Origin of the sequence: Halomonas sp. B23F22_20 (assembly GCF_043496985.1) — a bacterium.
Classification (GTDB): domain Bacteria; phylum Pseudomonadota; class Gammaproteobacteria; order Pseudomonadales; family Halomonadaceae; genus Halomonas.
On record NZ_JBIEKH010000011.1, the window covers coordinates 1 to 54704 of the forward strand.

54 protein-coding genes (1 of these 54 running past the window's edge) are annotated in these 54704 nt (G+C 67.3%); 21 read left to right on the top strand and 33 right to left on the bottom strand.

Translation table 11 applies throughout. The features are described from left to right. Positions 1-126: 126 nt before the first annotated feature. From ACGTN6_RS10515 to ACGTN6_RS10535, 5 genes are all read right to left on the bottom strand, one after another. A complete protein-coding gene (locus ACGTN6_RS10515; RefSeq protein WP_394591456.1) occupies positions 127-2202 on the bottom strand; it encodes an acetyl/propionyl/methylcrotonyl-CoA carboxylase subunit alpha in 2076 nt (691 codons plus the stop codon). Beyond that, positions 2199-3029, bottom strand: a complete 831-nt coding sequence (locus tag ACGTN6_RS10520) for an enoyl-CoA hydratase-related protein (RefSeq protein WP_394591457.1) — start codon at positions 3027-3029, stop codon at positions 2199-2201. The genes ACGTN6_RS10515 and ACGTN6_RS10520 overlap by 4 nt, the downstream gene beginning before the upstream one ends. A gap of 149 nt (positions 3030-3178) precedes the next feature. Next, the gene (locus tag ACGTN6_RS10525) at positions 3179-4786 is read right to left on the bottom strand and encodes a carboxyl transferase domain-containing protein (protein WP_394591458.1); all 1608 of its coding nucleotides are present in this window, start codon (positions 4784-4786) and stop codon (positions 3179-3181) included. A gap of 105 nt (positions 4787-4891) precedes the next feature. Further along, positions 4892-6061: an isovaleryl-CoA dehydrogenase gene (locus tag ACGTN6_RS10530; RefSeq protein ID WP_394591459.1), complete on the bottom strand. Its 1170-nt coding sequence runs from the start codon at positions 6059-6061 to the stop codon at positions 4892-4894. Between the two features lie 245 nt (positions 6062-6306). Further along, positions 6307-8280, bottom strand: coding sequence for a sigma-54-dependent Fis family transcriptional regulator (locus tag ACGTN6_RS10535; protein ID WP_394591460.1), 1974 nt, complete (start codon positions 8278-8280; stop codon positions 6307-6309). Between the two features lie 353 nt (positions 8281-8633). On the opposite strand from ACGTN6_RS10535, the gene ACGTN6_RS10540 reads away from it, so the two are divergent. Further along, positions 8634-10430 carry an NAD(P)/FAD-dependent oxidoreductase gene (locus ACGTN6_RS10540; RefSeq protein WP_394591461.1) on the top strand — a complete coding sequence of 599 codons (1797 nt, stop codon included), beginning with the start codon at positions 8634-8636 and terminating at the stop codon, positions 10428-10430. A 123-nt stretch (positions 10431-10553) separates the two neighbouring features. Further along, complete coding sequence (locus ACGTN6_RS10545; RefSeq protein ID WP_394591462.1) at positions 10554-11330, top strand: SDR family NAD(P)-dependent oxidoreductase; 777 nt, start codon at positions 10554-10556, stop codon at positions 11328-11330. 61 nt (positions 11331-11391) lie between these two features. Here the strand turns inward: ACGTN6_RS10545 and ACGTN6_RS10550 are convergent, their stop codons facing one another. From ACGTN6_RS10550 to ACGTN6_RS10560, 3 genes are read right to left on the bottom strand one after another with little or no spacing between them, the layout of a single operon-like run. Next, the gene (locus tag ACGTN6_RS10550) at positions 11392-12246 is read right to left on the bottom strand and encodes an ABC transporter substrate-binding protein (RefSeq protein WP_394591463.1); all 855 of its coding nucleotides are present in this window, start codon (positions 12244-12246) and stop codon (positions 11392-11394) included. A gap of 37 nt (positions 12247-12283) precedes the next feature. Next, positions 12284-13012: an ATP-binding cassette domain-containing protein gene (locus ACGTN6_RS10555; protein ID WP_394591464.1), complete on the bottom strand. Its 729-nt coding sequence runs from the start codon at positions 13010-13012 to the stop codon at positions 12284-12286. Next, positions 13009-13713, bottom strand: a complete 705-nt coding sequence (locus ACGTN6_RS10560; protein ID WP_394591465.1) for an ABC transporter permease — start codon at positions 13711-13713, stop codon at positions 13009-13011. The genes ACGTN6_RS10555 and ACGTN6_RS10560 overlap by 4 nt, the downstream gene beginning before the upstream one ends. A 109-nt stretch (positions 13714-13822) precedes the next feature. Here ACGTN6_RS10560 and ACGTN6_RS10565 point away from each other — a divergent pair, with 109 nt between their 5' ends. Next, entirely contained in the window at positions 13823-14722 is a 900-nt protein-coding gene (locus ACGTN6_RS10565) for a substrate-binding domain-containing protein (protein ID WP_394591467.1), read from the top strand. 117 nt (positions 14723-14839) lie between these two features. Next, positions 14840-15571 (top strand): lipoate--protein ligase family protein, encoded by a 732-nt coding sequence (locus ACGTN6_RS10570; protein ID WP_394591468.1) that lies wholly within the window; start codon positions 14840-14842, stop codon positions 15569-15571. A 31-nt stretch (positions 15572-15602) separates the two neighbouring features. Here ACGTN6_RS10570 and ACGTN6_RS10575 read toward each other — a convergent pair whose 3' ends face one another. Further along, positions 15603-16145, bottom strand: coding sequence for a DinB family protein (locus ACGTN6_RS10575; protein ID WP_394591469.1), 543 nt, complete (start codon positions 16143-16145; stop codon positions 15603-15605). 224 nt (positions 16146-16369) lie between these two features. Between ACGTN6_RS10575 and ACGTN6_RS10580 the strand changes: the two genes are divergently transcribed. From ACGTN6_RS10580 to ACGTN6_RS10590, 3 genes are all read left to right on the top strand, one after another. Then, positions 16370-17242 (top strand): AraC family transcriptional regulator, encoded by an 873-nt coding sequence (locus ACGTN6_RS10580; protein WP_394591470.1) that lies wholly within the window; start codon positions 16370-16372, stop codon positions 17240-17242. 150 nt (positions 17243-17392) lie between these two features. Beyond that, positions 17393-18277 (top strand): class I SAM-dependent methyltransferase, encoded by an 885-nt coding sequence (locus ACGTN6_RS10585; protein ID WP_394591472.1) that lies wholly within the window; start codon positions 17393-17395, stop codon positions 18275-18277. Between the two features lie 214 nt (positions 18278-18491). Further along, positions 18492-18773, top strand: a complete 282-nt coding sequence (locus tag ACGTN6_RS10590; protein ID WP_394591473.1) for a hypothetical protein — start codon at positions 18492-18494, stop codon at positions 18771-18773. Between the two features lie 75 nt (positions 18774-18848). On the opposite strand, the gene ACGTN6_RS10595 is transcribed toward ACGTN6_RS10590, so the two are convergent. The 7 genes from ACGTN6_RS10595 to ACGTN6_RS10625 all read right to left on the bottom strand — a co-directional run bounded on the left by ACGTN6_RS10595 (position 18849) and on the right by ACGTN6_RS10625 (position 25936). Continuing rightward, positions 18849-19820: an XdhC family protein gene (locus tag ACGTN6_RS10595; protein WP_394591474.1), complete on the bottom strand. Its 972-nt coding sequence runs from the start codon at positions 19818-19820 to the stop codon at positions 18849-18851. A gap of 2 nt (positions 19821-19822) precedes the next feature. After that, positions 19823-22078 (bottom strand): xanthine dehydrogenase family protein molybdopterin-binding subunit, encoded by a 2256-nt coding sequence (locus ACGTN6_RS10600; RefSeq protein ID WP_394591475.1) that lies wholly within the window; start codon positions 22076-22078, stop codon positions 19823-19825. Further along, complete coding sequence (locus ACGTN6_RS10605) at positions 22078-22548, bottom strand: (2Fe-2S)-binding protein (protein ID WP_394591476.1); 471 nt, start codon at positions 22546-22548, stop codon at positions 22078-22080. The genes ACGTN6_RS10600 and ACGTN6_RS10605 overlap by 1 nt, the downstream gene beginning before the upstream one ends. 83 nt (positions 22549-22631) lie before the next feature. After that, a complete protein-coding gene (locus ACGTN6_RS10610; protein WP_394591478.1) occupies positions 22632-23258 on the bottom strand; it encodes a nucleotidyltransferase family protein in 627 nt (208 codons plus the stop codon). Further along, positions 23255-24253 (bottom strand): NADP-dependent oxidoreductase, encoded by a 999-nt coding sequence (locus ACGTN6_RS10615; protein WP_394591479.1) that lies wholly within the window; start codon positions 24251-24253, stop codon positions 23255-23257. The genes ACGTN6_RS10610 and ACGTN6_RS10615 overlap by 4 nt, the downstream gene beginning before the upstream one ends. A 120-nt stretch (positions 24254-24373) precedes the next feature. Beyond that, entirely contained in the window at positions 24374-25426 is a 1053-nt protein-coding gene (locus ACGTN6_RS10620; RefSeq protein ID WP_394591480.1) for an NAD(P)-dependent alcohol dehydrogenase, read from the bottom strand. Positions 25427-25654: 228 nt separating this feature from the next. Next, positions 25655-25936, bottom strand: a complete 282-nt coding sequence (locus tag ACGTN6_RS10625; RefSeq protein WP_394591481.1) for a hypothetical protein — start codon at positions 25934-25936, stop codon at positions 25655-25657. Between the two features lie 258 nt (positions 25937-26194). Here ACGTN6_RS10625 and ACGTN6_RS10630 point away from each other — a divergent pair, with 258 nt between their 5' ends. Continuing rightward, positions 26195-27091, top strand: coding sequence for an AraC family transcriptional regulator (locus tag ACGTN6_RS10630; RefSeq protein WP_394591482.1), 897 nt, complete (start codon positions 26195-26197; stop codon positions 27089-27091). 14 nt (positions 27092-27105) lie between these two features. Here the strand turns inward: ACGTN6_RS10630 and ACGTN6_RS10635 are convergent, their stop codons facing one another. The 4 genes from ACGTN6_RS10635 to ACGTN6_RS10650 all read right to left on the bottom strand — a co-directional run bounded on the left by ACGTN6_RS10635 (position 27106) and on the right by ACGTN6_RS10650 (position 31078). Then, positions 27106-27387 carry a DUF503 domain-containing protein gene (locus ACGTN6_RS10635; protein WP_394591483.1) on the bottom strand — a complete coding sequence of 94 codons (282 nt, stop codon included), beginning with the start codon at positions 27385-27387 and terminating at the stop codon, positions 27106-27108. A 67-nt stretch (positions 27388-27454) separates the two neighbouring features. Continuing rightward, positions 27455-28567: an NAD(P)/FAD-dependent oxidoreductase gene (locus ACGTN6_RS10640; protein ID WP_394591484.1), complete on the bottom strand. Its 1113-nt coding sequence runs from the start codon at positions 28565-28567 to the stop codon at positions 27455-27457. Further along, on the bottom strand, positions 28564-30405 hold the full coding sequence (locus ACGTN6_RS10645; protein ID WP_394591485.1) for a LodA/GoxA family CTQ-dependent oxidase: 1842 nt from the start codon (positions 30403-30405) through the stop codon (positions 28564-28566). Before ACGTN6_RS10645 ends, ACGTN6_RS10640 begins: the two co-directional genes overlap by 4 nt. 205 nt (positions 30406-30610) lie before the next feature. Beyond that, positions 30611-31078 carry a carboxymuconolactone decarboxylase family protein gene (locus ACGTN6_RS10650; protein WP_394591486.1) on the bottom strand — a complete coding sequence of 156 codons (468 nt, stop codon included), beginning with the start codon at positions 31076-31078 and terminating at the stop codon, positions 30611-30613. Between the two features lie 120 nt (positions 31079-31198). On the opposite strand from ACGTN6_RS10650, the gene ACGTN6_RS10655 reads away from it, so the two are divergent. Further along, positions 31199-31993 (top strand): helix-turn-helix domain-containing protein, encoded by a 795-nt coding sequence (locus ACGTN6_RS10655; RefSeq protein ID WP_394591488.1) that lies wholly within the window; start codon positions 31199-31201, stop codon positions 31991-31993. A gap of 32 nt (positions 31994-32025) precedes the next feature. Further along, complete coding sequence (locus tag ACGTN6_RS10660; protein WP_394591490.1) at positions 32026-32349, top strand: TfoX/Sxy family protein; 324 nt, start codon at positions 32026-32028, stop codon at positions 32347-32349. Positions 32350-32371: 22 nt separating this feature from the next. Here ACGTN6_RS10660 and ACGTN6_RS10665 read toward each other — a convergent pair whose 3' ends face one another. The 8 genes from ACGTN6_RS10665 to ACGTN6_RS10700 form a co-directional block, all read right to left on the bottom strand. Beyond that, on the bottom strand, positions 32372-33775 hold the full coding sequence (locus ACGTN6_RS10665) for an efflux transporter outer membrane subunit (RefSeq protein ID WP_394591491.1): 1404 nt from the start codon (positions 33773-33775) through the stop codon (positions 32372-32374). Next, positions 33768-35702: a MacB family efflux pump subunit gene (locus tag ACGTN6_RS10670; RefSeq protein WP_394591492.1), complete on the bottom strand. Its 1935-nt coding sequence runs from the start codon at positions 35700-35702 to the stop codon at positions 33768-33770. The genes ACGTN6_RS10665 and ACGTN6_RS10670 overlap by 8 nt, the downstream gene beginning before the upstream one ends. After that, the gene (locus tag ACGTN6_RS10675; protein WP_394591493.1) at positions 35702-36853 is read right to left on the bottom strand and encodes an efflux RND transporter periplasmic adaptor subunit; all 1152 of its coding nucleotides are present in this window, start codon (positions 36851-36853) and stop codon (positions 35702-35704) included. The genes ACGTN6_RS10670 and ACGTN6_RS10675 overlap by 1 nt, the downstream gene beginning before the upstream one ends. A gap of 220 nt (positions 36854-37073) precedes the next feature. Then, the gene (locus tag ACGTN6_RS10680) at positions 37074-37664 is read right to left on the bottom strand and encodes an SCO family protein (protein ID WP_394591494.1); all 591 of its coding nucleotides are present in this window, start codon (positions 37662-37664) and stop codon (positions 37074-37076) included. A 13-nt stretch (positions 37665-37677) separates the two neighbouring features. Continuing rightward, positions 37678-38148, bottom strand: coding sequence for a copper chaperone PCu(A)C (locus ACGTN6_RS10685; protein ID WP_394591495.1), 471 nt, complete (start codon positions 38146-38148; stop codon positions 37678-37680). A gap of 248 nt (positions 38149-38396) precedes the next feature. Continuing rightward, complete coding sequence (locus ACGTN6_RS10690; protein ID WP_394591496.1) at positions 38397-38852, bottom strand: hypothetical protein; 456 nt, start codon at positions 38850-38852, stop codon at positions 38397-38399. Then, positions 38827-39150 (bottom strand): hypothetical protein, encoded by a 324-nt coding sequence (locus ACGTN6_RS10695; protein ID WP_394591497.1) that lies wholly within the window; start codon positions 39148-39150, stop codon positions 38827-38829. Before ACGTN6_RS10695 ends, ACGTN6_RS10690 begins: the two co-directional genes overlap by 26 nt. Positions 39151-39378: 228 nt before the next feature. After that, positions 39379-40464, bottom strand: coding sequence for a patatin-like phospholipase family protein (locus ACGTN6_RS10700; protein ID WP_394591498.1), 1086 nt, complete (start codon positions 40462-40464; stop codon positions 39379-39381). A 48-nt stretch (positions 40465-40512) separates the two neighbouring features. Here ACGTN6_RS10700 and ACGTN6_RS10705 point away from each other — a divergent pair, with 48 nt between their 5' ends. After that, positions 40513-40731: a hypothetical protein gene (locus ACGTN6_RS10705; RefSeq protein ID WP_394591499.1), complete on the top strand. Its 219-nt coding sequence runs from the start codon at positions 40513-40515 to the stop codon at positions 40729-40731. A gap of 203 nt (positions 40732-40934) precedes the next feature. Here the strand turns inward: ACGTN6_RS10705 and ACGTN6_RS10710 are convergent, their stop codons facing one another. The 5 genes from ACGTN6_RS10710 to ACGTN6_RS10730 all read right to left on the bottom strand — a co-directional run bounded on the left by ACGTN6_RS10710 (position 40935) and on the right by ACGTN6_RS10730 (position 46523). After that, the gene (locus ACGTN6_RS10710) at positions 40935-42674 is read right to left on the bottom strand and encodes a sodium:solute symporter family protein (RefSeq protein WP_394591501.1); all 1740 of its coding nucleotides are present in this window, start codon (positions 42672-42674) and stop codon (positions 40935-40937) included. A gap of 238 nt (positions 42675-42912) precedes the next feature. Then, a complete protein-coding gene (locus tag ACGTN6_RS10715) occupies positions 42913-43401 on the bottom strand; it encodes a LabA-like NYN domain-containing protein (RefSeq protein WP_394591502.1) in 489 nt (162 codons plus the stop codon). 81 nt (positions 43402-43482) lie between these two features. Beyond that, positions 43483-44535 carry a proline racemase family protein gene (locus tag ACGTN6_RS10720; RefSeq protein ID WP_394591503.1) on the bottom strand — a complete coding sequence of 351 codons (1053 nt, stop codon included), beginning with the start codon at positions 44533-44535 and terminating at the stop codon, positions 43483-43485. Next, a complete protein-coding gene (locus tag ACGTN6_RS10725; protein ID WP_394591504.1) occupies positions 44532-45707 on the bottom strand; it encodes a zinc-binding dehydrogenase in 1176 nt (391 codons plus the stop codon). Before ACGTN6_RS10725 ends, ACGTN6_RS10720 begins: the two co-directional genes overlap by 4 nt. 138 nt (positions 45708-45845) lie before the next feature. Further along, positions 45846-46523 (bottom strand): YoaK family protein, encoded by a 678-nt coding sequence (locus ACGTN6_RS10730; RefSeq protein ID WP_394591506.1) that lies wholly within the window; start codon positions 46521-46523, stop codon positions 45846-45848. Positions 46524-46868: 345 nt separating this feature from the next. Between ACGTN6_RS10730 and ACGTN6_RS10735 the strand changes: the two genes are divergently transcribed. The 10 genes from ACGTN6_RS10735 to ACGTN6_RS10780 form a co-directional block, all read left to right on the top strand. Further along, positions 46869-47063 (top strand): hypothetical protein, encoded by a 195-nt coding sequence (locus ACGTN6_RS10735; protein ID WP_394591507.1) that lies wholly within the window; start codon positions 46869-46871, stop codon positions 47061-47063. A 13-nt stretch (positions 47064-47076) separates the two neighbouring features. After that, on the top strand, positions 47077-47403 hold the full coding sequence (locus ACGTN6_RS10740; RefSeq protein ID WP_394591508.1) for a hypothetical protein: 327 nt from the start codon (positions 47077-47079) through the stop codon (positions 47401-47403). A gap of 74 nt (positions 47404-47477) precedes the next feature. Continuing rightward, positions 47478-48257: an AraC family transcriptional regulator gene (locus tag ACGTN6_RS10745; RefSeq protein WP_394591509.1), complete on the top strand. Its 780-nt coding sequence runs from the start codon at positions 47478-47480 to the stop codon at positions 48255-48257. A gap of 138 nt (positions 48258-48395) precedes the next feature. After that, the gene (locus ACGTN6_RS10750; RefSeq protein ID WP_394591510.1) at positions 48396-49472 is read left to right on the top strand and encodes a TRAP transporter substrate-binding protein; all 1077 of its coding nucleotides are present in this window, start codon (positions 48396-48398) and stop codon (positions 49470-49472) included. Between the two features lie 75 nt (positions 49473-49547). Further along, positions 49548-50093, top strand: coding sequence for a TRAP transporter small permease (locus ACGTN6_RS10755; protein ID WP_394591511.1), 546 nt, complete (start codon positions 49548-49550; stop codon positions 50091-50093). Then, on the top strand, positions 50090-51367 hold the full coding sequence (locus tag ACGTN6_RS10760) for a TRAP transporter large permease (RefSeq protein WP_394591512.1): 1278 nt from the start codon (positions 50090-50092) through the stop codon (positions 51365-51367). Before ACGTN6_RS10755 ends, ACGTN6_RS10760 begins: the two co-directional genes overlap by 4 nt. 21 nt (positions 51368-51388) lie before the next feature. Further along, entirely contained in the window at positions 51389-52423 is a 1035-nt protein-coding gene (locus ACGTN6_RS10765; RefSeq protein WP_394591514.1) for a histone deacetylase family protein, read from the top strand. 39 nt (positions 52424-52462) lie between these two features. Next, a complete protein-coding gene (locus tag ACGTN6_RS10770) occupies positions 52463-52819 on the top strand; it encodes a RidA family protein (protein ID WP_394591515.1) in 357 nt (118 codons plus the stop codon). A gap of 1 nt (position 52820) precedes the next feature. Beyond that, complete coding sequence (lhpI, locus tag ACGTN6_RS10775) at positions 52821-53762, top strand: bifunctional Delta(1)-pyrroline-2-carboxylate/Delta(1)-piperideine-2-carboxylate reductase (RefSeq protein WP_394591516.1); 942 nt, start codon at positions 52821-52823, stop codon at positions 53760-53762. Further along, positions 53759-54704 carry the 5' portion of a class II histone deacetylase gene (locus tag ACGTN6_RS10780; protein ID WP_394591517.1) on the top strand. 206 nt of this gene lie beyond the right edge of the window, so only the first 946 of its 1152 coding nucleotides appear in the window; its start codon is at positions 53759-53761; its stop codon lies beyond the right edge, outside the window. The genes lhpI and ACGTN6_RS10780 overlap by 4 nt, the downstream gene beginning before the upstream one ends.

Sequence of the window (54704 nt, forward strand, 5' to 3'; positions counted from 1 at the left end):
CGAACCTCGAACCTCGAACCTCGAACCTCGAACCTCGAACCTCGAACCTCGAACCTCGAACCTCGAACCTCGAACCTCGAACCTCGAACCTCGAACCTCGAACCTCGAACCTCGAACCTCGAACCTCTATTCGTCCGCGGCAAACGCCAGCAGTACGTCGCCCTGGCCGACCGTGTCGCCGGCGGCGAAGTGGAAGCTTTCCACGTGGCCGTCGGCGGGGGCGGTCATGGTGTGCTCCATCTTCATGGCTTCCATGACCATCAGCGGCATGCCTTTCTCCACCCGGGCGCCGGCTTCCACCAGCAGTGCCACCACGGTGCCGTGCATGGGTGCGGTGAGGGTGGATTCGGCCTCGTGGTGGCCGTGGTCGATGGCATCGATGCGCCGCCAGAACAGCCGGGTCTCGCGCTGCGGGTCGACCATCACCACCACATTGTCGTCGCGACGTGTCTGGATCCGGCGGCGATGGCCGTCGAGGGTCACCCCCACGGCGTCGCCTTCCAGCGGCTCCAGGGTGGCGGCATAGGTGGCGGACAGGTCCTGGCCGTTCAGTGTCAGCTGCCAGGGCGAGCCTTGGCCCTCGCGCTTGCCTTCGACCACCGTCACGCTCTCGGCATCGTCGGTGTCTTGTGCTGGCCCTTGAGAAAGTTCGGGCGCGCACAGGGCGATGCGGATGGTGTGAGGGGCGTTCAGGCGGAAGCCGTCGTGGCGGTCCCAGGGCGAGTCGCTCTCGCACTCCCGGGCCAGCTGGTGCAGGCCGATCAGCGCCGCGGCGGCGTACTCCTCCGGGGCCACCCGGCGTTCGGCGAACAGCGTGTCCTCGTGGCGCTCGATGAAGCGGGTATCCAGCTTGGCGTCGCGGAAGTCCGGATGGGTGGCCAGGCGCTGCAGGAAGCCGCGGTTGGTGACCACGCCGCGCACGTCCAGGGCGGCCAGCGCACGGTTGAGGGTGGCCAGCGCCTGGGCGCGGTCGTCGCCATGCACGATCAGCTTGGCGAGCATGGGGTCGTAGTGCATGGAGACGACATCGCCGGTCTCCACGCCGCTGTCCAACCTTACACGCTTCGCTTCGAGGCCGGCGCCGTCGAGGTCCATGCCGAAGCAGTTCAGGGTGCCGGTGGCGGGCAGGAAGTCCTGCTCCGGGTCCTCGGCATAGAGACGCGCCTCGAAGCTGTGGCCGGTGATCGTCAGTTCATCCTGAGCGAGAGGCAGTCGCTCGCCCATGGCCACGCGTAGCTGCCACTCCACCAGGTCCTGGCCGGTGATCATCTCGGTGACCGGGTGCTCCACCTGCAGGCGGGTGTTCATCTCCATGAAGTAGAAAGAGCCATCCACGTCCAGGAGAAATTCCACCGTCCCGGCGCCCACGTAGCCGATCTCCCGAGCGGCGCGCACGGCGGCCTCGCCCATCTCGCGGCGCAGTTCTTCGGTCATGCCCGGGGCAGGGGCCTCCTCGAGCACCTTCTGGTGGCGGCGCTGCACGCTGCAGTCGCGCTCGAACAGGTAGACGCCGTTGCCGTGGGCGTCGCAAAACACCTGGACCTCGACGTGGCGCGGCTGCACCAGGTACTTCTCGATCAGCATGCGGTCGTCGCCGAAGGCGGACCGCGACTCGCGGCGGCAGCCGTCCAGGGCGGCCTGGAAGCCGTCTGAGGACTCGACCACGCGCATGCCCTTGCCGCCGCCGCCAGCGCTGGCCTTGAGCAGCACCGGATAGCCGATGCGATCGGCCTCGTTGCGCAGCAGGGCGTCGTCCTGGCCTTCGCCGTGGTAGCCGGGCACCAGGGGCACGCCGGCGTCATGCATGCGAGCCTTGGCGGCGGACTTGTCGCCCATGGCGGCGATGGCCGAGGCGGGCGGGCCGACGAAGGTGATACCGGCGGCGTCCAGGGCTTCGACGAAGGCACCGTTCTCGGAGAGGAAGCCGTAGCCGGGGTGTATGGCGCCGGCGCCGGTGCGCCGCGCGGCCTCGACCACGGCTTCCAGGTTCAGGTAGCTCTCGCGGGCGGCGGCCGGGCCCAGGCGCACGGCCTCGTCGGCCTCGCGCACGTGGCGGGCGTTGGCGTCGGCGTCGGAGTAGACCGCCACGGTGCGCAGGCCCATGCGGCGGGCGGTGCGCATCACGCGGCAGGCGATCTCGCCGCGGTTGGCGACCAGCAGGGTGTCGAAGCGCTGGGCGTCGGGGGAGGTCGTCCGGGTCATTTCTGGCGCTCCGTGTTCGATGGGTCGTCGGGGGCCCAGGCGGGGCGGCGTTTCTCGAAGAAACTGGCCAGGCCCTCCTGGCCCTCGTGGCTCACCCGCAGCTCGCTGATGATGCGGCAGGTGTGGTCGCGGGTGGCGTTGCTGTCGGGGTCGCGGGCCACCTCGGCGAGCAGCGCCTTGGTGGCGCGGCTGGCCTGAGGTGAGGTGGCGAGCAGGGTGTCGACCATGGCGTCGACGGCGGCGTCCAGCTCGTCCGGTGCCACCAGGCGATGGACCAGGCCCAGGCGCTCGGCGGTGGCGGCGTCCATGATCTCGGCGGTCAGGGCGTAGCGGCGCATCTGGCGGCTGCCGAGTGCGCGCTGCACGTAGGGGCTGATCACCGCCGGCGACAGGCCGATCCGCACCTCGGAGAGGCAGAACCTGGCCTTCTCGGAGGCGACGACCAGGTCGCAGCAGGCGGCCAGGCCCACGGCCCCGCCGAAGGTGGCACCCTGCACGCGGCACACGGTGGGGCAGGGCAGGGTGTCCAGGCCGTGCATCAGCGCCGAGAGCTCGCGGGAGTCCGCGAGGTTGTCCTCGAAGTCGTAGTCGACCATGCGCTTCATCCAGTTCAGGTCGGCGCCGGCCGAGAAACTCTTGCCCTCCGAGCCCAGCACCAGCACCCGCACCTCGCCGCGATGGGCGAGCTCACCGACACGGCGCAGGTGATCGTTGAGCTCGGCGATCAGGTGGTCGTCGAAGGCGTTGTGGACCTCCGGGCGCTCCAGCGTCAGCCAGGCGACCCCGCGGTCGTCGATATCGAGTCTTGAGAAGCTTGTCTGTGACATGGCAGACCTCTTTCGTTAGCTGAAAGCTGGAAGAGCGGCGCTTCGCGCCTGGCAGCTGGAAGAAGCGCCACTAACTTGCTTCCGGGGTGTGCGGTGGTGACTTCCAGCTTAGAGCTTCGAGCTTCCGGCTCCCTTGCGCAGCAAGGGGACTACATCCTGAACACGCCGAAGCGGGTTTCCTCGACCTCGGCGTTCATGGCGGCGGCCAGCGACAGCCCCAGCACATCGCGGGTCTGGGCCGGGTCGATGACGCCGTCGTCCCACAGCCTGGCGCTGGCATAGTAAGGGTGGCCCTGGTGCTCGTACTGGTCGCGGATCGGGCGCTTGAAGGTGGCCTCGTCCTCGGCGCTCCAGTCGTTGCCCTCGCGTTCGATCTGCTCGCGCTTGACCTGGGCCAGCACCCCGGCGGCCTGTTCGCCGCCCATCACCGAAATGCGCGCGTTGGGCCACATGAACAGCAGGTTGGGGTCATAGGCGCGGCCGCACATGCCGTAGTTGCCGGCGCCGAAGCTGCCGCCGATCAGCACGGTAAACTTGGGCACTTTGGCGCAGGCCACGGCGGTCACCAGCTTGGCACCGTGCTTGGCGATGCCTTCATGCTCGTACTTCGAGCCAACCATGAAACCGGTGATGTTCTGCAGGAACACCAGCGGGATCTTGCGCTGGGCACACAGCTCGATGAAGTGCGCGCCCTTGACCGCGCTCTCCGAGAACAGCACGCCGTTGTTGGCGACGATGCCCACCGGATGGCCGTGGATATGCGCGAAGCCGGTGACCAGGGTGTCGCCGTAGTAGCGCTTGAACTCGTCGAAGGCCGAGTCGTCGACGATGCGGGCGATCACCTCGCGTACCTCGAAGGGCTTCTTGAGGTCGGTGCCGACGATGCCGTAGAGCTCCTCGGGATCGAGGCGCGGCGGCTTGGGCTCGGCCATGGCCAACTGGCCACGCTTCTGCCAGTTGAGCCGCGCCACGCAGCGGCGGGCGAGCTGCAGGGCGTGGGCGTCGTTCTCGGCGTAGTGGTCGGCCACGCCGCTCTTCTTGGCGTGGACGTCGGCGCCGCCCAGGTCCTCGGCGCTGATCGACTCGCCGGTGGCGGCCTTCACCAGCGGCGGACCGCCGAGGAAGATGGTGCCCTGTTCCTTGACGATGATCGACTCGTCGGCCATGGCCGGCACGTAGGCGCCGCCGGCGGTGCAGGAGCCCATCACCACGGCGATCTGCGGGATGCCCTCGGCGGAGAGGTTGGCCTGGTTGTAGAAGATGCGCCCGAAGTGGTCGCGGTCCGGAAATACCTCATCCTGGCGGGGCAGGAAGGCGCCACCGGAGTCCACCAGGTAGAGGCAGGGCAGGCGATGCTTGCGGGCGATCTCCTGGGCGCGCAGGTGTTTCTTCACGCTCAGCGGGAAGTAGGTGCCGCCCTTGACCGTGGCGTCGTTGGCGACGATCACGCACTCCACGCCGGACACTCGGCCGATGCCGGTGACCACGCCGGCGGCGGGCACCGAGCTGTCGTAGACCTCATGGGCGGCCAGCGCCGAGAACTCGAGGAACGGCGAGCCCTCGTCGAGCAGGTGATCGATGCGGTCGCGCACGAACAGCTTGCCGCGGGACTCGTGGCGGATGCGGGCCTTGTCGCCGCCGCCCTGGGCGATGGCGGCGGTCAGCTCGCGCAGCTTGCCGACCTCGGCGCGCATCGCCGCATCGTTGGCCTGGAAGCCCTCGCTGCGGGGATTGATCTGGGACGTCAGAACGCTCATTTATCCCTCCGGGATAAAAGCTTGAAGCTTGAAGTCGGAAGCTTGAAGAAAAACCACTCAATCAGGGGCTTAAACTCTTCCAGCTTCACGCTTTCAGCTTCCAGCTTATTTTGATTCGTTAAACAGTTCGCGGCCGATCAGCATGCGCCGGATCTCGCTGGTGCCGGCGCCGATCTCGTAGAGCTTGGCGTCGCGCAGCAGTCGCCCGGTGGGGTACTCGTTGATGTAGCCGTTGCCGCCGAGCAGCTGGATGGCGTCCAGCGCCACCTGGGTGGCCTTCTCGGCGCAGTAGAGGATCACCCCGGCGGCGTCCTTGCGGGACGTCTGGCCGCGGTCGCAGGCGCCGGCCACGGCGTAGAGGTAGGCGCGGCAGGCGTTCAGGGTGGTGTACATGTCGGCGATCTTGCCCTGCACCAGCTGGAACTCGCCGATCGCCTGGTCGAACTGCTTGCGCTCGTGGATGTAGGGTACCACCACGTCCATGGCGGCCTGCATGATGCCGATGGGGCCGGCGGCCAGAACGGTACGCTCGAAGTCGAGCCCGCTCATCAGCACCCGTGCGCCCTTGTTGAGCTCGCCGAGCACGTTCTCCGCCGGCACCTCGCAGTCCTCGAACACCAGCTCGCAGGTGTTGGAGCCGCGCATACCCAGCTTGTCGAGCTTCTGGGCGGTGGAGAACCCGGGCATGCCCTTCTCGATGATGAAGGCGGTAATGCCCTTGGAGCCGGCGTCCGGGTCGGTCTTGGCATAGACCACCAGCACGTCGGCGTCTGGGCCGTTGGTGATCCACATCTTGTTGCCGTTGAGGATGAAGCGGTCGCCGTCCTGCCGGGCGCGCAGCTTCATGGACACCACGTCGGAGCCGGCGCCGGGCTCGGACATGGCCAGTGCGCCGACGTGCTCGCCGCTGATCAGTTTGGGCAGGTACTTGGCCTTCTGCTCGGCATTACCGTTGAGCTTGAGCTGGTTCACGCACAGGTTGGAGTGGGCGCCGTAGGAGAGCCCCACCGAAGCGCTGGCCCGGGAAATTTCCTCCATGGCGATGCAGTGGGCCAGATAGCCCATGCCGCTGCCGCCGTCTTCCTCGGGCACGGTGATGCCGAGCAGGCCCATGTCGCCGAACTTCTGCCACAGATCGTTGGGGAAGGCGTTCTGCTCGTCGATCTCGGCGGCGCGCTGGGCGATCTCGTCGCGGGCGAAGGCGTTGACGTGATCGCGCAGCATGTTGAGTTCGTCGGCCAGGCCGAAGTCGAGGGGCGCGTAGGGGGCGTGCATGGCGATCTCCCGTAGTGTGTCAGGTTGGCCGTTGAGGCGATGTGGCTAGCCTAGGATAGGTTTACGTTGACGTAAAGTGCAGCTTTTGAATGGCTAGACCAAGGTCGCAGCCACGGAGCCGTATGCCTTGAGCATAGAAGCAAGATGGGAGCAGCAAGAGGGCGAAAAGACATCAGTACGCCGTGGTGGGGGCAGGGCGGTGCCTGCGGGCCGCCACTATATCGTCACTCTTCGACCTGCACTCTTTACGAGGCGGGTTGATGATTGGGCGCCACCAGGCCGTGTCGGCGCATGCGGCGATAGACGGTGGGCCGCGAGACGCCCAATTCCCGTGCTACCCGGCTGACGTTCCAGGCCGAGCGTTGCAGCAGCTCGAGCAGTGCCTGGCCATCCTCCGACGCTGCGGGCTCGAGGGCGGGCGAGGTGTGAGTCGTGACCAGCAGGGACGGCGCGGCGCCGGCCTGACACTCCTCCGGGAGATCGTGCAGGGTGATCTCGTCGCGCTCGGCGGTGGCCATGGCGAAGGCGATGGCGTTCTTGAGCTGACGGACGTTGCCGGGCCAGGAGTAGGCCAGCAGGGCACTCACGGCGTCGGCCCGCAGGTGCCAGACCTGGCCGCGTTCCTCCTGCAAGGCGGCGTGCACGCAGCGAATCACGTGGTGACGGTCGGCGCGCTCGCGCAGGGCGGGTAGCCGCAGCTGGGCGCCGTTGAGTCGGTAGTAGAGGTCTTCGCGGAAGCGGCCGGCGGCGATCAGTTCGGCCATGTCGCGGTGGGTGGCGGTAACGACCCGGATATCGACCTTCACCGGCGTCTCGGCGCCGAGCGGCATCACCTCACGCTCGGCCAGCACCCGCAGCAGGCGGGTCTGCAGCGGTAGCGGCATGTCGCCGATCTCGTCGAGGAACAGGGTGCCGCCGTCGGCCTGCTGGATGAGCCCGCGCATGCCCTTGGCGCGCCCGCCGGTGAAGGCGCCGGGCAGGTAGCCGAACAGCTCGCTCTCGATCAGCGATTCGGGAATGGCGGCGCAGTTCACCGCCACGAAGGGCTTGTCGGCGCGCTTGCCGCTGTCGTGGAGGGCGCGGGCCAGTACTTCCTTGCCGGTGCCGGTCTCGCCGCTGATCAGCACGCTGACGTCCTCATGGCGCAGGCGGCGGGCCAGCTTGAGCACGCGGTGCATCGCCGGGTCGTCGGCGGCGAGCCGGTCCAGGGCCGGCACCGGCGTGGGGGCTTCCTCACGCGCGGCTCGGTCGGCCGGCGGGCGACCCCGCGGCTCGAGCAAGGTAACGAAGCAGGTGGTGTCGTTGGCCCGCGCTCGAAACGCACGGATCTGGTCCTCGCCCGAGCCGGGGATGCCCAGCAGGTCGCCGAGCTCGGCGTCGAACAGCTGGGTCGCTCCGGGACGCCAGTCCGCGGACCAGGGCGGCCAGCGGCGCAGGTGCTCGTCGATCAGGGCGCGCCCTCCGTGGTTGGCGGCGATCACGCTGCCGTCCTCCTCGATGGCGATCAGTCCGCGGCCGTTGAGGTGCACGAACTCCCGAGCGGTGTCGTAGCGCAGGATCAGGCAGTCCCGGTAGCGATGCAGGAAGTAGGCGTCCTCGATCATCCGCGCGTAGAGGTTGACCAGCGCCAGGGCGAAGGTCTGGCTCTCCTGGGAGCGCGGCGACTGCAAGGCGGAGATGTCCAGCACCGCCATCACCCGTCCCTGGGGATCGGTGATCGGCGCCGCCGTGCAGGTCAGGGCGATGTGAGTCGCGTCGAAGTGTTCGCTCTGGTGGCAGGTGATGGCCTGTCCGTCGTGGAGGCAGGTGCCCACGGCGCAGGTGCCGGCGTAGCGTTCGTCCCAGTCGGCGCCCAGGTAGAGGCCGGCTCGGCGCAGGGCGCGGTCCTGTTCGCCGTGGCCGCGAAAGGCCACGGTGATGCCGCGACGATCGGTGAGCAGCAGCACATAGCCGAGCTGGGCGACCTGGCCGAAGAGGCGGTCGACGCCGGCCCTGGCCACGTGCAGCAGTTCGTCCACCGGTTCCTGATGGTCGCGCAGCGCCTGTTGGGTCAGGACGCGCACCGGGCGCGGCCGGCCGGGGTCCAGTCGGTATTCGCCCAGGCAGCGTTGCCACGAGCGCTGAATCACGTCCCGATAGCCGAACGGTTCGGCGTCGCGGCCTTCGCCGAGTCGGATCAGGGTCTCGATGTGCTGGCGTTGCTCGGCGTGCAGAGCCACGTCTGCCTCCGTTGGGCCGCCTGGCCGGCGGCTCTTGTGATGATCGGGCGTGCTCTTGTCAGCCTATGCCGCCACGGACGGGAGTCAATCGATGTCGGCTTCGCCCTTGGTCGGGGCGTTACAGGTGTAACGCGGCCCGGAGGGGCGTACGGGTGACAGCTGTCACGTTGGGGGGATGCAGAGATGCTCTTGCCACGCTACTGGATGGTGAGGTCTTCATTGTTTTTCAGATAGTTGCGTGGCCAGGTTCGTGACCTTCCCGGGCTGGCACGGTTCCTGCTGGGCCTTGGCGTGTCATCCCGATGGCTCGTTGCCAGAGCCGATAGCAACAAAACAACAAGAGGATCACCGTCATGACGACACCCACGCCAACTCAACTGGCCCAGCAGTGGCTGGACGATTTCGCCGCCGCCCTCGAGCATCGCCATCTCGCGGGCGCCCTGACGCTGTTCGGCGAGGAATGCTACTGGCGGGACCTGGTCGCTTTCACCTGGAACCTCAAGACGCTGGAGGGCCAGGACGAGATCCGGGCCATGCTCGAGGCCACCCTGGATACCGTCCGGCCCGGCCGCTGGCACCTGGAGGGCGAGGCCACCGAGGCCGATGGCGTCATCGAGGCCTGGCTGGCCTTCGAGACCGCCGAGGCGAGGGGCAAGGGGCTGGTGCGCCTGAAGGACGGCAAGTGCTGGACGCTGCTGACCGCCATGCGCGAGCTCAAGGACTTCCCCGAGCCCCGCGGTGAGAACCGGCCCAAGGGCGCCGAGCACGGTGCCAACAAGCAGCGCGAGACCTGGCTCGAGGCGCGCCAGCGCGAGGAGGCCGAGCTGGGCTACGAGCGCCAGCCTTACTGCGTGATCATCGGTGGCGGGCAGGGCGGCATCGGGCTGGCCGCACGGCTGAAGCAGCTGAACGTGCCGACCATCGTGATCGAGAAGAATCCGCGGGCCGGCGATTCCTGGCGCAATCGCTACAAGTCGCTGTGTCTGCACGATCCCGTCTGGTACGACCACCTGCCGTACATTCCCTTCCCCGAGAACTGGCCGGTGTTCGCGCCGAAGGACAAGATCGGCGACTGGCTGGAGATGTACACCAAGGTGATGGAGCTCAACTACTGGAGCTCCACCGAGTGCGAAGGCGCCCGCTATGACGAGGCCAGCGGCGAGTGGGTGGTCGAGGTCAACCGCGACGGCGAGCGGATCACCCTGCGGCCGAAGCAGCTGGTCTTGGCAACCGGCATGTCCGGCATGCCCAACGTGCCCCAGTTCCCCGGTGCCGAGACCTTCGAGGGCGAGCAGCAGCACTCCAGCCAGCATCCCGGGCCGGACGCCTATCGCGGCAAGAAGGTCGTCGTGGTGGGTTCGAACAACTCCGCTCACGATATCTGCGCGGCGCTCTGGGAGCACGACGCCGACGTGACCATGCTGCAGCGCTCCTCCACCCATGTCGTGAAGTCCGACTCGCTGATGGAAGAAGCGCTTGGCCCGCTGTATTCCGAACAGGCGCTGCAGAACGGCATCGATCACGACAAGGCCGACCTGATCTTCGCTTCGATTCCCTACAAGGTGCTGCCGGACTTCCAGCGGCCGGCCTTCGACGCGATTCGCGAGCGTGATGCCGACTTCTACCGCAAACTCGAGGCGGCGGGCTTCCTGCTCGACTTCGGTGCGGACGACTCCGGGCTGTTCCTCAAGTACCTGCGGCGCGGTTCCGGTTACTACATCGACGTCGGGGCCTGCGACCTGGTCGCCAACGGCGACATCAAGCTGCGCAGCGGCGTCGGCATCGAATGCATCAATCCGCGCTCGGTGACGCTGACCGACGGCTCGGAGCTGCCCGCGGACCTGATCGTCTACGCCACCGGCTACGGCTCGATGAACGGCTGGGCGGCCCGCATCATTTCCCAGGAAGTCGCCGACCGGGTCGGCAAGTGCTGGGGGCTCGGCTCCGACACGCCCAAGGATCCGGGACCCTGGGAGGGCGAGCTGCGCAACATGTGGAAGCCCACCCAGCAGCAGGCGCTATGGTTCCACGGCGGCAACCTGCACCAGTCTCGCCACTACTCCCACTACCTGGCGCTGCAGCTCAAGGCGCGCCTGGAAGGCATTCCCACCCCCGTCTACGGCCTGCAGGAGGTCAATCACCTGAGTTGAATGCATCGCGAAGCCGGCCGCCGCGCGCCGGCTTCGCTTGCCCATCGACGTCATGTTTCCACGCTCTGTCGTCTAGGAAACCGTCATCGACGACACCGTGATGGATGAAGAGGAGCAACGCTCATGCAACTGACAGGCAAGACAGCACTGGTGACCGGCGGCGGTCGCGGTATCGGCCAGGGGATCGCCACGGCGCTGGCCAAGGCCGGCGCGAACGTGGCCGTCGCCGATCTGGAAGGCGACATCGCTCGTGACACGGCCGCCCGGGTGGAGGCGCTGGGGCGGCGCAGCATCGCCCTGCGAGTCGATGTCTCGGACCCGGCATCGGTGCAACGGCTGATCGAGGAGGCCGAGGACCGTCTTGGTCCGCTCGACATCGCCGTCAACAACGCCGGCATCATCGGTATCCATTCGATCGCCGAGCTGACGGCGGCTGAGTGGGATCGCGTCATGGCCGTCAATGCCAAGGGGGTGTTCTTGTGCACCCAAGCCGAGATCGCGGTCATGCGGCCGCGTCGATTCGGGCGCATCATCAACGTGGCCTCCATCGCCGGCAAGGTGGGGTTTCCCGACCTGTCGCACTACTCGGCCTCTAAGTTCGCGGTCATCGGCTTCACCAACGCCGTGGCCAAGGAAGTCGCGGCCGAGGGCGTGACGGTCAACGCCCTGTGCCCGGGCATCGTCGGCACTGGCATGTGGCGTGGCGAGGAAGGACTCTCCGGGCGCTGGCGCCAGGAAGGCGAGAGCGAACAGGCGTCCTGGGAGCGTCATCAGAAGACCCTGCTGCCCCAGGGCGTGGCCCAGACCCCCGAGGATATGGGGCAACTGGCGGTCTATCTGTCCTGTGCCGATCACGTGACCGGGCAGGCCATCGCCGTGGACGGTGGCTTCTCGCTCTAGAAAAAAGGGATGACGACGCGCCGGCCCGCTCCGTTTCGCCACGGGGCGGGCCGGCGTCGTGTCATTCGGCGGTGCTGGCTCGGGCATCAGGCTTGGCATTGGGAAAGAACAGCTGCTGCCCCTTCACCCGGAAGTCGGCGATGGCCTGCTGGCCGTCGTCGGAGAGCAGCCAGTCATGCCATTGCCGGGCCAGCTCGTGCTTGAGGTGGGGGGACTTGGATGCCGATAGCACCAGGCTGCCGTACTGGTTGAACAGCGCCGGATCGCCCTCGAACAGCAGATCGAGGTGCTGGCGGTTGTCGAAGGCGACCCAGGTGGCGCGGTCGGACATCACGTAGGCATCCATGCCGGCGGCGGTGTTCAGCGTCGCTCCCATGCCGCTGCCGAGCTCGCGATACCACTCGCCCTCGGGGGTGATGCCGGCGGCATCCCACAGGCGTAGCTCGGCACGGTTCGTGCCGCTGTCGTCGCCTCGGGAGGCGAAGGGCGCCCCGGCATCGTGTATGCGCGTCAACGCCTGGGTGACGCTCTCGGCGTGGCGGATGTCAGCTGGATCGTCGGCGGGGCCGATCAGCACGAAGTCGTTGACCATCACATCGGCGCGCTCGCTGGCATAGCCGTTGGCGACGAATTGCTCCTCGCCCTCGGTGTCGTGGACCAGCAGGCTGTCGGCGTCGCCGCGCCGGGCGATCTCGAAGGCCTGACCGGTGCCCGCGGCGACCACACGTACCTCGATGCCGCTGGCCGCGGTGAATAGGGGGATGATGGCGTCGAAGAGCCCGGAGTTCTGGGTGGAGGTGGTCGAGGCCAGGGTGATATAGGGCGTGTCGTCCTGGGCGTAGGCGGATGTCGTGATGCTCACCAGGCCGATGGCGGCGGCGGTGGTGAAGGACGCGATAGTGGCTGCGATGCGCATGGTGAGGCTCCTTCCGTGATGGTGTCTGCGGGATTGGCTAGCCGATCAGCTCCCCGCGCAGAAAGGCCGCCGCCTCGGGCGTGGCGGGGGCCGAGAAGAATCGCTCGGCGGGAGTCTTTTCGAGCAGGCGACCGCCGCACAGGAAGATCACCTCATCGGCCAGGCGGTGCGCCTGGTGGAGATCGTGGGTGCTCATCAGGATGCGCGTGCCGGTGCGATGAAAGTCGTTCACCGCCGCCTCGACGGCGCGGATGGCGGCCGGGTCCAGTGCCGCGGTCGGCTCGTCGAGGAACAGCATGTCCGGTGCCAGCAGCCAGGCCCGGGCCAGGGCCAGGCGCTGCTGCTCGCCGCCGGACAGCACCCGCGCGGGGCGCCGGGCAAGGTCGGCGAGGCCGAAGTGCGCCAGGGCGCCATCGGCCAGGAGACGCCTCAGCCGCCAGGGCGTGCCCTTGACGGCCAGCGCATGGAGCAGGTTGTCCCGGGCCGAGCGTTTGAGCAGCACCGGGCGCTGGAAGACCATCGCCTGACGGGGCGGCGGTCCTTCCCAGCGCACCTGGCCGCGGCTCGGCGTCAGCAGGCCGTGGGCCAGGCGCATCAACAGGCTCTTGCCGGCGCCGTTGGGGCCGAGTACCAGGGTTCGCCGGCAGCCCTCGAGGCGCAGCGAGACCTCGGCGAGCAGCGGCTGGCCGCGGTGCTCGAAACTCACGGCCTCGAATGAGAGCGTGGCGATCTCGGCGCGGGTGGCGGCCTGGAGCATGGTGTTCATCCGAGTCGCCTCCTGGCCGTCTCGCCGAGCAGGTGGGCCGCCGCGTTGACCAGCGCCACCAGCCCCAGCAGCACGATGCCGAGCCCCAGCGCCAGGGGCAGGTTGCCCTTGCTGGTCTCGAGCACGATGGCGGTGGTCATCACCCGGGTGACGCCATCGATGTTGCCGCCGACGATCATCACCGCGCCGACCTCGGCGCTGGCGCGGCCGAACCCGGCCAGCACCACGGTGAGCAGGCCGACCCGGGCGTCCCACAGCAGGGTGGGGATCATCCGTGCCCGGGACAGCCCCAGCGAGCGCAGCTGCTCATGGTACTCGTGATGCAGCTCCTCGACCTGCTGACGCGTCAGCGCGGCGATGATCGGCACCACCAGCATCACCTGGGCCACCACCATGGCGCCGGGAGTGAACAGCAGGCCGAGCTCGCCCAGCGGCCCGGCCCGCGACAGCAGCAGGTAGACCGCCAGCCCCGCGACCACCGGCGGCAGGCCCATCAGCGCGTTGAGGGCGACGACCAGCACGCCGCGCCCCGGGAAGCGCCATAGCGCCAGGGCCGCGCCAAGCGGCAGGGCGAACAGCGCGGCGATCATCACCGCGCTGAGTGACACCTGCAGCGACAGCCCGACGATGCCGAGCAGGGTCGGGTCCCGCTCGAGAATCAAGGCCAGCGCGGTAGCAAGCGCAGAGTCGTGCTGAGGCATGGCGCATTCCCGTGTCGATACCCGCAGCATGTGTCTTGGCTACGCTGACTGCAGGGAGTACTGAAAAATATGCAGCCAGGAACAGCAGAACGACGCTGAGGAAGCGCCGATGTCCCACCAGACGAGCGCGGACCATGACTACCTGACCACCGCCGAGGCGGCCGACTACCTGCGCCTCAAGCCGCGCAAGGTCTATGACCTGGTGCGTCAGGGGCAGATTCCCTGTACCCGAGCCACCGGCAAGCTGCTGTTTCCCCGCCAGAGCCTCGACCTGTGGTTGATGAGCCACCTGGAGGGTGACATGCCCGGGGCGCGTGTGGTGCCGGCGGTGCTTGCCGGCAGCCACGATCCGCTGCTGGAGTGGGCGCTGCGCGAGAGCGGCGCCGACCTGGCGACCCTGTGCCACGGCAGCGGCGATGGGGTGCGCCGGTTGCTGGCCGGCGAGGCCATGGTGGCCGGGCTGCACCTGGTCGATCCGTCCAGCGGGCGCTACAACCGCCCCGAGGCGCTGGGGCTTGCCGGCATGCGTGACCTGGTGATGGTGCGCTGGGCACGGCGGCGCCAGGGGCTGCTGCTGAAGCCGGGCAACCCGCTGGGCCTGGGGAGTATCAAGGATCTGGCCCGGCCCGGGGTGCGCCTGGCCCATCGCCAGGCGGGTGCCGGCGCCCAGCGGCTGCTGGCCTGGCTGCTGGCGCGGGCGGGCGTGTCGGCCGAGGCGCTTGCCTTGACCGCTCATCCCTCGCGCTCCGAGGACGACCTGGCGCTGGCCATCCGCCAGGGCGAGGCCGATGCCGGGCTCGGCGTGGAGGCCGCCGCACGACGCCAGGGTCTCGCCTTCGTGGCGCTGCACGATGAGGCCTTCGACCTGGCCCTGCGCCGGCGCAGCTACTTTGAGCCGCCGTTGCAGCGGTTACTGGCCTTCGCGCGCACGCCGCGCTTTCGGGCACAGGCCGAGGCCATGGGGGGCTATGACGTGAGTGAGCTGGGGGAGGTGGTGTACAACGCCTGATCGGGCGTCGACATTCTCGGTTAGACTGGGCGAGCCCGCAGGCGGCCCTTCTATGAGCTGATAACACTCCGAACCCGAGCAGATAACCCTGCCTGCCGTACCGATCCAGGAGCCCATATGACCGATTCGCTCGACTTCGCCAGCATGGCCCTGCAACGCCCCTCGGTGGAAGAGGGGCTCGCTGCCGAAGAAGCGCTGCTCGAGCGAGTGTGCCGTGGCGAGATGACGCTCGGCTGGCTGGCCTGGTCGCCCCAGGATCGCGCCTTGGTGATGCCCCGCCGCCACCAGCGCCTGGACGGCTTCGACGAGGCGCGGGAGCAGCTGGCCGAGAAAGGCTGGCCGCTGCTGTTCCGTTCCACCGGTGGCACCCCGGTGCCGCAGAGCGAGGCGGTGGTCAACGTGGCCCTGGCGTTACGCTGCGAGGTGGGCAGCTCCGCCGCGCATCTGGAGTGGGGCTATCGTCGCCTGGGCGACCCCTGGTGCGACTGGCTCAGCTGGCTGGGCGTAGCCAACGCCGATCTCGGCGCGGTGCCCGGCGCCTACTGCGATGGTCGCTTCAACGTGCGCATCGGTGGGCGCAAGCTGGTCGGCACCGCCCAGCGCTGGCGTCGGGTGCGCGGCAGCGGTGCCATGGCGCTGCTGGTCCACGGCGCTATGCAGGTGGGCAGCACGCCCGAGGCGCTGGTCGAGGTAGTCAATGCCTTCCAGGCCGCCGTCGACGATCCGCAACGCTTCAGCGGCGACAGCCATGTCGCCCTGCGCCAGGTCCTGCCCGACCAGGGCCTCGAGGCCGCGATCCCCGACCTGCTGGCGCGGCTGGTGCGCAGCGAGGACCCGTCCATGGCCTGACGCCATGGCGGCTGCGATCAGGCTGGCCGGTTCAGCTCGCCGGGGCCTCCGGAATCAGCGCCAGCAGGTCGGTGGTGCCGACGTCCTCACCGGCCTGCGACAGCAGGGTGGTCACCTGGCCGCGATGATGGGTCTGGTGGTTGAAGAAGTGCAAGAGCAGGCTGGAAAAGCGCCGGCTGGCCGCCACGCCCTTGACGTTGTGGTAATCCAGCACCCGGTCGAGGTCACTCTCCTCAAGGCCGTCGATCCAGTGGATGATGCGCTCATCCAGCCATATGCGATGGCCGTAGAGATCCTGAAAGTCGCGGAAGATCACTTCATCCAGGCGCGTCGGTGTCGTGAGCGTCGCTATCTCGCGGAGCGTGTCGACGCAGGCCGGGTGAGTCGCGAAGCGCTGGAGCCAGATGGTGTCGGCGACCACGATGTGGTTGAGGGTGCCGAGGATCGAGTCGAAGAAGGCGCCTCGGTCCCGGGCGAGTTCCTCTGGAGAAAGACGGCTTGCGGCATCGAATACCTTGACGTTCATCCACTGGTTGTAGGAAGCCAGCAGTTCAAGATGGCGCTTGAGGGTCATGGGGCCTGCTCTCCATCGGTGAGGGGGGCAACCAGGTACTCAAGATAGCTCCAATGTATCAGCCACCGGCCGTCGCGCGCGGCCGTGCGTTGGCGGTGTCAGGAAAGCAGAGCCGAGGCGTTGGGCATGGTGCATCACCGCGGCGGGGCATTCAGCAAGATCGGTCAGGATCGCCGGACGCCCCCGGGGCTATAGTGGCCGCGAATCGGGGGCAGGGGAATGCCATGAAGGACAGGGACATCAGGATCGCGGCCTATGCGGCGCGCTTCGACAGGGTGTTCGCCCATATCGACGAGCATCTGGGCGAACCCCTGACGGTGGAGCGCCTGAGCCGGGTGGCGAACTTCTCGAAGTACCACTTCCATCGCCAGTTCTCGCAGTACGCGGGGATCGGTGTGGCCCGCTACATCCAGCTGAGGCGGCTGCGTCGGGCGTCCTATCGACTGGCCTTCGAGGCCGAGACGTCGATCCTGGACATCGCGCTGGAGGCCGGTTTCGAGAACCCCGAGTCGTTTTCCCGTGCCTTCAAGAAGGCGTTCGGCCAGACCCCCTCCCGATTCCGCCGGGGCGCCGATTGGCGGCCCTGGACCCAGACCTGCCAATTACCCAGACCAGAAAGGAGACACCACATGGACGTCACACTCATCGATTTTCCGGATACCCGGGTAGCGGTGCTCGAACACCATGGAGACCCGGCGCTGATCAATGCCACGGCCCAGACCTTCATCGAATGGCGCAAGGCCACGGGCCTCTCGCCGGTGGCGACCGCTGAGACGCTCGGCATCGCCTACGACGACCCGGCGACCACGCCGGCGGAGCGGTTCCGCTTCGATCTGTGCGGCTCGGTGACGGCCCCGGTGCCGGCCAACGAGCATGGCGTCGTCAACAAGTGGATACCGGGGGGACGCTGCGCCGTGGTGCGGCATCGTGGCTCCCATGATCGCCTCGACGAGGCCGCCTACTACCTCTATCGGGAGTGGCTGCCGAACAGCGGCGAGGAGCTGCGTGACTTCCCTCTGTTCTTCCATTACCGCAACCTGATGCCGGAGACGCCGGAGCACGAACTGGTAACGGACGTCTGCCTGCCGCTGGTATAGCCGCTCGGACGGTGATTGGGCCCATGGCACGCCGTGGGCCTGCTAGAACTAAGAGACACGCCCCGCGATGCCGACAGGTGCGGGGGGCACCTGCCGACACGCGGTTTTCATTCTCCGGCCGTGCCTTCCGGCACGCCAGGGGAGGCCGCCATGAGCATTCCTTCCGCATCCCAGCCGGCCAGCGAGTACGTCGAGTTCTGGAACGACACCCTGGCCGACAAGTTCAATCGCTTTCAGGACATTCTGATGAATGGCCTGAGCTTCCACAGTCGCGTGCCCCTCGAGGATCTCGAGGTGGCGCCGGGCTCGCGCATCCTCGACGTGGGCTGTGGCTGGGGCGACACCGCCATCCAACTCGCCAGGATGACCGGTCCCGAGGGCCAGGTGCTGGGCATCGACTGCGTCGAGGCCTTCCTGGAGGACGCTCGGCGCCGCGCCGAGAACGCTGGTGTCACCAACGTGCGCTTCGAGGCCGCCGACGTGGAACGTTATTCCTTCGCGGCGGACTTCGACCTGTGCTTCTCGCGTTTCGGCATGATGTTCTTCGAGCATCCGGTGCCCGCCATGCGCAACATCTTCAAGGCCCTGAAGCCAGGAGGTGAGCTGATGTTCATCGTCTGGCGCGACATCGAGCACAACCCATGGCTGGGGCTGCCCAAGCAGGTGGTGCTCGACTTCCTGCCGCCCCCCGGGGAGGAGGCCCGGACCTGCGGCCCCGGTCCCTTTTCGATGGCCAATCCCGAGGTGGTGCGACAGCAGCTGGAAAGCGCCGGCTTCGTGGATATTGGCTTCGATCGCAACGACGGCCCGGTGGAGGTGGGCGACTCGGTCGAGAACGCCATGCGCTTCCAGCTCGCCCTGGGGCCGGCAGGGGAGGTGTTCCGCGAGGCTGGCGAAGAGGCCGAGCGCCAGCGTCCCGAGATCGAAGCGGCTCTGCGCCGCGCCCTGGCGCCCTTCGAGCAGGGCGGCAAGATCGTCATGGGCTCGAGTTCCTGGACCGTCGTCGCCCGCAAGCCCGATCAGCCCCGGGAATGAAACGGCCGGCATGACGCGGGTCGTCCCCTGTGGTGGGGACGACCCGTGGAATAACGGGTGACAGGGGCGGTGTCTGGTGAATTTTTTTCTATAAAATCGAATTTATTATCCGAAAACAGTCTCTTTTGTTCGCATTGGCAGAAAGTTAAACTGCTAACAAATAAAACGCGAAGCAGTTTGACACCCCGCACACGACGCCACAAGGAGGCTGACCATGAAAACCAAGCTGACTCTCTCCGCCCTGCTCATTGCCGCACTGCCGCTGGCCGCCCAGGCCGACAACGCCGCCGAGCGTGCCCTGCAACTGCATCAGGAGTCGCTGTCCACCCTGAGCCAGCAGGCCCCGAGCGCGGCACATGCCGTTGAAGCCAACCAGATCCAGGGCGGCAGTGCCGCCATGCAGCAGGCCCGCGCCGCCCTGCTGAACCATAGCACCGAGACTCGCTTCACGGCCTCCGACGACAGTCTGGCACCGGCCAAGGAAGCCACTACCTGAGCAAGGCCCTTTCAGCGATACGACGATGCCCCGCTTCGGCGGGGCATCGTCGTGTGGGAGGGAAAGACGCTGGCCTCAGCGCCCGCGCATGACCCTGACCACATCGCCCACCGTCGCCAGGGCGATCTCCGCCGGCGTCTTGCTGCCCAGGTCCAGGCCGATCGGCATGCGGATGCGCGCGAGCGCCGCCTCGTCGATGCCGCCGCTGCGACGCAGGCGTTCGGCGCGCTTCTCGGAGGTGCGCCGGGAGCCCATGACGCCGATGTAGAAGGCGTCGCCGCGTACGGCCTCGAGCATGGTCAGATCGTCCAGGCGCGGATCGTGGGTCAACGCCACCACCGCCGTCATGCGATGAGCGCCCTCGCGGCGCAGGAACTCGCTCGGCAGTTCGCGCCGGCAGTCGGCGTCGCCGGCCTCGAAGTCCTCCCAGGCCTCGGGGCGTGGATCGCACACCACCACCTCGAAGCCCAGCGCCTGAGCGAACTGCACGCAGTACTGGCTGACCGGCGAGATGCCGGCGACCAGTAGCCGCGCGGCGGGACCGATGCGAATACGGACCGACGCCTCGCCGCGTTCGACGCCCGGGCCCATGCCCTCGGCGAGCGCCCAGCGGCTGCGACCGTCGTCGAGATGGAGTCGTCGCTCCATCAACTGGCCGCCTTGCAGAGCCTCGGCGTAGGCATCGAGCTCGTCGGCGACTCTTGCATCGCGCGCCGTGACCGGCCAGCGCTCGACCAGCACCTCGAGACGCCCGTCGCAGGGCAGGCGCACCCGGCTGCCGCCCAGCGCATCGTCACCGTCGCCGTAGCTGACGACCTGGGCGGGGGCTCGGAAGTCCCCTGCCTGGAGCCGTGCCAGGAAATCTTCCTCCACGCAGCCGCCGGACAGCGATCCGACGTGGCGGCCGTCGGCCCGGGCGACCAGCAGGGCGCCGGGTTCGCGCGGCGCCGAGCCGAAGGTCGACAGCACCGTGCACCACCACAGGTCGTGACCGGCGGCGTGCCAGCGCCGCGCGGCCTCGACCACTTCCTTGTCCAGCGCTCGCACGATCAGGCCTTGAGCTGATTGCCGATCGGCAACCGGCGAAGGCGCTGGCCGGTGGCGGCGTGGATGGCGTTGGTGACCGCCGGGGCGAGCGGCGGCACGCCGGGCTCGCCGACCCCGGTCGGCGCCTCGGCCGATGGCACGATGTGCACCTCGATCTCGGGCATCTCGTTGAGCCGCAGCACCTGGAAATCATGGAAGTTGGACTGCTTCACCTGACCGTCCTCGAGGGTCAGCTCGCTGTGCAGCGCCGCCGCCAGGGCGAAGCCGATGCCGCCTTCCATCTGGGCGCGGATCATGTCCGGATTGACGGCCACTCCGCAGTCCACGGCGCACACTACCCGGTCGACCTTGAGCTTGCCGTCACCGTCCACCGAGACCTCGGCGACCTGGGCGACGTAGCTGCTGAACGACTCGTGGACGGCGATGCCGCGGCCGCGTTTCACGCCGTCGGCGCCTGCCTCGAGCGGCGTCGACCAGCCGGCCTTCTCGGCCGCGAGATCGAGCACGCCGCGCCAGCGCGGGTTTTCGCCGAGCCGCTCGCGGCGATACTGGTAGGGATCCTGGCCCGCCGCCACGGCGGCCTCGTCGATCAGGCTCTCGGTGGAGAAGGCGGTGTGGGTGTGGCCCACGGAGCGCCACCACTGCACCGGCACGCCGATGTCCTTCGGCGTATGCAGCTCGACGTTGAGCGCCGGCACGGCGTAGGCCAGATCGGCGGCCCCTTCCACGGAGGTGGGGTCGATGCCGTCCTTGACCATCATCGATTCCATCGGCGTGCCGGTCATGATCGACTGGCCGACCAGGCGCTGGTGCCAGGCGGTCAGGTTGCCGTCGGCGTCCAGGGCCAGGCGGGCACGATGATAGTTGAACGGACGATAGTGGCCGCCGCGGGTGTCGTCCTCGCGGGTCCAGACCATCTTGACCGGCGCGTCGTTGCCCTGGTCGCGGGCGGCCTTGGCGATCGCCACGGCTTCCAGCACGTAGTCGCTGATCGGGTTGGCGCGCCTGCCGAAGCTGCCGCCGGCATAGAGCTGGTGAATGATGACCTTTTCAGGCGACAGGCCGAGCAGCTGCGCCACCTGCTGCTGGTCCATGGTCTGCCACTGCTCGCCGTTGTGGATGGCGCAGCGATCGTCGCCGAGTTCCACCACGCAGTTGAGCGGCTCCATGGCCGCATGGGCCAGGTAGGGCACCACATAGTCGGCCTCGATCACCTGGTCCGCGGCCTCCAGCGCCGAGGCGGCGTCGCCGCGATCGGTGACCGTCTCGCCGGGCTTGCCGGCTCGCTCGCGGTAATCTGCCTCGAGGGCCTCGCTGCCCATGGTGAAGGCGTCGCTGTCGTCCCACTCCAGCGTCAGGGCGTCGCGTCCCTGGATGGCGGCCCAGGTGTTGCTCGCCAGCACGGCGACCAGGTCACCGCCGCGGGTCGGCGAAGGGAAGCGTACGCTGGCGACCACGCCAGGCACCTTGAGCGCCTCGGCGTCGTCGACGCTGGCCAGTCGGCTGCCGAAGCGCGGCGGATGCGCCGGCACGGCGATCAGCATGCCATCGAGCTGGACGTCCTGGGTGAATCGCGCACTGCCGTCGGTCTTGGCCGGGCTGTCCTGGCGCATTAGGCGCTGCTTGCCGATCAGCGTGAACTGCTCGGGGGATTTCAGCGTGACCTCGTCGGGTACCGGGAGGTCGGCGGCGGCCTCGGCCAGCTCGCCGAAGCCGAGCTCGCGGCCCGAGCCTTCGTGAACGACCTTGCTCTGGCTGACGCTCAGGCTGTTCGCGGGGACGTCGAGCCGCTCGGCGGCGGCCGCCACCAGCATGGCGCGCGCCGTGGCGCCGGCCTTGCGCATCTGTTCGAAGGAGTTGGCGATCGAGGTGCTGCCGCCGGTGCCTTGAATGCCGAACATCAGGTTCTGGTAGCGTTGGGTGTCGGCCGGGGCACCCTCGACGCGGACCCTCTGCCAGTCGGCGTCCAGCTCCTCGGCGACCAGGGTCGCCAGGCCGGTGTAGGTGCCCTGGCCCATCTCGATGTGCTTGGCGATCACCACCACCTCGCCCTCCGGCGTGACGCGCACGAAGGCGTTGGGGGCGAACTCGCCGTTGTCGCCGGCCGCCCGGGCGCTGCCTTTGCTGCCCAGCAGGGGCGCCATGTAGAGCCCCAGGGCGAGCCCGGCGGAGCCCTTCATGAAACCGCGGCGGCTGACGTTGACCGTGGACAGCGCGGCCGCGGCCCGGGACTGTGCTTGCTGCTTCAAGACATGCATCAGGACACCTCCTGGCCGAGCGATGCCGCCGCCTGATGGATGGCGGCGCGTATCCGTACATAGGTGGCGCAGCGACAGATGTTGCCGCTCATGGCGCCGTCGATGGCGCTGTCGTCCGGCGCCGGGTTGCCCTGTAGCAGCGCGGTGGCCGACATGATCTGGCCGGACTGGCAGTAGCCGCACTGGACCACGTCGAGCTCGCGCCAGGCCTGCTGCACGCTGGCCCCGGTCGGGTCGTCGGCGATCGCCTCGATGGTGGTGATCTCACGATCACCCACGGCGGAGAGCGGGGTGATGCAGCTGCGGGTGGCCTGGCCGTCCAGGTGCACGGTACAGGCGCCGCACAGCCCGCGGCCGCAGCCGTACTTGGTGCCGGTGAAGCCGACGAGGTCGCGGATGGCCCACAGCAAGGGCATGTCGTTCGGGGCGTCGACCTCGTGGGTCTGCCCATTGATGGTCAGGGTCGTCACGGTCGTTCTCCTTGTGTTGTTGGGCGCTCACTCGGGGCAGTGTAGCCGCCACCTCGGCCAGCGGTTTGGCTGGATGGCCTTTTTCACGCTAAGCCTCGAGGCAGGGCTGCCAGGTCCGAGGCGATGTCGATGTCCAGGTGGATGCCGGGATCGCCCATCGCAAGCTCGAGGCAGTGGCCTCGGTGGCGGGCGATCACGCGGCGTGCGCCTTCGTCGCCGCCGAGACTCGCGAGTTCGCTCCAGTAGGCGCGGCCGAACAGCACCGGATGCCCGGGGCGGCCGGCGTGGCGGGGGCGCACGATGCGCTCTCTGGCGGCGTGATCCAGCAGCCGCTTCAGCGTCTCGTCGGCCAGGGCCGGCATATCGCCGAGCAGCACCGCGGCGGCCTCGAGGTCGGCCAGGGCATCGTCCTTCGCTAGGACGGCGAAGGCGTCGGCGAGGCTGGCCCCGAGCCCGTCGCCGGCATGGGGCGCACGGATCAGCGGCGTATCCGGGGCGAGCCCCAGGGCGACGGGATCGTCCTCGTCGCGAATCACCACGCGCAGGTGTGCAAACGCGCCGGCGGCCCTGGCCACCGTGGCGGCCAGCAGCGTCTGGCCCGACGGCAGCCGGGCCAGACGCTTGTCCGCGGCGCCGAAGCGCCGCGAAGCTCCGGCGGCCATGATCACCGCCAGCGCGTCCGGGCTAGCTTCCCGGTCGGATCGATTCACAGGCGAACCAGCATCTTGCCGCGGTTGGCGCCCTCGAACAGCTTGAGGAAGGCGTCCGGGGTGCGTTCCAGGCCGTCTTCCACGGTCTCGTCGTAGTCGAGGCGGCCGCCTTCGACCTGTGGACCGACCTCCTCGAGGAACTGCGGGTAGTGGGCCCAGTGGTCGAAGACGATGAAGCCTTCCATGCGGGCACGACGGATCAGCAGCATCGCCAGGTTGCCGGGGCCGGCGCTGGGAGTGGCCTCGTTGTAGCGGGAGATCATCCCGCACACCGCGATGCGCGCGCCGACTTTCAGGGTGTTCAGCGCCGCCTCCAGGCAGGTGCCGCCGACGTTCTCGTAGTAGACGTCGAAGCCCTCGGGACAGGCTTCCCGTAGCGCCGCGGTGAGCTCGTCGGCATCGCGATCCTTGTAGCTGACCGCCTTGACGCCGAGCGACTCTAGCCAGTCGAGCTTGTCCTGCGAGCCGGCGATGCCGACCACGGTGCCGCCCTTGGCCTTGGCCAGCTGCACGGCCAGCGAGCCCACGGCGCCGGCGGCGCCGCTGACCAGCACGTTGTCGCCTTCCTGCATCTCGGCAATGCGGTTGAGGCCGGCCCAGGCGGTCATTCCCGGCATGCCCAGCACGCCCAGGTAGGCCTGTTCCGGCACATCGAAGTCGGGCAGGCGTTCGAGCTGCTCGGCCGGCAATTGGGCGATGTCCCGCCAGCCGCCCATGTGGCGCACCCGGGTGCCTGTGGGGAAGGCCTCAGCGCGGGATTCGATGACCTCGCCGATGGCCGCGCCTTGCAGCGGCGCGCCCAGCTCGAAGGGGTCGATGTAGGTGGTGACGCCGCTCATGCGGCCGCGCATGTAGGGGTCCACCGACAGCCAGGTGTTGCGCACCCGCACCTCGCCCTCGGCCAGCGCCGGCAGCTCGGTCTCGCGCAGGGCGAACAGTTCTCTGTCCGGGGTGCCCTTGGGATGATCGGTGATGGTGAAATAGCGTGACTGCATGTTGTCCTCTCCGTCCTGGAAACCTGATTCAGCGATGTCTCAGCCTAGCGCGTCACGTCATGACCGGAGAACGTTGGCCATGACGACGCCGGCCACCCTGAGGCGACCGGCAGCCCAGCATCAGGCCTTGAGCGAGGCCATGTCGATCACGAAGCGGTAGCGCACGTCGCTCTTCTGCATGCGCTCGAAGGCGGTGTTGATGTCCTGGATGTCGATCATCTCGACGTCGCAGCGGATGTCATGCTCGGCGCAGAAGTCGAGCAGCTCTTGGGTCTCTTCGATGCCGCCGATCAGCGAGCCGGCCAGCACGCGGCGCTTGAACACCAGGTTGAAGGCCTGCACGGCCGGTTCGATAGGCTCGAGCAGGCCGACCAGGATGTGGGTGCCGTCGTACTTCAGGGCCGCCAGGTAGGGGTTGATATCGTGCTGCACCGGCACGGTGTCGAGCATGAAGTCGTAGGTCTCGGCGACCGCGGCCATCTGCGCCTCGTCGGTGGAGACGACGACGTGATGAGCGCCGTGGCGACGCGCTTCCTCGATCTTGGCCTCGGAGCGGGTGAACACGGTGACCTCGGCGCCCAGCGCCTTGGCCAGCTTGACGCCCATGTGGCCGAGGCCGCCCATGCCGATCACGCCGACCTTGTCGCCGGCCTTCACACCGTAGTGCTTGAGCGGCGAGTAGGTGGTGATGCCGGCGCACAGGATCGGCGCGGCCGAGGCCAGGTCGATGCCTTCCGGCATGCGCAGCACGAAGTGCTCGTTGACCACGATCTTGTCGGAGTAGCCGCCCTGGGTGAACACGCCGTCCTGGCGGTCCGGGGCGCCATAGGTCGGGGTGAAGCCGTTCAGGCAGTACTGCTCGTGGCCGTCCTCGCAGGGATGGCAGTGGCGGCAGGAATCGACCATGCAGCCCACGCCGACGACATCGCCGATCCGGAACTGGCTGACATCGCTGCCCACGGCGGTGACGCGGCCGACGATCTCGTGGCCTGGGACGATCGGGTATTCGGTGGCACCCCAATCGTTCTGCGCATAGTGCAGGTCGCTGTGGCAGACGCCGCAGTAGAGGATCTCGATGGCGACGTCATCCGCGCGCGGCTCGCGACGCTCGAAGGTGTAGGGGGCCAGTGGCTGGTCGGCGGCGTGGGCCGCATAGGAACGGGCTTGGCTCATGAAACGAGACTCCTCTCGGTATGAGGGGTTAGGGATATGAGGACATTATGGGAAGCCGGGACGCGGTCATGGACCGTCGTTTCTCCGGCGTTTTTGCGCATTCCTCCGAAAGGTCGGCGGCGACCTGCGCATGATGCCCGGGAAATCGTCATAATCGGCCGGCCGTGGAATCGCCGCGCAATGCCAGGCGACGACGCCCCCGACGGGGCATCGTCGCGATTCGACGGTTCAGCTGGTGGCGTGCCGGGCCGGCTTTAGGGCGTCGTCGTGGACCGCGAAGCGGGTCTCGACGCTGCGGGCCTTCAAGGCGGCACGGGCCTTCTGCATTGCCACGCTACCGCCGCTGAAGTGGGCGCTCACGGTGGATCGCTCCGCCGACTCGACCCGCTGGTTCATCGGAGCTAGCGGCGCCTGGTTGAGCTGCAGGGCGCGCTCGGCGGCGTTGTCGGCCTGGGCGGTCAGGGACAGGGTGCTAAGGAGCAGGGCGGGCAGGGCCAGTCGGATCTTCATGGATCGGTCTCCAATGTCGGGGAACATCACACGGCGTTCGGTGGCGAGGGACGGCGGCAATCGGCGGCCGTGGCGTGTCGTCTCGAACGCTGTGACCTCGTGTGAGGATGGCGACATTATGGAGAGGGAGGGGGCCGCTGAGGACCGATGTTTCTCCGGCGTTTTTGCTCATTCCTGTTGGAAAGAGCGAAGGGAAGCAAGAATATGCGCTAGAATCATCACGATCTTGTGGGAGAGCCTCAGGCAAAGGAACCCGGAATGCAAGTCTTGAAAACCGTGTCATGTCCGCTGATCGAGCTGCTCGCGCCGCTGGTCGAGCGTGACGGCTATACGCCGACGCCGCTGTCGACGGTGTCGCTGATGGGAGTGCGGCGCCCCGTGGCTCGCACGCCGCTGATGTACGAGCCGAGCCTGATCATCGTTGCCCAGGGCTACAAGATTGGCCATCTCGGCGATCGCGAAATCCACTACGGCCCCGGGCAGTATCTGGTGCAGACGTTGCCGCTGCCCTTCGAGTGCGAGACGCATGCCTCGGCCGAGGCGCCTCTGCTGGGCATGTCGATACGTCTCGACCCTGCGCTGCTCGGCGAGCTGGTCACCGCCATGGGGGAGCGGAACGAGGACGACGAGACGCCCGTGCCCATGGCCTCGGTGTCGATGACCGACGGCATGCAGGGCGCCGTGGTGCGGCTGCTGCGCACCCTGCACGATCCTGCCGAGACCGCCGCCATGGGGCAGCTGCGCGTACGCGACGTGGTGTTCGAGGCGCTGCGTGGCGAGCAGGGGCCTGCGCTGCGTGCCATGGTGCACCACCAGGGGCACTACTCACGGATCGTCCAGGTGCTGTCGCGATTGCATGGCCACTTCGCGGAGGAGATCTCGGTGGAGGACCTGGCGCGTCAGGCCAATATGAGCCCCTCGACCTTCCACCAGCACTTCAAGCAAGTGGCCCAGGCGTCGCCGCTGCAGTATCTCAAGCGCCTGCGGCTGATCAAGGCCCAGCAGCTGCTCGTTCAGGAGGACCGTAACGTCAACCAGGCCGCCGAAGCGGTGGGCTATCGCAGCGTTTCCCAGTTCAGCCGCGACTACAAGCGCTATTTCGGCACCTCGCCGCTGCAGCACCGCAAGGAAGAGCGTGCGCTGCAGGCCTCGTGACCGACGCCTGACCGCTACAGCATCTCGCGTATCGTCTCGATGACCCGGCCGTCCACGCCGCGCTGCAGCCTGTCCTCGATTTCGCTGCATAGCGATTCGACCTGCGCCAGCGAGTGGCCTGTGATCACGAAGGTCCATTCGCTGGTGGTCAGGCTGTTGCGCCCACCGCTCTCGCAGACCGCCACCGCCGGGCGGCGTCCGAAGCGCTCGTGAAGTCCGCCCATGCGCTGGCGTTTCTCCTTGAGCGAGGTGCAGCCGGGGAGGGCGAAGGTCATGGTTAGAATGCCGATATGCATGATGGCTGTTGCCGCCGGAAATCTTCACTCGAGACGCCCAGGATAGCGGATCGTAGGGGAGTATGACCTACGAGACTCGGCGACCCGCCGGCGCCATGAACCGTCGTTGCCAGAAGGGCTCTCGGGCGAAGCGTTTGGGGCCCTGATAGCTGGCGCGGAGGTGCTGTAGGTAGCGCCCGGCAACTGCCTGCATCTCCTGCTGGTAGGCACCGAGTGAACGGTTCAGGCCTCTCTCGATGGCTCGGGCCGCGCTGGCGGCCGAGGCCAGGGCGTGGAAGAGCCCCTGGGAGGCCAGTGGATCGAAGGCCAGCAGTGCATCCCCGACGGCCAGGAATCCCGGCCCCGCCCTTGGCAGTTGTGCCACGTCCAGCAGCGAGGTGCCGGCCGGTCGGCCGCGTATGCGCTCGGGGGCGTCGGCGCCTTGCAGTGCCTCCGCCAGCAAGGCGTGCTGCCGGGCCGTGGCCAGGAAGGCCTCGGGCTGCTTGAGGCGGTGGTGCAAGGGGTCATCGAGGTCCAGGTGACAGGCCAGCACGCGGCGCCCCCCGGGAAGGGGCACGGTATACCACCAACCGTGGGCATCGGCCTGCACGCGCATGGTGTTGTCGCGGCTCTCGGGAGGGCGTTCCAGGAAGCCGTAAAGGCACAGCAGCGGGGGGCCATCGTGGCGTGAAAGGCCCAGCTGTCGGGCCAGGCTACCGCGGCGGCCGGTGGCGTCCACCAGTACCGGCGCCCGCACGTCGCCCTGGGGCGTCTCCAGCTGCCACTCGCCGCATCGATGGGCAACGGTCGAGACAGGCGAGCCCTGACGTAGCGTTACGCCGACGTCCAACGCCTGTTGCTGCAGCATCTGCTCGAAGGCTCGACGATCCAGGTACCAGCCTGGGCCGGCGGGGTCGACGATGGTGTCGCGCCAGACCGGGCAGTCGATGTCCCACACGGAGACGGCGGCGCCTCGCTCCCGGTGTCCCGCGTCGCGAAAGGTGGCCAGAACGCCGAGGCGCTGCAGCAGAATGCTGGCGGCTCCTGGCAGCGACTCGCCGATGGGCGGTGAGGCCGGCGGGCTGTCGCGGCGCTCAAGCACCAGCACTCGCCGATGCGGTCGCAGCAGAGTGGCGAGCGCCAGGCCCGCGGGCCCGCCGCCGACGATCACCGCATCCCAGGTTTGCCGATTGCCGCTCACCGTTCGCGCCGCCGGGCGATCAGCAGCTCACGCATGCCCTCGTCGGTGTGCTGGCGCTCTTCGGCGGTCAGGTCGCGCCCGCCCCGATCCTCGACCTGCATGTGCGACGGGAAGTCGGGGTCGTCGGTCGGCCCCGGCCGCACTTCGACGATGCCCATGTCATCGAAATGAGCCACCATGTTGGCCAGCTGGGTCTTCTTGCCGACGCCGAGGGTGCGGTCCCAGTCGGCGCGCTGGTGGTAGGCGGCCAGGCGCTCTTCCCGCGGCAGCGAATCGTCCATGACCCGGCGATAGTTCTGTTCGCTCAGTACCTGGTTGGGCACTCGGGCCGGCCAGAAGGTGGGCAGGTAAGGATCGTATGCGGCGTCGTAGCCGGAGCGGCAGCTGGCGGTGTCGGTCTGCCATGGAATCGCCATCCAGCGGGTGATGGAGCCTGGCGACTGGCCATACAGCGGGCCGTCGTAGGACAGTGCCTTTTCGGGCGTCAGGGTCGTGCCGTAGTCCGGCTCCGGGTTTTCGGCAGCGCGGTGGCGCCAGCGGTAGGGTTCCAGGTACATGCTGCTGTGGCGCACCGGCCAGGTCATTTCGCAGCCCGGGTGGAAGGCATCGGCGATGCAGAACTCCAGGGCCGCGCGGTCGAGCATGGCGGGCTGCTGCGCGACCGGTACCTCGTCAATGCCGCTCGGTGACACCCGGTGGGGGTCGTAGTCGGCGTCGAAGTCGCCGGCTACCCACTTGTCCAGCATCGCCAGCTGGGTGGTGGTCAGGGCGTTCATGGCGTCGGCCACCCGCGGCATCGGGACGTCCATGGCATCGCCGTAGATCCACGGCCAGGGCTTCTGCGAGATGTCGCCGTCCCGGGGATTGCGAAAGCCGTTGGCTACGCTGCGGCGCAGCTCGGCATAGGTATCGCCCGGCGCTGCCAACTGGGCGAGATAGCGCGGCTCCAGGAAGTGCTGGGGCATACCGTGGCCGAAGCCGGCGGCAAAGCCGGCGTTCATCCACTGCAGGTCGCACATGGCCTTGAGGATCGGCAGGATGTCGTCGCGGAACGAGGGGCGGGTGGTCGCCGGCAGCTGGCCGGCCTTGATCGCCAGGTCGGTCATCAGCGCATACATGGTGCGCACCGCCTTCTGCTGGGGGCCGTAGTTGGGCGGCGCCACCACCACCCAGGCCGGCACGACCTCGATGTCTCGGCCGTTTACCTGCACCACGGCCGTCACCGGCCCGTCGCCGGTGTCGTCGTACCAGCCGTCGTTGTTGGCGAAGGTGGTGGGCGGCTCCCCACGATAGGAGGCGGATTGTCCCTGGCCACCGAAGACCCGCAGGCGGCCGGCGTCATCGGTGCGCAATTCGCCCAGCGGCACCTCGATCCCCATGAAGGAGCCGCCGGTGAACTGGAAGTCGGGGCCGCGGCCGGAGGGAATCTCGATGCGGCGGGGGCCGGGCGTGATGGACAGCAGGTGGCGCTCTGCGGTCGGCACCTCGTGGTTGCGGCGCTGCGAAGGTGGTGCCGACGCCGCTTCCGGGATGTCCAGAGCGAGATGGAAGTCGTACCAGGCCGCCTTGTGGTTGGCCAGCTCCACCGTCCAGGCGATGCGGGTGTCGGCATCCATGGTCAGCTCACGCACCACCTGGCCGTTGACGTCGTAGCCGTAGAGACGGAACTCGGCGACCTCTCGCTTGAGGGCCCCGCTGGCATCCCGGTAGTGGCCGGGCTCCCGGGGAGGGGGATCGATGACCTGGGGGCCAATGGTAAAGCCATCGATGTCCCCTGAGTTACCGACCCTGGCAATGCCGATGGCCGGGTGGATCTTGGCGTAGGCAATCTCGGTCATCCTGCTCCCCCTTTCCAGGGCGCGACGCCAGGCCGCTTGGGATGCCTGGCGTCGCGCCGGTCCATGATGTCATGCGGCGAACGAGTGCCGCTTTATCGTCAAAGTCTTATTGAGGGTAGTCCTTGGGAATGAGAGGCCGGCTAGTGTTTTCAACGCTCGTTCTCGCGGCGGCGGCCACGGGCGCTGGCCGCCGCCGGATCCGAACTCAGCCCGTGCCGTCGAACTGGCCCGGCGTATAGCTGCCGGCTTCGGCACCGAAGCCGACGCTCAGGCGGTTCCAGCCGTTGATGGCCACGATCGCCATGGTCAAATCCACGATCTGCTTGTCGCTGAAGTGCCGACGCAGCTCCGCCAGCAAGCCGTCGCCGAGGTCCGCTTGGGCCAGCCGGGTGGTGGCTTCGGCCCATGCCAGGACGGCCCGTTCGCTCTCCTGAAAGAAGGGGGTGTCGCGCCAGGCGCTTAGGGCATACAGGCGCTGCTCGGTTTCTCCGTCCAGGCGGGCATCCTGGGTGTGCATGTCGATGCAGTAGGCGCAGCGGTTTAGCTGGGAGACGCGTATCTTGATCAGGTGCAGCAGGCTGGCATCCAGCGACCGTTCGGCCTTGACGTAGTGCTCCAGCCCGGCCATGGCGCGCAAGGCGCCCGGGGCTTCCGACGGATAGTTCAGTTGCATGGCTCGTCTCCTTGTCTCGTGGGAACGAGAGGCAAACTACCCCCTCCCGGCGGTCGAGCCATTGTAAAAAATCGACATCGCTCGATAAGATGCGGCATCGACGCTCGTGGACGCCATGCGATGGTCGCTTTTCACACCTACCGCCCCAGCCCGGCGCTCGCCCCTCATGTGCAGTGCTATTGGCACCTGCGCCATGAAAGCGACGCCAGCCCGCCCCGCTTCATGCATCCGGATGCCGGCAGCGGCCTCATCTTCACCCTGACCGGCGCGTTGGCTCTCGACGGCGAGGCGATGGAGATGGCTACGCTCGTCTGCGGGCCGGCCATGCGTAGCGCACGGGTCGAGTTCGTCGGGCCGCTGGAGGCCTTCGGTATCCGTTTTTATCCGGGGCATGGCTACCCCTTCTTCGGCATGCCGCTGCCGGAGCTGGGCGGCCACCGTGACCTGTCGCTGTTGCCCCGGTCGTTGCAGACGTTCGAGGCGTTGCAGGAGCGCATGGCCGAGGTGCGGGGAACGGACGAGCGTATCGCCCTGATCGAGGCGAGCCTGTTGCGGCGGCTGGGCCACTGCCGGACGTGGCATCATCCCGACCTGGCTCAACTGCTGGGCATGATCGAGCGCCATCGCGGAACTCTGCCGCTGTCGCGGTTGATGGCGCACAGCGGCATCGGCCAGCGCCAGTTGGAACGCCTGTTCAGTACCCAGGTGGGTTTCACTCCCAAGCAGTTCAGCCGCCTGCAGCGGGTCGGCTATGCGCGTGAACTGGTGAAGTCGGGCATGGAGGCCTCGATGACCGATATCGCTTACCGCACGGGCTTTGCCGATCAGTCACATTTCACCCATGAGTTCCGGCGGGTAATGGGCATCACGCCCGGGGCCTATCATGCGAAATGGTGGGCGATGACGACGGGCTAGGCCGTCGATAGCGTCCAAATTGCGGGGGCACGATGAGCGAGTACACGGAGTATCTGCAGGATGTCTTTGCGCTGCTGGGGCCCATCACCGCGCGTCGGATGTTCGGCGGGCACGGCATCTTTCACGACGGGGTGATGTTTGCCCTGGTGACAGACGAGACCCTGTACCTCAAGACGGATGCGGAAAACGTGGCGGATTTCGAACGCGAGGGGCTAGAACCCTTCGCGTATCTGCGCCGGGGCAAAGTGGTGAGGCTTTCCTACCACCAGGCACCGGAAGCGCTGTTCGAGGACCCCGAGCTGGCGCTGGCATGGGCGCGGCGTTCCCTGGCGGCGGCGTTGCGGGGCCGCGCCTGAACGGGGGACGGCTCCGTGCGGGTCATGCGTTCGCTGCCGAGCCCTCGATGTTTTGCCTCTCGCCGCCCTCGCCGAGCACCCGGAACAGGGTGACGCGGGACTGATACTGGCTGTAGGCCAGGTCCAGGCGGTTCTGGCGGGCGCTGTTGAAACTGCTCTGAGCGTTAAGCACGTCGGTGAGCTCGGTGGCGCCTTCCCGGTAGCGCACGCGGGCGATGCGGTAGGCTTCTTGCGCCTGTTGATAGGCCTCGTCGCGATACTGCTGCTGCGCCGCCAGGGCCTGCACGTTGCCGAGCGACTGCTCCACTTCCTGCAGGGCGGTCAGCAGGGTGCCGACGTAGCCGGCGCGTTGCTCCTCCCAGGCGGCGGTAGCCTGGTCGATTCGGGCGCTGCGCGCGCCGCCGTCGAACAGCGTCTGGGGCAGCGACAGGGCCAGGTTGTAGAGGGCATCGCCGCTGAGCAGCGAGGAAAGGTCGCTGCTGGAATAGCCGCCGCTTCCGGTGAGGGTGATCGACGGCCAGTAGTCGGCCCGGGCGACCGCCACCTGTCGGTCGGCGGCCATCAGTGAGGCTTGGGCCTGGGCGACGTCAGGGCGCTGGGCGAGTACCTGGTCGGGCAGGCCGGCCTGGATGTCCGGCAGGGTCAATGTCTCGAGCTCGCCGCCGTCGATCGTGAAGCCCTGGGGCATCTCGCCGACCAGCACGGCCAGCGCGTAGCGGCTCTGGCGTAGCTGCTGGCGCAGATCGGGAAGCCGGGCCCGGGCGTTGGCCACCACGGTCCGCTGCTGGGCCAGGTCCTGGGGCGAGACGGCACCGTTCTCGACCTTGGCGCGCACCTGCTCAAGCAGCCGTTCGGCCAGCCGCAGGTTGTCCTCGGTCAGAGCCAGGCTGTCCTGCAGGTAGCGCACCTGGAGGTAGGTGTTCACCACGCTGGCGAGCACGGTGAGCTGCACGGTGTCGCGGGCGAAGCGGCTGGCCAGCAGTGAGGCCTTGGCCGCATCGCGGTTGTTGCGTACTGCGCCCCACAGGTCGAGCTCGTAGCTGGCATTGAGATTGGCGCTGTAGCCCTCGGTGGTGCCGCTGGCGCCGATCGTGCCGTTGCGGCTGGCACCGGTCGAAAGCCCCAGGGTCGGGAACAGCGAGGCGCCGGCCTGGGTGAGCTGGGCGTCGGCCTGCTCGATGCGGGCGGCGGCCGCCAGCAGGTCGGTGTTGGCGTCGAGTGCGCGACGCACCAGCCGGTCCAGCTCGGCGCTGCCGAACTGCGCCCACCAGCGTGGGTGGTGCACCATGGCCTGGCTGGCGCGCTGCTGGTTGAGCCACTGGGCGGGCGGCTCGGAGGCTGGAGCGCTGAGCCCGGAGCTCATGGCACAGCCGGAGAGCAGAGCCGCCGCCAGCAGCAGGGCGACGGTGCGGTTCATGCTAGTCATTGCTCAATGCCTCCACCGGGTTCAGGCGCGCGGCCTTGAGCGCCGGAGCAAAACCGAACAGCAGCCCGATGATGGCGGCGCAGAAGAACGACGCCACCATCACCGGCACGGAAAACACGATGGCCATGCCGAGCCCGCCGAGCAGCAGCCCCACCAGCACGCCGGCGGCCACGCCGATGATGCCGCCCAGCGCGGAGACCACCACCGACTCGGTCAGGAACTGCTGAAGAATGTTGCGTTGGCGTGCCCCGGTGGCCATGCGGATGCCGATCTCGTGCACGCGTTCGGCGACGCTGACCAGCATGATGTTCATCACCCCGATGCCGCCGACCAGCAGCGAGATCGCGGCGATCGATCCAAGCAGCATGGTCAGGGTGTTCTGGGTCTCGGAAACCATGTCGAGCAGCGAGGCCATGTTGAACACCCGCACATCGCGCTGGCCGTGGCGTTGGGTGAGCAGGTCCACGGCGGCCTGTTCGGTGCCGTCGATGCGTGAGACGTCGTCCACCGCCAGGGTGATCGAGCGCAGGTAGTTCTGGCCGAACAGCCGCAGGGTGCCGGTGGAGAGCGGCACAAACACCACGTCGTCCTGGTCGTCGCCCCAGTCGGTGGCGCCCTGGGCGCTCATCACGCCGATCACCTGGAAGGGGATGCTGTCGAGCATCAGGAACTGGCCCAGCGGATCGCTGTTCGGGAACAGGTTGTCCCTGATCGTCTGGCCGATCACTGCCACCGGCGCGTAGGCATTCTGGTCCTGCTCGCCGAAGAAGATGCCCTGCACCGGCTGCCAGTCGCGCAGGCTGGTGAAGTCCGGCGTCACCGCCTGGACGCTGGTGGAGACGTCCTGGCCGTTGGCCCGGGCGGTGACGCTGCCGGAGATTTCGGGCACCGCGGTGCGCACGTTGGGCAGCGTCTCGAGCGCTTTGGCGTCGTCCGGCACCAGGGTGGCGATCACGCCGTCGGCCACGCGCTGCTGGCCGCGGTCCGGACGGATCACCAGCAGGTTGGTGCCGCGGTCGCTGATGCGCGCCACCACGTCCTGCTTGGCGCCCTGGCCGATCGCCAGCATCACCACCACCGCGCCGACGCCGATCACGATACCGAGCAGCGTCAGCAGGGTGCGCAGCCAGTTGGCCCTGAGCGAGCGCAGTGCCATCAGCACCGCCTCGCCGATCTCGCCGGCGTCAGGCAGGCTGGAGCGCTTAGGCGGCTCGGCCACGGCGTGGGCCTTGTCGCCATGGTGTGGGCGACGGCGGCGGTCGTCGAGGATCCGGCCGTCGTGGATCTCCACCACGCGGTCGGCGTGTTCGGCGACCTTGGCATCGTGGGTGATCACGATCACCGTATGGCCTCGGCGGGCGAGCTCGCGCAGCTGCTCCATCACCGCCTCGCCGCTGACGCTGTCCAGGGCGCCGGTGGGTTCGTCGGCCATGATCACCTGGCCACCGTTCATCAGCGCCCGGGCGATGGAGACGCGCTGCTGCTGGCCGCCGGAGAGCTGGTTGGGACGGTTCTCCAGCCGCTCGCCCAGACCCAGTTCATCGAGCAGCTGCTGGGCGCGGGTCTTGCGCTCGTCGCGCGGCATGCCGGCGTAGATGGCGGGCAGGGCCACGTTTTCCCAGGCGCTGGCGGTGCCGATCAGGTGGTAGCTCTGGAACACGAAGCCGAACATTTCACGCCGCAGCCAGGCCAGCTGCTCGTGGTCCATCTCGGTGATCGGCCGGCCTGCGAAGCGATACTCGCCGTCGCTGGGCTGGTCCAGGCAGCCGAGGATGTGCATCAGCGTGGACTTGCCGGAGCCGGAGCTGCCCATGATGGCAATGAACTCGCCGGCCTCGATATCGAGATCGATGCCGTGCAGCACCTCCACGTCGTGCTCGCCGGCCGGGTAGCGCTTGCGGATGTCGCGCAGTTCGATCAGCGCCATTAGAACAGCCCCCGACGGCGCGGTGAGTCGCCAGTGTCGGCCTGGGCGGTCGACCGGCCCAGCACCACTCGATCGCCTTCATCCAGGCCGCGTGTGATGACCGTGCGCACCCGGTTGTTGAAGCCGATCTCGACCTCGCGAGGCTGCGGGTTGCCCTGGGCGTCGAGCACCCGCACCCGGGCCTGGCCGTCGGTGCGCTGCACTGCGGCGACCGGCACGCTGAGGGCGTCATCGGCGGCCTCGACCACGAAGAATGCCTGGGCGGTCATGCCGGACATCAGCCGGCCGTCGTCGTTGTCGACGTCGAACTCTGCGGTATAGAGCACTACGTTGTTGACCACTTCCGGCGTCGGCAGCACCTGGCGCAGGGTGCTGTCGTAGCGCACCCGGTCGTTGCCCAGGGTGTTGAAGTAGACCGGCATGCCCGCGGTGAGGCGATCCACATCGGCCTCGGAGACCTGGGTAGAGACCGTCATGATCGACAGATCGGCGATGCGCATCAGCGTCGGGGTGGTCTGGTTGGCGTTCAAGGTCTGGCCCTCGCGGGCCTCGAGGCTGACCACCGTGCCGCTGCGCGGCGCGTAGATCCTGGCGTAGCCGAGGTTGGCCTGATCGCCCTCGACGCTGGCCTGCTTCTGGCGAATCTGTGCCTCGAGCACCTTGATCTGCGCCCGATTCACGGCGAGCGTCGAGCGGGCCGTCTGGTAGGTGTCGTCGCTGGTGGCATCGGCCGCGCGCAGGCGCTGCTGGCGTTGATACTGCAGGCGGGCGAGCTCCAGTTCCGCCTGGCGCTGTTCGAGTTGGGCGCGCAGCGCCTCGAGCTCCGCCAGCCCGGCTTCTACTTGGGTCTGCTGCACCGAGGCGTCGATCTCCGCCAGCAGCTGGCCGGCTTCCACGCTGTCGCCGACGTCCACGTACAGGTCGGTGAGCTGGCCGGACACCTGGGCGCCGACGTCAACGTAGTCCTTGGGTTCCAGCGTACCCAGCGCCGTCACCACTTCCTCGACGTCGCCGCGCTCTACCTGGGCGGTCTGCCATTCCACGACCGGGGCTGATGCCAGCCCCCAGCGCCAGCCGGCTACCAGCAACAGGGCGACGATGATCAGCAACGACAGGGTCGTTTTCGGGCGACGGCGAATCCAGCGTGTCATGGCGCATCCAGGAACCAATGAGAATGGTTCACGACTCTAGCGTCGCAAATTGCAAACAATATGACTTGATTTGGATGAAAATGATAAGCGTGGGTGAGAGGTGAGAGGTGAGAGGTGAGAGGTGAGAGGTGAGAGGTGAGAGGTGAAGAGGGAAGAGGGAAGAGGGAAGTGCGGTGTGGCGTGGGATTCCCATGGCGGTGGGCCGCCATGGGAGTAGCTGTCAGCCCTGTGCTGCCAGCCGCGCGATGTCGGCGACCACGCTTTCCAGAGGATCGCTGTCGCGGATCAGAAGCTTGGCGTTGCCTTGCGGGTCGAAGGCGAAGATGGCACTCGAGTGGCTGACATCGTAGCTGCCGTTATCATTCTTTTCGCCATATTCGTAGGAAATACGGTAGCGATTGGTCACAGCATCGATCTGTGCGGTATCGCCGGTCAGGCCGACGAACTGCGGACCAAAGATGTCCGTATATTCTTTCAATACCTCGGGCGTATCGCGTTCGGGGTCGACTGAGACGAGCAGCACCTGGATATCATCGCGCAACGAGTCGTCGAGACGCTTCGTGGCGGCAGAAATTCTGGCCAAGGTGGTTGGGCAGACATCGGGGCAGTGGGTATAGCCGAAGTAGACGAGCGTAGCCTTTCCGAGGTAGTCCTCGGCGCTTGCGTTCTCTCCCTCCTCATCGACGAGCGTGAAGTCGAGAGGGGGCATGACATCGGAAATATCCGTGGTGCGCCAGTTCTGGTCGCTGCATCCGCTCAGCCAGAGCACGGCTGCTACCGGGATCAACCACTTGGTCATCGCGTATTTCATGAACCTGCTCATGCTATTCGGACGTGGGGGAGACCACATCGAACGTCACGGGGAGCGTTCGATCATCGGCGAACTCGAACGTGACCTCGACTTCGTCGCCTACGGCCAACGGCTGTTGACGCTTCATGAACATCAGGTGGTAGCCCTTCGGGGCGAACTCGAGCGTGTCGCCCGGGGCGATCTCGAGTTCGGAAACCGAGTGCATGCTGGACATGCCGTCCTCGTTCATCGTCATGTGCAGCATGACATGCTCGTAGGCATCGTTATCGGCACCCACCAGGGTCACGGGCTCGTCACCGGCATTATGCAGCTGGAAGTAACCGGCACCCGGCAGGTCGCCGGGCATCAGCCTCAGCCGGGCATCCGTCACCTCCAGGTCGGCGGCCTGGGCGGCGCCGGTCGATAGCAGGAGTGCCAGCAGGCCCCAGGCCAGTCGCTGTGAAGACCGTGCTGGCCCGCCGTGTTGTGGTGCACTTGCCATCATCTCTGCTTCTCCGTTCAGGTGAGCCGTCTTGTTGGCCCGGCTTCAGGGTGTTGCAGCGCCGGTCGCCATGGGCCGTCATGCTGCGCGGTTTTTTCTATTCTGGTGCTACCTTAGCGTGCGGGGGACGCCGTGCAAGTCCCTGCGACAATATGTCAAGCCGCCGGGGCGAGACGGGCTGTTGGCCGGTCGAGCGGCGTATTGGACAAGAATATCGGCAGGGATGGCCCTGACGGCCATCGTGGCAACGATCAGCAGATGGCTGACAGGTCGCAGTGTGATCTGAACTCGCGCGAGTTGACGTCGAGGGTCAGGCGGTCGCCGACGGAGTCGTAGAAGAAGGAAGCATAGCCGTTTTCCGAATCGGCCGACTGATACAGGCCACAGACTCCGTAGCCGTATTGCACTTCCTGGAGATTCAAGAGCTCGATGTCGCTCGAGGTGCCAAGCGTTGCGGCGATGGCCTGCTGGATCTCGTGATCGCGCTGGCTATCGGCGATGACTTGGCCACCGAAAATCGCTCCGGCGAGAACCAGAATCAGGACCACCGGAATGGCCAGCATCAGCATGAAGGGACGAGAGTGTGGCATGGCCGGGATTTTATGTCCGGCGGGCCTGGCCGGCAAGCGGGCCGCGGCGTTTGACCGCAGGGCCTGGCCGAGGCCGGTGGCGGTCGCGGGGTCAGAGCCGCTGGATGTCGATGACATAGCCAATCACCGGATAGCCGGCCTGGCGGGCCGCTTTCTCGGCTTCCATCTGCGCTTCGAGCTTCGAGATGCTGGAGGAGTGGTATTCGAAGGTGGTGTCCATCTCCAGCTGCTTGGTGCGCACGGCGAGCTTGACGATGTGGCCCGTGCGTATCTCGCTGGCCTTCGGCCGGGCGTCGGGTTTCTCCGCGCCTGGAGAGGGGCGTGCCGAACGCTTGGCGTTGTCGGGCTCTGCCTTGAGGAAGGCATCGATCTCCTGATGCATGGTTTTCTCGAAGTCATCCAGCTCTCTGCTCATGGAGCTCCTTGGTCGGTCTCGATGGATGGTATGGGATGGTGCCAGAAAGACTGGACGCCGACTAATGGTGGCCGATGGCATCATGCGCCTTAGGTGTCTGATGTCAGCTTCGTACAGTGATGGTTATCGTCAGACCTGTGCCCCGATGGGGGCCTAACCTTGGGGCATCATGGCTGAATAGGATGCAAGCAGCGGATACGACGCCATAAGACGGTGTCTTGCGCCAGATCATCGCGTACCGGTCTTGGCGTCTTCGGGGACGGAGAGCGGCGCGAAGGTGTCGTCGAAGGCGGCGTCCAGGTCGAAGGTGGAGTGCTGGCCAATGGCTTCGAAGTGCTCGGCCAGCCAGCGGTCGGCCCAGGCGCGGCCTTGGTCGTGCAGCCGTGAGATGAACTCCCACTCGGCGTTCATCTTGCTGGAGGCACTGAGTTCCTGGACCTCCTGCTCGGCGTGGATCAGGTGCAGGCGCATCGCGCGGACGCGCTCGAGCTCCAGGCCCTCGGCCTCGATTAGCCGTTGCAGCAGCTGGATGCTGCGCAGTTCCTTGACCAGGCTCGAATTGAAGGTGATCTCATTGACCCGGTTGATGATCTCGCGGGCGCCGTCGGGCAGCTTGCGGCGTACCAGCGGGTTGATCTGAACCACCACCAGGTCGCTGCAGCCGCGGTTGTCGACCAGTGGATAGAGGGCGGGGTTACCGCTGTAGCCGCCGTCCCAGTAGGCGTCTCCGTCGATCTCGACGGCGGGGAACAGCGTCGGCAGGCAGGCCGAGGCCATCAGGGTATCCACCGAGAGTTCGGGCTGGCGAAAGATCGTTGCCCGGCCGGTGCGAACGTTGGTGGCGTTGACGAAGACCTTGACCTGGCCGCAGGCGTTGACCCGCGAGAAGTCGACCTGTTTCTCGATCAGGTCGCGCAGCGGATTGATGCCGAGGGGATTGAGTCTGGCAGGGTCCACCAGTCGAGTCAGGCCTTCCATGAACAGGTAGCCGGGGGAGTGGTCGAGGCTGTCGTTGCCCAGCAGGCGATCCCAGAAGGTACGTCGCAGCGGCGAGAAGCGCGCCATGCGGCTGACCGCTTCCCAGAAGGTACGCAGCGCCTCGCGAGCACCGTCCCGGCCGTTGCGATGCAGGCCGTCGGCAAGCATCACGGCGTTCATGGCGCCGGCGCTGGTGCCGCTGATGGCATCGATTTCCAGTCGCTCATCCTCCAGCAGGCGGTCGAGTACGCCCCAGGTCAGCGCCCCGTGGGAGCCGCCGCCTTGCAGTGCCAGATCAATGCGTTTTCTGCCTTCCCCTTGAGTACCGTTGGCCATGCGATCTCCTGTGCCGGCATCGATGCTGCGCTGCATTATAGACGGCTGATGTTGGAATTGCCGCTGATCGCTCAGTGGTGCCCGCTGGCGGCCATGCCCGGGGCCGGCGAACGAGGCTTCCAGGCCGCGATGATCGAGCCCGTTACAGAGGTGCAGCGGCAGCAGGGTAGTCTCCGTGCCCGGAAGGCGAAGCTCGCGCAGGCGCTGATGCCACCTCAACCGCTCGGCTTCCTGCTGGTGCTGGCAGCCTCGCCGCCGCACAGCTGAACTCAAGATTCAGGCGTGGCGTGGCCGCATGCTGCGAGTCCCGTGGATCACGGTGCGGCCGCTTTCGAAAAGATGGGCAATCGGCGCAATGCTGCGTGCCCATCGGCGGTCAGGCGCGATGGGCACGGGCAAGGTCAAGTGGCGGGCTTCCTAGGGCAGCGGCCTGCGAGGGGAAGGCCACTGCGCTCGGAGGGAGAAGGGGATCAGGCCTCGACGGGGCGTTCCTTGCGGATGGCGCCGCGGGAGCGCACCACGCGATAACCCACGGCGCCGGCAATCACCAGCATGCCGCCGCAGCCGACGGCCAGGGCATAGGCGCCGGTGACCGCGGACTCGGAGGTGCCGAACTGGCCGGCGAGCCCGGCCAGCGTATCGGCGTATTGACGCCACAGGAAGGCGCCCACGGCAATGCCGGACAGCATGGTGAACGCAGCCACCAGGCGCGAGCCGGTCGCCCAGCCGTCGGTCGCGTGTTCCTCGTCGCGATGCAGGAAGGCCAGGTAATCGCGCTCGGCTTGGCTGATCCGGGTCAGCCGCGAGGCCACGGCGATCGCCACCAGTGCCATCAGGGTGCTGAGCAGCACGGGGTGCAGATAGGTCGGCAGCTGGAGCCATTCGGCCTGCACCATCAGCGACAGGATGAGGTTGCCGACGAAGCCGACCGTCAGGCCCCAGCCGGCGCCGGCGGCGGTGATTCGGCGGCTCCAGATGCTCATCAGCGCCACCGGGCCCCAGGAAGAGGCGAACAGGGTCGCGGCGAACCACACCACGGCCATCACCGCTGGCGGCTGGAACAGCGCCAGGATCAGGGCGATCAGGCCGGCGCCCAGCACCGCGAACCGGCTGGTGCGCATGGCCGCGGACTCGCTGCGGTTGGCCGGCATGATGTCGTTGGAGATGCTGAAGCCGATGATCGACAGAAAGGTCGAGCAGGACGACAGGCCGGCGGCGAAGACGCCGGTGAGGATCACCACGCCGAGCCAGGTCGGCAGCACGTTGAGCGCCGCCCACACCATGGCGCGTTCGCCGTTCAGCGTCGGGTCATACAGGTTGATCGCCGCGCCGGTCATCATCATTAGGGCGTAGAAGACGGCCAGCGACACCGCGGTGAGCATCGCCGAGCGCATCACCACGTGCTCGTTGCGTGCCATCAGGTAGCGGCTGGACTGCCAGGGGCTGGCTGCCAGTACGGCGGCCCACACCAGGCCCAGTGTCAGGCCCCAGGTCAGGGCTTCGCCGGGGGTGGAGAAGGTCGCGTCGTCACCCTGCAGCACGCCGTGCCACAGGGCGATGCCGGGCTTGTCGCCTTGGGCCAGCAGCCCCTCGACCACGCCGTGCCAGCCGCCCAGGTCATGGATGATGTAGATCGAGCCGCCCAGCGCCGCCACGGAGAAGATCACGAACATCACCGTATCGGTCAGCATCACGCCCGGCGAGCCGGAGTAGAGAATGAAGCCAGTGTAGGTTAGCCACACCAGCACCAGGCCGACCCAGTAGGGCAGGCCGGTGAGTTCCTCGAACATGATGCCCGCACCTTGCATCACGCCCAGCAGGTAGGCGCCCAGGCCGAGTACGGTGGTCAGGCCGGCGATGCGCTGCACGCGCTTGGAAGCGAAGCGCTTGCCGAAGAACTCCGGCACCGTCAGGGCGCCGCTGCGGCGCAGGTAGCGGCCGAAGGCCAGCGCGCCGAGCAGGCACCCGGAGGTGCTGAGGGCAGCGAAGATCAGCATCACGAAGGGATAGCCCTGGTAGGCAAAGCCGGTTTCGCCGAGGAAGGCGCTGGTGCTCAGGTAGCTGGCGACCAGCGTGCCGAGGATGAGAAACGTCGGGGCGTTGCGCCCGGCGACCAGGTAGTCGTCGAGGTGCTTGACCCGACGCCCGGCCAGGTGGCCGATAACGAAGTAGCCGATCAGGCTCAGGAGAATGGCGGAGGTATAGACCATGGCGGAGACCATAATTTGTTGATTTGTGGCGCACTATGATGCGGCTCCTCATCAGCGAGGGCGTTCTCTCAGCGTCATGGCATGCGACCGATGCGACATCGAAGGGCGAGAGGACGGCGATGAACAGATGGCGTGACGGGTAACGCGGCGACAGTGGCGCCGCGAGAAGGCTTGGAGCACCCGACGCGTGGCGTCCGGAGGATCTTCCGCCTCTGGTGTGCCGGGCTAGCGTGTCGGCTTAGCGTGGGGGAGCGCCCAGTAGCAGCTCGCCCTCGATGGGCACGAAGCGGCTGGCCGAGCGGATCAGGGCGTCGGCGGTGTAGGCGGGGACCCCGAAGACCTCCACTTCCACTCCGAACTTGTCGTGCAGCTTGTCGACCAGCGGGGCGAAGTCACCGTCGCCGGAGGCCAGTACCACCAGGTCCACCTCGTCGGCGTGCTCGATGGCGTCCAGGGTAATGCCGACGTCCCAGTCGCCCTTGGCCGAGCCGTCGGCGCGCTGGATGAAGGGCTTGAGCTTCACCTCGAAGCCGATAGCGCGCAGGATGTTCTGGAACTGGCGCTGCTTCTCGTCGCCCCGGTCGATGGCGTAGGCGATGGCCCGGCTCACCTGGCGTCCTGCGGTCGCTCGGGCCCAGAGGGCGTTGTAGTCGACGTTGCGACGATGAGCCTGGCGGCTGGTGTAGTAAAGGTTCTGGACATCCAGCAGGATCAGTACCTTTGGCATGCAGATGCCTCGGTGAGCTGCGGCCGGATCTCGTGGCCGCGGTAGGAAACAACGCGCCGGCCCGGGGCCGGCGCACTTGGCTCAGGATGACGTTTCGTGTCGCGAGCTGAGGATATGGTACACGCTGTCGTCGCGCACCATGGGATCCTCGGGGTTGATGACGATGTCGGAGTGGGCCAGCACGAAGGCCTTGCCGGTGATGGTGTTCTCCACCACCGTCTGCTGACCCTCCTGGTGAGTGCCGGTGAACTCGCCGATGAAGCCGGTCTCGCGCAGCGAGACAGTCTCGAGCTTGTCGCCGGGGCGGATGCTGCCCTCGTGGTGCATCAGCGCCAGGCGCGCGGAGGTGCCGGTGCCGGTGGTGCTGCGGCAGATCACCCCGGGGTGTACGTAGGTGGTGGAACGTGAGCGATAGAAGTCGTCGGCCACCTGTTCCACCGGGCCCATGAAGTGCAGGAAGGGCAGCGGGCCCACGTCGCCCAGGGTGTAGTGGGAGAAGCCACGCTCGGCCTGCAGCGCCCCGACGATCTTGTAGGCGCACTCGGACAGCGCGCGCTCCTCCTCGCGCACCAGCGAAAAGCCCAGCTCGGCGGCGTCGACCAGCGCATAGAAGCCGCCGCTGTAGGCCACGCTGTAGGTGACGTCGCCGATGGTGGGTACGTGGATGGTGCTGCGATAGGTGTCGATGTAGCTGGGCAGCCCCTCGCAGGTGATGGCCTCGACCACATCGTTCTCCACCAGCGCCTCGATCTGTACGCGTCCGGCGGGGGATTCCAGCAGGAAGCGCTGGCGGCCCTCGCGCTTGGGCACCAGGCCGGCTTCCAGCACCGCCGTGGCGGTGCAGATGGTGTTGGAGCCGGAGTAGATGGGATAGCCCATCACCTCCATGATGATGTAGCCGGCCTCGGCCTCCGGGTCGGTGGCCGGCACGATCAGGTCTACCGACATCTCGGGGATGCCGTAGGGCTCGTCGAGCAGCAGCTTGCGCAGGCCGTCGGCGTCGTCGCGCAGGTAGTGCATCTGGTCGCGCACCGTGGCACCCGGCAGCGGGTCGATGCCGCCGAGCACGATGCGGCTGACGTCGCCGCCGGCGTGGGTGTCCATCAGCCGGATCTTCAGCTCGGGCTTGCTCATTGTTTTCCCTCGAGGGCGAAGGGCGCGCCGTGCTCGTCCCACTCGGCATCGGGGACGAGCACGATCTTGCCCAGGTAGTTGCTGCCGCGGTTGACGAAGTAGCGTTCCGCCTCGCGCAGCTCTGAGAGCTTGAAGGCGGCGTGCAGCACCGGCTTGAGCTGCCCGCCGCGGATCCATTCCACCAGCTGCTCGGCCTCCTCGCGGGTGCCGTGGGAAACGCCGAAGATCTGCACCTGGTAGAGGTAGATACGGGTCCACATGATCTCGCTGACGTTACCGCCGCTGGCGCCGGCGATCGATAGCCGCGGATAGCTCGCGCGGGCCTTCATGTCGAAGATCATGGTGTCGATGAAGCGATCGGTCATCTCGCCGCCGACCAGATCCATCACGGCGTCGATCGGTGCGCCGCCGGTCACGGCCCTGACCTTGGCCTCGAAATCGTGCATGTCGGAGCGGTCGAGCACCGCCTCGGCGCCGAGCTCGAGCAGCGCAGGGGCCTTGTCCTGCTGGCTCAGGGCGTAGGGAATGGCACCTACCACCCGACACAGCTGGATCAGCGCGGTGCCCACGCCGCCGCTGGCGCCGGTGACGAGGATGCGTTCGCCAGACCTCACGCCCGCCGCGGTCATCATATGGTAGGCGGTCTGGTAGGAGCACATGCCCATGGCGGCCAGTTCGGCGTCCTTGAGCTCGGGGTTCGGCACGTGATGGAACTGGTCCGAGGGCACGGCGATGTATTCGGCGAAACCGCCGTCGGCACCGTGGCCGTAGTAGTCCGGCGTCAGGTTGATGTCGCGCCGCGCGTCGGCATAGAGGTTGAAGTCGAGCAGCCCACGCTCGTCGATGCGCGAGGCGTCGACGCCGTCGCCTACGGCGACCACCCGGCCGACCACGTCGGCGCCCTGGATGCGCGGGAAGGTCAGGGTCGGCGATCCACCCATGGCAAACGAGGTCACGTCGCCTTTTTCCTTGGTCGGATAGAGGCCCTCGCGCGCCTTGCGGTCGGTGTTGTTCTTGGCGGTGGCGGTGACCTTCACCAGTACCTCGCCGGGACCGGGACGCGGCGTGGCAACGGATTCGTCGTAGACCAACTGGTCCACGTCGCCGTGACCGATCAGCCGCATGGCGGCCATGGTGGTGGGGACCTTCTCGGGCAGGGACGCTGCGCCCATCGGCTAGCTCCTCGTGTGGGGTGGGTTCAAACGCGACGATAGCAAAGTCGCCAGCGTGCACCATCAGGGATTTTTTTCGATTTGCCAGCACGTTACTGGGGTTTTTTTCGGTTTTAGGAGAAGGGGCCTGTCACCCCCTCATGACGTCGTTCGGTCGCCGCCACGCTGCTGGCGGTAGAACCGATAGCTCAGCGCCAGGACGAAGCAGATAGCGGCGGGAATTGCCAGCGCCATGAAGTGCAGGCCGGTGAACAGCCAGGCGCCGACACCGCCGCCGAGGATGAAGCCGACCACGATGGTCATCAGCAGCCAGGCCTTGCGTCGATCGAAGGGACGTCCCCGGACGGCGTTGCCGAGCATCAGGCCGAGGTCGGTGATGATGCCGGTGAGGTGGGTGGTACGGACTACCGCGCCGCTGTAGGTGGTGGCCATGGCGTTTTGCAGGCCACAGGCCATGGATGCCAGATAGTGGCCGAGCATGGCACCGCCATCCAGGCAGGGGATGGCGGTCAGCAGCAGCAGGCCCTCGATGGCCAGCAGGGTCTCGTAATGACGCCCCAGCTTTAGCGAGCTGCCTGGCAGCATCACCCCTGACAGCGTCGCGCCGACCAGGAAGCTGATGAGGATGCCCCCGAGATGGAGGGCCGTGGGCAGCTGGCCGTGGGACAGCCCCGTGCCCAGCAGGGTGGCCGTGCCCGAGAGGTGGGAGATCGCCTGGTGTTCGAAGCCCAGCAGGCCGATCGCATTGACGCACCCGGCGATGAAGGCCAGGACGAAGGCGCCGTACTCGACCCATCGCGGCAGCTGGGAAATCACGATGCTTCCTTGACGGTAGTGTATTGTCCCCTCATTGAATCATGCCTGCGTGGTGTGGCCCAGGCGCTTGGGTGAGACGCTTTCCGGCGCTGCAACAGACCCGCGGTGGCCAGCCTTTCGCGATGCGGCGCCAGCCTATCTTCGTATTCCCGGTACTTCGATGTTGGCCTGCTACCCCGACACCGGTCGCCAGGGCTCCCCTATCGACGGGAAGCGAAGCCCTCAGGCCAAGGTCGGTGTCGAGTGTTGTCATGGAGAGACAGTGTGTGTCGTCGCAGTGCCACATGGGTAAGGCGGAGAGGCTTCGCTAGAATGGCGGCCATTCATCTAGCCGAGAGAAGTCCCATGTCGTATCGCCTGTTGATGCCCTTGATTCTGCTGATCGCCGCTACCGCCCTGGTGGGCTGCAGCTATACCCCCGCCCGGATCGACGCCGAGCCGCTGGTGGAGTTCGGCGATCGTCACGATCATGGCCATGATCGTCATCGCCAGGGTGGCGGCTTCTGCCCGCCCGGACTGGCCAAGCAGGGACGCTGCTGAGGTGGCGGGCCACGTGTCTGGGCGCCGAGTCCGGCGTACCGGAAGGGCGGCCCTGGCCGTGCTGGGGCTGGCAACGGCGCTGCTGATCACCGGCTGCAGCTACACCCCGGCGCGCATCGGTAGCGGCCCGCTGGTGGAGTTCGGCGGCTATCACGACGGCCATCGTCACCAAGAGCGCCGCTATCACGAGCGGCGGCATCGTCACGATCGTCGCCACGACTATCACGACCGCGACGACTGGAAGCGTCGCGCCCATCATCGGCGCCATCGTCCTCATCGCGATGATCGTCAGCCTTCCCGCTTCTGCCCGCCCGGCCAGGCCATGAAGGGCCGCTGCTGAGTCGAAGGGTTTGCGTTCTGCACGGGCTCGGCCCATGGTGAAAGGCATCCAAGGTCAGTTTTCGGCAGGATGCCATGTCTCTTCTCGATCTGCGGGCCACGACCCTCGAACGCGAGCATGTGGCTCACGCGCACGATCATCATCAGCTGATCCTGGCCACCCGCGGTGCCACCGAGCTCTCCATCGAGGGGCTGGGGGAGCGCATCACCGGCGCACGGGGATGCCTGATTCCCTGTTCGCGTCATCACGAATATCACGGTGATGGCCGTAATCGCACCTTCGTGCTGGACATTCCCGCCGCGACGCTGCCCGGTCTGCGCGACGGTGATCGCATAGAGCGGCTGTTCGACCGCCCACGCTTTTTCGGCGTGCCTCCGCGCCTGAATCGTCTGGCCGATAGCCTGATGCTTCAGCTCGAGGCCTGCCCGGAGCTGCATAGCGAGATCGCGGCGCTGCTGCTGAGGGCTCTTTACCTTCACCTGGCTGCCGAGCCGTTGGCAGAAGACGCAGGCAGCGTTCTCACGCCCGACGATGGTCGCCTTGACCTGGCCCGCCTGGATGCCTGGATCGATCGCCATCTGGCCGATGAGATCCGCGTCGAGCGCCTGGCGTCACTGTGTGCATTGAGCGTCGGGCACTTCCACGCCCGCTTTCGTATGCGCACCGGGATGACGCCGTTGGCCTATGTCCAGCGACGTCGACTCGAGCATGCCCGTACCCTGGTGCACCATAGCGACCTGAGCCTGGGCCATATCGCCGCCCTGGTCGGCTTTCGCGACCAGGGGAGTTTCTCTCGTGCCTATCGCCGCCAGTTCGATCGCTCTCCTTCCCTGGAGCGTCGCCATGGCGAATGAGGGGGTTCAGCAGTTTCGGGCAAGCGTACCGCAGTTGCGGGCAAGCAGGCGCCGCCTACCCGACCTACCTTGAGGTTTAGTCACAAGCGTCGGATCTTCAGGGTCCGCGTTCGATAACAACCACAAGAGGTCGATGCAATGACAATCAAGACGCTTCCGCGACTGGCGGCCTTCACCGTACTGCCCCTGGCCATGGCCGCTACTCAGGCCCAGGCCCAGACGTACGAGATGGCCATCGCCACGCTGATCCCCGAGAACCTGACCAACAACAGCATCTATCCCGCCCTGGTGCACTTCAAGGAACAGGTGGAGTCGCAGACCGACGGTGACCTCGCCGTCTCGATCTTCGGCGGTGGCCAGATGGGCTCCGAGGTGGAGACCGGCTCCCAGGTCCAGGCCGGCGGTCGCGCCCTGCAGTCGAGCATTCTCACCTCTGGGGCCATGTCCTCCTTCTATCCGGACTATCAGGTGGTGACCGCGCCCTTCCTGTTCGACAACTGGCGCCAGGCCTGGGCTTTCTTCGACAGCGAGTGGTTCGCGAACTTCATGTCCGGCACCACCGAGGCCGCCGACATGCGCTATCTGGGCACGTTCGACGACGGCGGCGGTTTTGTGGCCTTCACCAACAACGAGCGCCTGATCAAGACCGTCGAAGACCTCGAGGGGCTCAACATTCGCACCGAGGAAAATCCGGCCCACGTGGCGACCATGAAGGCGCTCGGCGCCTCGGCCACGCCGCTGCCCTGGGGCGAGCTGATCACCGCCCTGGAGACCGGGCTGGCCGATGGCCAGTTCAACGCGCCGGTGATCAACACCACCTATGGCCTGGACGAGGTCACCGACTACACCACTCTGACCGGGCACGTGTACAACAGTGCCTCCTGGGTGGTCAGCGAGAGCTGGTTCCAGGAACTGCCCGAGGACTACCAGCATATCGTCCTCAATGCCGCCCGCGAATCGGTGCAGCTCAGCCACGGTGCTTCGGCGATGCTCGCCACGGCCAGCTGGCAGAAATCCTGTGAGCTGTTCGAGGAGTGCTACATCATGCCTACCGACGAGCGTCAACGCATGGCCGAGATCGCCCGGCCCGCCTGGCGGAGCTGGATCGTCGATGACTTCGGTGCCGATTCTCAGCTGGTCGATGATCTGCTGGGCGAGGTGCAGTCGCTGCGCGAATCGCTGCCCGAAGAAACCTACCAGCGCTACGGCCAGTAATCTCTCGCCGATCACCAGGCACATCGGGGCGACCTGCGGGTCGCCCCGATGCCAGTGACTACCGCCGGAGCGCCTATGAGCCTGTTAACCTCGGCCCGCCGGGCCAGTGATACCGTCAATCGAGTCGCCATCGTGGTATGCGTGGCCTGTATCCTCGGCATGCTGACCATCTCCTTCACGGGCTTCCTGTATACCCTGTTTACCGGTGATGCCCTCAGCTGGACCTATTCGCTAGCCCGGCTGTTTCTGCCGTGGATCGGGCTGCTGTCGTCCACCATCGCCCTGCACGCCGGCGAGCACGTGGCCATGACCTTGCTGATGCGGCTATTGCCCGAGCTCCTGGTCAAGCTGTGTGCTGGCCTCACGCTCGCCGTGATGGCGGGTTTCTCGCTGCTGGTGATCTGGTACGGCTGGGACTTCTTCCAGAACGCCACCCAGGTGTACATGGTGTCCGACACCATCCAGATTTCGCGCAAGTGGACGGCGATCGCCGTGCCGCTGTCAGGGGTGATCTTCCTGCTGCACCTGGTTCAGGGCTTTGGCCTGCTGGAACACTTCGTCGACGAATCCGCAGCGATCGAGGAAGTGATCCACGCACATGATCAGGAGGCTCGCCCATGACCCCTGCCATCATTGCCTTCGTCGTGGTGCTGTTGATCGGAGCCCCGGTGGCCGTGGTCATGGCCATCTCCGGGGTCGCCGGCGTGTATTCGCTGGGCGGCGAACGCCTGGTCGGCATCATTGCCGATCGCATGTTTTCCGGGGTTTCCGGCTACATGCTGATCGCCGTGCCGTACTTCATCTTCACCGCCGAACTGATGAACCAGGGCGGGCTGACGCAGAAGCTGATCGCGTTCAACAACGCGCTGTTCGGTCGCATCCGCGGGGCGCTGTCCCACGTCAACGTCACGGTGTCGCTGTTCTTCGCCGGCTTAACCGGAGCGGCGATCACCGACACCGTCGCGATCGGCAAGATCATGATCCCCGAGATGAAGAAGCAGGGTTACGACGCCGAGTATGCGGCGGCGATCACCGCCTGTTCGTCGATTATCGGCCCGATCATCCCGCCCAGCGTGGTGATGGTGGTCTATGCCACCCTGCTGCGCGACATCTCGGTGATCGACCTTTTTGCCGGCGGCATCCTGCCCGGCGTGCTGATGACCCTGGCGCTACTGCTGACCAGCATCGTGCTGGCCTGGATGCGCGGCTATCCCAAGCAGGCCGGCACGCCGATCCGCGTTGCGGTGTTCGCCTTCCTCTCGGCGCTGCCGGCCATGCTGGTGCCGTTGATCATCCTTGGCGGCATCCTCTCCGGCATGACCACCATCACCGAGGCGTCGGGCTTCGCGGCGGTCTACGCCATCTTCATCGGCATGGTCTTCTACCGGAACCTGACGCTGCACAAGATCTGGCAGGCGCTGGTCACCACCGTGAAGTTCTCCGGCGTGGTGTTCTTCCTGCTGGCCACCTCGGCGGTGTTGGGCTGGTTCGTGACCCGCTCGGGGATTGCCCGTGAAGCGGCCGAGATAATCACCACTATCAGCGACGTGCCCTTCATCCAGATCATGCTGGTGTGTCTGCTGCTGATCGTGCTCGGCACCGTGATGGACGTACTGCCGGCGCTGGTGGTGATCGGGCCGGTGGTAGTGCCGGCCATGGTCTCGCTGGGCTTCGATCCGCTGCACTTCGCCATCGTGATGATCGTCACGCTCAATATCGCCAACGTCACACCACCGGTCGGGATGACGCTGATGACCGCGGCGCGCATTGCCGAAGTACCCTATGAACGAGCGATCGTCGCCTCGCTGCCGTTCTACGCGGCCTTCATCTCGGTGGTGGTGCTGCTGGCGGTATTCCCGTCGCTGTCCACCTGGATTCCCTCGCTGCTCGACTGAGCCCGTGACAAGGACAGGCCCATGAAGCTCTTCTATCATCCCGACCAGGAGCGCCATGCCCCGGAGACCTTCCTGCTGCGAGGCCGGCCAGCTCCCTCGCCGGAGGGGCCGGTGCGGGCCGAGCTGCTGGGCCAGGGGTTGGCTGAAGTTGGTCTAGCGCTGACGTCTCCCGCCGAGAGTGATGGTGCACGGCTGCGCGAGCGCCTGGCACGCATTCATTCCCCGCGCTATCTCGACTTCCTGGAGACCATCCATGCGCGCTGGCAGGCGATGCCGGATGCCGCCGAGATCGTCGCGCCCAACGTGCATCCCTGTGGCGGCGGCCACCACTACCCGCGCCATCCGGTGGGCCAGGCCGGCTGGCACTTGCACGACATGGCCTGCCCGATCACCGCCGACAGCTTCGCCGGCATTCTGGCCAGTGCAGCCACCGCCCAGGCGGCAGCCGAGGCGGTGGCCGGCGGCGAGCGTGCCGCCTATGCGCTATGCCGACCGCCCGGCCACCATGCCGGGCCCGAACGCGCCGGTGGTTTCTGCTTCCTCAACAACGCCGCGCTGGCGGCGACGCTCCTGCGCGAGCGCTTTCCACGGGTGGCCATTCTCGACGTGGATCTTCACCACGGCAACGGCACCCAGGACATCTTCTACGCCGACGGCGACGTCTGGACCGGGTCGCTGCACGCCGACCCGGCCGACTTCTATCCGTTCTTCTGGGGCGGCGTCGACGAGGTCGGCGAGGGGGCGGGGCTGGGTGCCAATGTCAACCTGCCGCTGCCGGTGGGCAGCGATGGAGAGACGTTCCTGGCCGCCCTGGATACCCTGATCGAACGCCTCGTCGAGTTCCGCCCCGCGGTGTTGGTGGTGGCCCTGGGCCTCGATGCCCACCGGGCGGACCCCCTGGCCGGCCTGGCACTGGACACCGCCGTTTTTTCTGACGTGGGGCGACGCCTGGCGGCGCTCGACCTGCCCACCGTGCTGGTGCAGGAAGGGGGCTATCCCACTGCGCACCTGAGTCATAACCTGGCCGCCTTCATGGGCGGCTTTCAAGGCGCCTGAGGGCGCTGCCAACAGAGACAGAGAGAAGAGAGACACGCCATGAACCTGAGCCATCACGACAGCAACGAGCGCATGAGTCAGATCGTCGTCCACAACGGTACCGTCTACCTGGCCGGCCAGGTGCCTACCGATGCCGGTGCGGGTATGCGAGGCCAGACCGAGCAGGTGCTGGCGCGTATCGACGCGCTGCTGGCCAAGGCCGGCACCTCCAAGGAGCATCTCGTCTCGGCCCAGATCTGGGTGACCAGCATGAGCGAGTTCGCCGAGATGAACGCCGCCTGGGATGCCTGGGTGGCACCTGGCCGTCCGCCGGTGAGGGCCGCCGTCGAGGCCCAACTGGCCAAGCCCGAGTGGAAGGTCGAGATCATGGTTGTGGCCGCGCTGCCGGAGTCCTGATATGCGGATCATCGACGCCGATCGCGTGGCGGCGGCGCTGGCCTGGCCGGCGCTGGTGGAACGGCTGGCCGCCACGTTCCGTGAGGGGGTGGAGTCGCCGCCGCGGCACCATCACGCCATGCATCGACCCGATGGTGAAGCCACTCTGCTGTTGATGCCGGCCTGGGAGCGGGCCGGCTACATCGGGGTGAAGATGGTCAATGTCTTTCCCCAGAACGCCGAACACGGCTTGCCGGCGATTTCCGGCGTTTATCTGCTCAGCGAGGGTGATCATGGTCGACCGCTGGCCTGCATCGACGGCAGCGAGCTGACCCGGCGACGTACTGCCGCGGCCTCGGCGCTGGCGGCGCGCGAACTGGCCCGGACGGACGCCGAGTCACTGCTGGTAGTGGGCACCGGCAAGCTGGCACCGATGGTCATCGAAGCTCACGCCTCGGTGCGGCCGATTCGCCGAGTTCGCATCTGGGGGCGTCATCTCGACAAGGCCGAGCGCCTGGCCGCGGAGTACGCGGATCGCTTCGATACCGCGGCGGTCACCGACCTGGAGGCGGCGACTCGCGAGGCCGACCTGATCAGCTGCGTGACGCTCTCCACCGAGCCGCTGATTCGGGGCGCCTGGCTGTCGCTGGGCACCCACCTCGACCTGATCGGCGCCTTCCGGCCGAGCATGCGCGAGACCGACGCCGAGTGTCTGCGCCGCGGCGAGGTGTTCGTCGATACCTACGCCGGTGCCCGGGGGGAGGCCGGTGATCTCCTGCAGGCCGCCGACGAGGGGGCCTTCGCCTTCGACGAGCTGCGCGGCGAGCTGGCCGAACTACTGGAGGGTCGCAAGCCCGGTCGCAGCGGCGAAGAAGCCATCACGGTGTTCAAGTCGGTGGGCGCCTCGCTGGAGGACCTGGCGGCCGCTATCGAGGTCTGGGAGCGCCAGGAGGCGATCCCATGACGCACGAGACGCCGGGCACGGCACGGCCCGTTACCGGCTTCTATTGGCACGAACGCTGCTTCTGGCACGATCCCGGCGCCATCGGGGTATTCGCCGCGCCGGGCGAATTCCGCCAGCCCCAGCCCGCCTCGGAGAGTGCGGAGAGCAAGCGGCGGCTGAAGAACATGCTCGAGGTCTCGGGGCTGATCGATGAGCTCGCGGTGCGCAAGGCGCCGCCCGCGACGCGCGAAGACCTCGAGCGCTTCCATACCTCGCGCTATCTGGAGGCCCTGGTGGCCGGCGATCGAGATCGGGGCGGCGAGGCTGGCGACTGCGCGCCCTATACGCCGGGCAGCCTGGCCGCGGCCCGGCAGTCGGCGGGGCTGGCCATCGCCGCCGTGGAGGCGGTGGCCACCGGCGAGCTGGCCAACGCCTACGCGCTGTGCCGGCCCCCTGGCCATCACGCCGAGGCCGACCAGGGGCGTGGCTTCTGCCTGCTGGGCAACATCCCGGTGGCGGTGATGCGCGCCAGGGCCCTCGGCCAGGTGGGGCGGGTGGCGATCCTCGACTGGGACGTCCACCACGGTAATGGCCAGCAGTCGGCCTTCTACGCCGACCCCGAGGTCCTGACGGTGTCGATCCACCAGGCCGGCAACTATCCGCTGGATACCGGCGCCTTCGAGGAGCAGGGCGAGGGCGCGGGGCAGGGCGCCTGCCTGAACCTGCCGCTGCCGCCGGGCTGCGGCCTGGGCGCCTATGCCCATGCCATGGAGACCCTGGTACTGCCGGCTCTCGAGGCCTTCCGGCCGGAGCTGATCGTGGTCGCCTGCGGCTATGACGCCTGCGCCAAGGATCCGCTGGGCAAGATGCTGCTCAATGGCCGGGCCTTCGGCGAGATGACCCGCGGGCTTATGGCGCTGGCCGAGCGCGTCTGTGGGGGGCGATTGGTGATGATCCACGAGG

Excerpts from the sequence above, each read along its gene's own strand:
- ACGTN6_RS10515 (WP_394591456.1), bottom strand. The coding sequence starts at position 2,202 with ATGACCCGGACGACCTCCCCCGACGCCCAGCGCTTCGACACCCTGCTG.
- ACGTN6_RS10520 (WP_394591457.1), bottom strand. The coding sequence starts at position 3,029 with ATGTCACAGACAAGCTTCTCAAGACTCGATATCGACGACCGCGGGGTC.
- ACGTN6_RS10525 (WP_394591458.1), bottom strand. The coding sequence starts at position 4,786 with ATGAGCGTTCTGACGTCCCAGATCAATCCCCGCAGCGAGGGCTTCCAG.
- ACGTN6_RS10530 (WP_394591459.1), bottom strand. The coding sequence starts at position 6,061 with ATGCACGCCCCCTACGCGCCCCTCGACTTCGGCCTGGCCGACGAACTC.
- ACGTN6_RS10540 (WP_394591461.1), top strand. The coding sequence starts at position 8,634 with ATGACGACACCCACGCCAACTCAACTGGCCCAGCAGTGGCTGGACGAT.
- ACGTN6_RS10545 (WP_394591462.1), top strand. The coding sequence starts at position 10,554 with ATGCAACTGACAGGCAAGACAGCACTGGTGACCGGCGGCGGTCGCGGT.
- ACGTN6_RS10550 (WP_394591463.1), bottom strand. The coding sequence starts at position 12,246 with ATGCGCATCGCAGCCACTATCGCGTCCTTCACCACCGCCGCCGCCATC.
- ACGTN6_RS10555 (WP_394591464.1), bottom strand. The coding sequence starts at position 13,012 with ATGAACACCATGCTCCAGGCCGCCACCCGCGCCGAGATCGCCACGCTC.
- ACGTN6_RS10560 (WP_394591465.1), bottom strand. The coding sequence starts at position 13,713 with ATGCCTCAGCACGACTCTGCGCTTGCTACCGCGCTGGCCTTGATTCTC.
- ACGTN6_RS10565 (WP_394591467.1), top strand. The coding sequence starts at position 13,823 with ATGTCCCACCAGACGAGCGCGGACCATGACTACCTGACCACCGCCGAG.
- ACGTN6_RS10570 (WP_394591468.1), top strand. The coding sequence starts at position 14,840 with ATGACCGATTCGCTCGACTTCGCCAGCATGGCCCTGCAACGCCCCTCG.
- ACGTN6_RS10575 (WP_394591469.1), bottom strand. The coding sequence starts at position 16,145 with ATGACCCTCAAGCGCCATCTTGAACTGCTGGCTTCCTACAACCAGTGG.
- ACGTN6_RS10580 (WP_394591470.1), top strand. The coding sequence starts at position 16,370 with ATGAAGGACAGGGACATCAGGATCGCGGCCTATGCGGCGCGCTTCGAC.
- ACGTN6_RS10585 (WP_394591472.1), top strand. The coding sequence starts at position 17,393 with ATGAGCATTCCTTCCGCATCCCAGCCGGCCAGCGAGTACGTCGAGTTC.
- ACGTN6_RS10590 (WP_394591473.1), top strand. The coding sequence starts at position 18,492 with ATGAAAACCAAGCTGACTCTCTCCGCCCTGCTCATTGCCGCACTGCCG.
- ACGTN6_RS10600 (WP_394591475.1), bottom strand. The coding sequence starts at position 22,078 with ATGCATGTCTTGAAGCAGCAAGCACAGTCCCGGGCCGCGGCCGCGCTG.
- ACGTN6_RS10615 (WP_394591479.1), bottom strand. The coding sequence starts at position 24,253 with ATGCAGTCACGCTATTTCACCATCACCGATCATCCCAAGGGCACCCCG.
- ACGTN6_RS10620 (WP_394591480.1), bottom strand. The coding sequence starts at position 25,426 with ATGAGCCAAGCCCGTTCCTATGCGGCCCACGCCGCCGACCAGCCACTG.
- ACGTN6_RS10625 (WP_394591481.1), bottom strand. The coding sequence starts at position 25,936 with ATGAAGATCCGACTGGCCCTGCCCGCCCTGCTCCTTAGCACCCTGTCC.
- ACGTN6_RS10630 (WP_394591482.1), top strand. The coding sequence starts at position 26,195 with ATGCAAGTCTTGAAAACCGTGTCATGTCCGCTGATCGAGCTGCTCGCG.
- ACGTN6_RS10635 (WP_394591483.1), bottom strand. The coding sequence starts at position 27,387 with ATGCATATCGGCATTCTAACCATGACCTTCGCCCTCCCCGGCTGCACC.
- ACGTN6_RS10645 (WP_394591485.1), bottom strand. The coding sequence starts at position 30,405 with ATGACCGAGATTGCCTACGCCAAGATCCACCCGGCCATCGGCATTGCC.
- ACGTN6_RS10650 (WP_394591486.1), bottom strand. The coding sequence starts at position 31,078 with ATGCAACTGAACTATCCGTCGGAAGCCCCGGGCGCCTTGCGCGCCATG.
- ACGTN6_RS10655 (WP_394591488.1), top strand. The coding sequence starts at position 31,199 with ATGGTCGCTTTTCACACCTACCGCCCCAGCCCGGCGCTCGCCCCTCAT.
- ACGTN6_RS10660 (WP_394591490.1), top strand. The coding sequence starts at position 32,026 with ATGAGCGAGTACACGGAGTATCTGCAGGATGTCTTTGCGCTGCTGGGG.
- ACGTN6_RS10665 (WP_394591491.1), bottom strand. The coding sequence starts at position 33,775 with ATGACTAGCATGAACCGCACCGTCGCCCTGCTGCTGGCGGCGGCTCTG.
- ACGTN6_RS10670 (WP_394591492.1), bottom strand. The coding sequence starts at position 35,702 with ATGGCGCTGATCGAACTGCGCGACATCCGCAAGCGCTACCCGGCCGGC.
- ACGTN6_RS10675 (WP_394591493.1), bottom strand. The coding sequence starts at position 36,853 with ATGACACGCTGGATTCGCCGTCGCCCGAAAACGACCCTGTCGTTGCTG.
- ACGTN6_RS10680 (WP_394591494.1), bottom strand. The coding sequence starts at position 37,664 with ATGAAATACGCGATGACCAAGTGGTTGATCCCGGTAGCAGCCGTGCTC.
- ACGTN6_RS10685 (WP_394591495.1), bottom strand. The coding sequence starts at position 38,148 with ATGATGGCAAGTGCACCACAACACGGCGGGCCAGCACGGTCTTCACAG.
- ACGTN6_RS10690 (WP_394591496.1), bottom strand. The coding sequence starts at position 38,852 with ATGTCATCGACATCCAGCGGCTCTGACCCCGCGACCGCCACCGGCCTC.
- ACGTN6_RS10695 (WP_394591497.1), bottom strand. The coding sequence starts at position 39,150 with ATGAGCAGAGAGCTGGATGACTTCGAGAAAACCATGCATCAGGAGATC.
- ACGTN6_RS10700 (WP_394591498.1), bottom strand. The coding sequence starts at position 40,464 with ATGGCCAACGGTACTCAAGGGGAAGGCAGAAAACGCATTGATCTGGCA.
- ACGTN6_RS10705 (WP_394591499.1), top strand. The coding sequence starts at position 40,513 with ATGTTGGAATTGCCGCTGATCGCTCAGTGGTGCCCGCTGGCGGCCATG.
- ACGTN6_RS10710 (WP_394591501.1), bottom strand. The coding sequence starts at position 42,674 with ATGGTCTATACCTCCGCCATTCTCCTGAGCCTGATCGGCTACTTCGTT.
- ACGTN6_RS10715 (WP_394591502.1), bottom strand. The coding sequence starts at position 43,401 with ATGCCAAAGGTACTGATCCTGCTGGATGTCCAGAACCTTTACTACACC.
- ACGTN6_RS10720 (WP_394591503.1), bottom strand. The coding sequence starts at position 44,535 with ATGAGCAAGCCCGAGCTGAAGATCCGGCTGATGGACACCCACGCCGGC.
- ACGTN6_RS10725 (WP_394591504.1), bottom strand. The coding sequence starts at position 45,707 with ATGGGCGCAGCGTCCCTGCCCGAGAAGGTCCCCACCACCATGGCCGCC.
- ACGTN6_RS10735 (WP_394591507.1), top strand. The coding sequence starts at position 46,869 with ATGTCGTATCGCCTGTTGATGCCCTTGATTCTGCTGATCGCCGCTACC.
- ACGTN6_RS10745 (WP_394591509.1), top strand. The coding sequence starts at position 47,478 with ATGTCTCTTCTCGATCTGCGGGCCACGACCCTCGAACGCGAGCATGTG.
- ACGTN6_RS10750 (WP_394591510.1), top strand. The coding sequence starts at position 48,396 with ATGACAATCAAGACGCTTCCGCGACTGGCGGCCTTCACCGTACTGCCC.
- ACGTN6_RS10755 (WP_394591511.1), top strand. The coding sequence starts at position 49,548 with ATGAGCCTGTTAACCTCGGCCCGCCGGGCCAGTGATACCGTCAATCGA.
- ACGTN6_RS10760 (WP_394591512.1), top strand. The coding sequence starts at position 50,090 with ATGACCCCTGCCATCATTGCCTTCGTCGTGGTGCTGTTGATCGGAGCC.
- ACGTN6_RS10765 (WP_394591514.1), top strand. The coding sequence starts at position 51,389 with ATGAAGCTCTTCTATCATCCCGACCAGGAGCGCCATGCCCCGGAGACC.
- ACGTN6_RS10770 (WP_394591515.1), top strand. The coding sequence starts at position 52,463 with ATGAACCTGAGCCATCACGACAGCAACGAGCGCATGAGTCAGATCGTC.
- lhpI (WP_394591516.1), top strand. The coding sequence starts at position 52,821 with ATGCGGATCATCGACGCCGATCGCGTGGCGGCGGCGCTGGCCTGGCCG.